At 66.8% G+C, this 56,925-nt stretch carries 50 protein-coding genes (1 of these 50 running past the window's edge); 24 read left to right on the top strand and 26 right to left on the bottom strand.

The features are described 5' to 3' along the window. The 3 genes from ACZ1I5_RS16800 to ACZ1I5_RS16790 all read left to right on the top strand — a co-directional run. Positions 1 to 50: the 3' end of an alpha/beta hydrolase gene (locus ACZ1I5_RS16800; protein ID WP_465170381.1), read on the top strand. It extends 916 nt beyond the left edge of the window; the window shows 50 of its 966 coding nt (coding positions 917-966); its start codon lies off the left edge, out of view; it ends in the stop codon at positions 48 to 50. A 208-nt stretch (positions 51 to 258) separates the two neighbouring features. Further along, complete coding sequence (locus tag ACZ1I5_RS16795) at positions 259 to 1,164, top strand: hypothetical protein (protein ID WP_465170380.1); 906 nt, start codon at positions 259 to 261, stop codon at positions 1,162 to 1,164. Between the two features lie 135 nt (positions 1,165 to 1,299). Continuing rightward, on the top strand, positions 1,300 to 2,088 hold the full coding sequence (locus ACZ1I5_RS16790) for an HpcH/HpaI aldolase family protein (RefSeq protein WP_465170379.1): 789 nt from the start codon (positions 1,300 to 1,302) through the stop codon (positions 2,086 to 2,088). 15 nt (positions 2,089 to 2,103) lie between these two features. Here the strand turns inward: ACZ1I5_RS16790 and ACZ1I5_RS16785 are convergent, their stop codons facing one another. Then, on the bottom strand, positions 2,104 to 2,994 hold the full coding sequence (locus ACZ1I5_RS16785) for an NAD(P)-dependent oxidoreductase (protein ID WP_465170378.1): 891 nt from the start codon (positions 2,992 to 2,994) through the stop codon (positions 2,104 to 2,106). Positions 2,995 to 3,160: 166 nt separating this feature from the next. Between ACZ1I5_RS16785 and ACZ1I5_RS16780 the strand changes: the two genes are divergently transcribed. Genes ACZ1I5_RS16780 through ACZ1I5_RS16770 form a run of 3 tightly spaced genes read left to right on the top strand, consistent with a single transcriptional unit; the run spans position 3,161 to position 6,529 of the window. Continuing rightward, positions 3,161 to 4,330 (top strand): PrpF domain-containing protein, encoded by a 1,170-nt coding sequence (locus ACZ1I5_RS16780; protein WP_465170377.1) that lies wholly within the window; start codon positions 3,161 to 3,163, stop codon positions 4,328 to 4,330. A gap of 4 nt (positions 4,331 to 4,334) precedes the next feature. Further along, complete coding sequence (locus tag ACZ1I5_RS16775) at positions 4,335 to 5,138, top strand: N-acyl homoserine lactonase family protein (protein ID WP_465170376.1); 804 nt, start codon at positions 4,335 to 4,337, stop codon at positions 5,136 to 5,138. Between the two features lie 38 nt (positions 5,139 to 5,176). Then, positions 5,177 to 6,529, top strand: coding sequence for an MmgE/PrpD family protein (locus ACZ1I5_RS16770; protein WP_465170375.1), 1,353 nt, complete (start codon positions 5,177 to 5,179; stop codon positions 6,527 to 6,529). An 11-nt stretch (positions 6,530 to 6,540) separates the two neighbouring features. Here the strand turns inward: ACZ1I5_RS16770 and ACZ1I5_RS16765 are convergent, their stop codons facing one another. After that, positions 6,541 to 7,305: an SDR family NAD(P)-dependent oxidoreductase gene (locus ACZ1I5_RS16765; protein ID WP_465170374.1), complete on the bottom strand. Its 765-nt coding sequence runs from the start codon at positions 7,303 to 7,305 to the stop codon at positions 6,541 to 6,543. 50 nt (positions 7,306 to 7,355) lie between these two features. On the opposite strand from ACZ1I5_RS16765, the gene ACZ1I5_RS16760 reads away from it, so the two are divergent. Beyond that, positions 7,356 to 8,024, top strand: coding sequence for a nitroreductase (locus ACZ1I5_RS16760; RefSeq protein WP_465170373.1), 669 nt, complete (start codon positions 7,356 to 7,358; stop codon positions 8,022 to 8,024). 4 nt (positions 8,025 to 8,028) lie between these two features. Here ACZ1I5_RS16760 and ACZ1I5_RS16755 read toward each other — a convergent pair whose 3' ends face one another. From ACZ1I5_RS16755 to ACZ1I5_RS16735, 5 genes are read right to left on the bottom strand one after another with little or no spacing between them, the layout of a single operon-like run. Then, positions 8,029 to 8,466: a PaaI family thioesterase gene (locus ACZ1I5_RS16755; RefSeq protein WP_465173990.1), complete on the bottom strand. Its 438-nt coding sequence runs from the start codon at positions 8,464 to 8,466 to the stop codon at positions 8,029 to 8,031. A gap of 14 nt (positions 8,467 to 8,480) precedes the next feature. Next, the gene (locus ACZ1I5_RS16750) at positions 8,481 to 9,281 is read right to left on the bottom strand and encodes an N-acyl homoserine lactonase family protein (RefSeq protein WP_465170372.1); all 801 of its coding nucleotides are present in this window, start codon (positions 9,279 to 9,281) and stop codon (positions 8,481 to 8,483) included. Beyond that, a complete protein-coding gene (locus tag ACZ1I5_RS16745) occupies positions 9,278 to 10,174 on the bottom strand; it encodes an NAD(P)-dependent oxidoreductase (RefSeq protein WP_465170371.1) in 897 nt (298 codons plus the stop codon). The genes ACZ1I5_RS16750 and ACZ1I5_RS16745 overlap by 4 nt, the downstream gene beginning before the upstream one ends. 22 nt (positions 10,175 to 10,196) lie before the next feature. Further along, positions 10,197 to 10,991, bottom strand: a complete 795-nt coding sequence (locus ACZ1I5_RS16740) for an SDR family NAD(P)-dependent oxidoreductase (protein ID WP_465170370.1) — start codon at positions 10,989 to 10,991, stop codon at positions 10,197 to 10,199. Continuing rightward, complete coding sequence (locus ACZ1I5_RS16735; RefSeq protein ID WP_465170369.1) at positions 10,988 to 12,367, bottom strand: MmgE/PrpD family protein; 1,380 nt, start codon at positions 12,365 to 12,367, stop codon at positions 10,988 to 10,990. Before ACZ1I5_RS16735 ends, ACZ1I5_RS16740 begins: the two co-directional genes overlap by 4 nt. A gap of 174 nt (positions 12,368 to 12,541) precedes the next feature. On the opposite strand from ACZ1I5_RS16735, the gene ACZ1I5_RS16730 reads away from it, so the two are divergent. Then, the gene (locus tag ACZ1I5_RS16730) at positions 12,542 to 13,519 is read left to right on the top strand and encodes a LacI family DNA-binding transcriptional regulator (RefSeq protein ID WP_465170367.1); all 978 of its coding nucleotides are present in this window, start codon (positions 12,542 to 12,544) and stop codon (positions 13,517 to 13,519) included. A 74-nt stretch (positions 13,520 to 13,593) separates the two neighbouring features. Further along, positions 13,594 to 14,532: an SMP-30/gluconolactonase/LRE family protein gene (locus ACZ1I5_RS16725; protein WP_465170366.1), complete on the top strand. Its 939-nt coding sequence runs from the start codon at positions 13,594 to 13,596 to the stop codon at positions 14,530 to 14,532. 17 nt (positions 14,533 to 14,549) lie between these two features. Here the strand turns inward: ACZ1I5_RS16725 and ACZ1I5_RS16720 are convergent, their stop codons facing one another. Continuing rightward, positions 14,550 to 14,933: a carboxymuconolactone decarboxylase family protein gene (locus tag ACZ1I5_RS16720; protein ID WP_465170365.1), complete on the bottom strand. Its 384-nt coding sequence runs from the start codon at positions 14,931 to 14,933 to the stop codon at positions 14,550 to 14,552. 106 nt (positions 14,934 to 15,039) lie between these two features. Here ACZ1I5_RS16720 and ACZ1I5_RS16715 point away from each other — a divergent pair, with 106 nt between their 5' ends. After that, positions 15,040 to 15,768 (top strand): SDR family NAD(P)-dependent oxidoreductase, encoded by a 729-nt coding sequence (locus ACZ1I5_RS16715; protein ID WP_465170364.1) that lies wholly within the window; start codon positions 15,040 to 15,042, stop codon positions 15,766 to 15,768. Between the two features lie 3 nt (positions 15,769 to 15,771). Here the strand turns inward: ACZ1I5_RS16715 and ACZ1I5_RS16710 are convergent, their stop codons facing one another. Both ACZ1I5_RS16710 and ACZ1I5_RS16705 read right to left on the bottom strand, forming a co-directional pair. Next, positions 15,772 to 17,379: a thiamine pyrophosphate-binding protein gene (locus tag ACZ1I5_RS16710; RefSeq protein ID WP_465170363.1), complete on the bottom strand. Its 1,608-nt coding sequence runs from the start codon at positions 17,377 to 17,379 to the stop codon at positions 15,772 to 15,774. 26 nt (positions 17,380 to 17,405) lie between these two features. Beyond that, complete coding sequence (locus tag ACZ1I5_RS16705) at positions 17,406 to 18,335, bottom strand: TauD/TfdA dioxygenase family protein (RefSeq protein WP_465170362.1); 930 nt, start codon at positions 18,333 to 18,335, stop codon at positions 17,406 to 17,408. A gap of 395 nt (positions 18,336 to 18,730) precedes the next feature. Here ACZ1I5_RS16705 and ACZ1I5_RS16700 point away from each other — a divergent pair, with 395 nt between their 5' ends. Further along, entirely contained in the window at positions 18,731 to 20,545 is a 1,815-nt protein-coding gene (locus ACZ1I5_RS16700; RefSeq protein WP_465170361.1) for an NAD(P)/FAD-dependent oxidoreductase, read from the top strand. Positions 20,546 to 20,861: 316 nt separating this feature from the next. On the opposite strand, the gene ACZ1I5_RS16695 is transcribed toward ACZ1I5_RS16700, so the two are convergent. The 4 genes from ACZ1I5_RS16695 to ACZ1I5_RS16680 form a co-directional block, all read right to left on the bottom strand. Next, positions 20,862 to 21,401, bottom strand: coding sequence for a carboxymuconolactone decarboxylase family protein (locus ACZ1I5_RS16695; RefSeq protein ID WP_465170360.1), 540 nt, complete (start codon positions 21,399 to 21,401; stop codon positions 20,862 to 20,864). A 4-nt stretch (positions 21,402 to 21,405) separates the two neighbouring features. Beyond that, positions 21,406 to 23,091 carry a thiamine pyrophosphate-binding protein gene (locus ACZ1I5_RS16690; protein ID WP_465173989.1) on the bottom strand — a complete coding sequence of 562 codons (1,686 nt, stop codon included), beginning with the start codon at positions 23,089 to 23,091 and terminating at the stop codon, positions 21,406 to 21,408. Between the two features lie 39 nt (positions 23,092 to 23,130). Further along, a complete protein-coding gene (locus ACZ1I5_RS16685) occupies positions 23,131 to 23,868 on the bottom strand; it encodes a cyclase family protein (RefSeq protein WP_465170359.1) in 738 nt (245 codons plus the stop codon). Positions 23,869 to 23,980: 112 nt separating this feature from the next. Beyond that, on the bottom strand, positions 23,981 to 25,468 hold the full coding sequence (locus tag ACZ1I5_RS16680; protein ID WP_465170358.1) for an aldehyde dehydrogenase: 1,488 nt from the start codon (positions 25,466 to 25,468) through the stop codon (positions 23,981 to 23,983). Positions 25,469 to 25,642: 174 nt separating this feature from the next. On the opposite strand from ACZ1I5_RS16680, the gene ACZ1I5_RS16675 reads away from it, so the two are divergent. Then, positions 25,643 to 27,298 carry a GMC family oxidoreductase gene (locus ACZ1I5_RS16675; RefSeq protein ID WP_465170357.1) on the top strand — a complete coding sequence of 552 codons (1,656 nt, stop codon included), beginning with the start codon at positions 25,643 to 25,645 and terminating at the stop codon, positions 27,296 to 27,298. After that, positions 27,298 to 28,473, top strand: a complete 1,176-nt coding sequence (locus ACZ1I5_RS16670) for a mandelate racemase/muconate lactonizing enzyme family protein (RefSeq protein ID WP_465170356.1) — start codon at positions 27,298 to 27,300, stop codon at positions 28,471 to 28,473. The genes ACZ1I5_RS16675 and ACZ1I5_RS16670 overlap by 1 nt, the downstream gene beginning before the upstream one ends. Before the next feature lie 298 nt (positions 28,474 to 28,771). On the opposite strand, the gene ACZ1I5_RS16665 is transcribed toward ACZ1I5_RS16670, so the two are convergent. Continuing rightward, complete coding sequence (locus ACZ1I5_RS16665) at positions 28,772 to 29,716, bottom strand: LysR substrate-binding domain-containing protein (protein ID WP_465170355.1); 945 nt, start codon at positions 29,714 to 29,716, stop codon at positions 28,772 to 28,774. A gap of 186 nt (positions 29,717 to 29,902) precedes the next feature. Here ACZ1I5_RS16665 and tcuA point away from each other — a divergent pair, with 186 nt between their 5' ends. The 4 genes from tcuA to ACZ1I5_RS16645 are packed head-to-tail and all read left to right on the top strand — an operon-like array spanning position 29,903 to position 35,805. Next, the gene (gene tcuA / locus ACZ1I5_RS16660; protein WP_465170354.1) at positions 29,903 to 31,441 is read left to right on the top strand and encodes an FAD-dependent tricarballylate dehydrogenase TcuA; all 1,539 of its coding nucleotides are present in this window, start codon (positions 29,903 to 29,905) and stop codon (positions 31,439 to 31,441) included. Between the two features lie 32 nt (positions 31,442 to 31,473). Continuing rightward, complete coding sequence (locus ACZ1I5_RS16655) at positions 31,474 to 32,880, top strand: MmgE/PrpD family protein (RefSeq protein WP_465170353.1); 1,407 nt, start codon at positions 31,474 to 31,476, stop codon at positions 32,878 to 32,880. A 28-nt stretch (positions 32,881 to 32,908) separates the two neighbouring features. Further along, a complete protein-coding gene (locus ACZ1I5_RS16650; protein ID WP_465170352.1) occupies positions 32,909 to 34,324 on the top strand; it encodes an MmgE/PrpD family protein in 1,416 nt (471 codons plus the stop codon). Between the two features lie 2 nt (positions 34,325 to 34,326). Then, positions 34,327 to 35,805, top strand: a complete 1,479-nt coding sequence (locus ACZ1I5_RS16645) for an aldehyde dehydrogenase (protein ID WP_465173988.1) — start codon at positions 34,327 to 34,329, stop codon at positions 35,803 to 35,805. 5 nt (positions 35,806 to 35,810) lie between these two features. Here ACZ1I5_RS16645 and ACZ1I5_RS16640 read toward each other — a convergent pair whose 3' ends face one another. Then, complete coding sequence (locus tag ACZ1I5_RS16640) at positions 35,811 to 36,584, bottom strand: SDR family NAD(P)-dependent oxidoreductase (RefSeq protein WP_465170351.1); 774 nt, start codon at positions 36,582 to 36,584, stop codon at positions 35,811 to 35,813. 355 nt (positions 36,585 to 36,939) lie between these two features. Here ACZ1I5_RS16640 and ACZ1I5_RS16635 point away from each other — a divergent pair, with 355 nt between their 5' ends. The 4 genes from ACZ1I5_RS16635 (at position 36,940) to ACZ1I5_RS16620 (ending at position 40,656) form a co-directional block, all read left to right on the top strand. Beyond that, positions 36,940 to 37,374, top strand: a complete 435-nt coding sequence (locus tag ACZ1I5_RS16635) for a carboxymuconolactone decarboxylase family protein (protein WP_465170350.1) — start codon at positions 36,940 to 36,942, stop codon at positions 37,372 to 37,374. Next, positions 37,371 to 38,288: an amidohydrolase family protein gene (locus ACZ1I5_RS16630; protein WP_465170349.1), complete on the top strand. Its 918-nt coding sequence runs from the start codon at positions 37,371 to 37,373 to the stop codon at positions 38,286 to 38,288. Before ACZ1I5_RS16635 ends, ACZ1I5_RS16630 begins: the two co-directional genes overlap by 4 nt. Then, the gene (locus ACZ1I5_RS16625; protein WP_465170348.1) at positions 38,285 to 39,664 is read left to right on the top strand and encodes an MFS transporter; all 1,380 of its coding nucleotides are present in this window, start codon (positions 38,285 to 38,287) and stop codon (positions 39,662 to 39,664) included. Before ACZ1I5_RS16630 ends, ACZ1I5_RS16625 begins: the two co-directional genes overlap by 4 nt. A gap of 68 nt (positions 39,665 to 39,732) precedes the next feature. Beyond that, entirely contained in the window at positions 39,733 to 40,656 is a 924-nt protein-coding gene (locus ACZ1I5_RS16620; protein WP_465170347.1) for an amidohydrolase family protein, read from the top strand. 184 nt (positions 40,657 to 40,840) lie between these two features. On the opposite strand, the gene ACZ1I5_RS16615 is transcribed toward ACZ1I5_RS16620, so the two are convergent. Next, positions 40,841 to 43,819: a TonB-dependent receptor domain-containing protein gene (locus ACZ1I5_RS16615; protein ID WP_465170346.1), complete on the bottom strand. Its 2,979-nt coding sequence runs from the start codon at positions 43,817 to 43,819 to the stop codon at positions 40,841 to 40,843. 338 nt (positions 43,820 to 44,157) lie between these two features. On the opposite strand from ACZ1I5_RS16615, the gene ACZ1I5_RS16610 reads away from it, so the two are divergent. Next, positions 44,158 to 45,438 carry an MFS transporter gene (locus tag ACZ1I5_RS16610; RefSeq protein ID WP_465170345.1) on the top strand — a complete coding sequence of 427 codons (1,281 nt, stop codon included), beginning with the start codon at positions 44,158 to 44,160 and terminating at the stop codon, positions 45,436 to 45,438. Positions 45,439 to 45,458: 20 nt separating this feature from the next. Here ACZ1I5_RS16610 and ACZ1I5_RS16605 read toward each other — a convergent pair whose 3' ends face one another. Further along, positions 45,459 to 46,355 (bottom strand): helix-turn-helix domain-containing protein, encoded by an 897-nt coding sequence (locus ACZ1I5_RS16605; RefSeq protein WP_465170344.1) that lies wholly within the window; start codon positions 46,353 to 46,355, stop codon positions 45,459 to 45,461. A gap of 334 nt (positions 46,356 to 46,689) precedes the next feature. On the opposite strand from ACZ1I5_RS16605, the gene kce reads away from it, so the two are divergent. Continuing rightward, the gene (gene kce / locus ACZ1I5_RS16600; RefSeq protein WP_465170343.1) at positions 46,690 to 47,631 is read left to right on the top strand and encodes a 3,5-dioxohexanoate:acetyl-CoA acetone transferase; all 942 of its coding nucleotides are present in this window, start codon (positions 46,690 to 46,692) and stop codon (positions 47,629 to 47,631) included. 27 nt (positions 47,632 to 47,658) lie between these two features. Here kce and ACZ1I5_RS16595 read toward each other — a convergent pair whose 3' ends face one another. The 3 genes from ACZ1I5_RS16595 to ACZ1I5_RS16585 are packed head-to-tail and all read right to left on the bottom strand — an operon-like array spanning position 47,659 to position 50,451. Beyond that, on the bottom strand, positions 47,659 to 48,393 hold the full coding sequence (locus tag ACZ1I5_RS16595; protein ID WP_465170342.1) for an SDR family oxidoreductase: 735 nt from the start codon (positions 48,391 to 48,393) through the stop codon (positions 47,659 to 47,661). Positions 48,394 to 48,442: 49 nt separating this feature from the next. Further along, positions 48,443 to 49,372 carry a methylisocitrate lyase gene (prpB, locus tag ACZ1I5_RS16590; protein ID WP_465170341.1) on the bottom strand — a complete coding sequence of 310 codons (930 nt, stop codon included), beginning with the start codon at positions 49,370 to 49,372 and terminating at the stop codon, positions 48,443 to 48,445. A 23-nt stretch (positions 49,373 to 49,395) separates the two neighbouring features. Further along, complete coding sequence (locus tag ACZ1I5_RS16585; protein ID WP_465170340.1) at positions 49,396 to 50,451, bottom strand: alpha/beta hydrolase; 1,056 nt, start codon at positions 50,449 to 50,451, stop codon at positions 49,396 to 49,398. Positions 50,452 to 50,587: 136 nt separating this feature from the next. Between ACZ1I5_RS16585 and ACZ1I5_RS16580 the strand changes: the two genes are divergently transcribed. Beyond that, complete coding sequence (locus ACZ1I5_RS16580; RefSeq protein WP_465170339.1) at positions 50,588 to 51,310, top strand: NAD(P)H-dependent oxidoreductase; 723 nt, start codon at positions 50,588 to 50,590, stop codon at positions 51,308 to 51,310. A 90-nt stretch (positions 51,311 to 51,400) separates the two neighbouring features. Here ACZ1I5_RS16580 and ACZ1I5_RS16575 read toward each other — a convergent pair whose 3' ends face one another. From ACZ1I5_RS16575 to ACZ1I5_RS16555, 5 genes are read right to left on the bottom strand one after another with little or no spacing between them, the layout of a single operon-like run. After that, complete coding sequence (locus ACZ1I5_RS16575) at positions 51,401 to 52,537, bottom strand: cobalamin-independent methionine synthase II family protein (RefSeq protein ID WP_465170338.1); 1,137 nt, start codon at positions 52,535 to 52,537, stop codon at positions 51,401 to 51,403. Positions 52,538 to 52,578: 41 nt separating this feature from the next. After that, complete coding sequence (locus tag ACZ1I5_RS16570; RefSeq protein ID WP_465170337.1) at positions 52,579 to 53,373, bottom strand: alpha/beta fold hydrolase; 795 nt, start codon at positions 53,371 to 53,373, stop codon at positions 52,579 to 52,581. Positions 53,374 to 53,409: 36 nt separating this feature from the next. Next, positions 53,410 to 53,961, bottom strand: coding sequence for a VOC family protein (locus ACZ1I5_RS16565; protein WP_465170336.1), 552 nt, complete (start codon positions 53,959 to 53,961; stop codon positions 53,410 to 53,412). Between the two features lie 22 nt (positions 53,962 to 53,983). Further along, complete coding sequence (gene wrbA, locus ACZ1I5_RS16560; protein ID WP_465170335.1) at positions 53,984 to 54,601, bottom strand: NAD(P)H:quinone oxidoreductase; 618 nt, start codon at positions 54,599 to 54,601, stop codon at positions 53,984 to 53,986. Positions 54,602 to 54,626: 25 nt separating this feature from the next. Beyond that, positions 54,627 to 56,834 carry a TonB-dependent receptor gene (locus tag ACZ1I5_RS16555; RefSeq protein WP_465170334.1) on the bottom strand — a complete coding sequence of 736 codons (2,208 nt, stop codon included), beginning with the start codon at positions 56,832 to 56,834 and terminating at the stop codon, positions 54,627 to 54,629. Positions 56,835 to 56,925 lie beyond the last annotated feature (91 nt).

The raw sequence follows: 56,925 nt of genomic DNA, 5'->3' as shown, positions 1-56,925 counted from the left end.
CGCAGGTCGTCGACGAACTGGGGCCGGCGTTGTTCCCGACGCATGGCTGACCGGCGCCAAGCATGCATCGTCCTTCTACAGCTTGCGCATTTACGATAGTCCAGCCGCTTCTCCCGGCTCGCAAGCGGCGTTCGACCTTGTATGCTTGCGCCAATCGGCGGGAAGACCCGAGGCATCGGGTTTGCCGATGACGGACTCGGGCCGGCGGGCGCCACGATCCCGCACCGCCGGACCCAATGAAGAGAGGAGACCCGGACGATGTATGACCTGAAGGATCCGAGGTCGACCATGACCACGGCCAAGGCGGATGCGCCAAAGGCGCCGATCACCGACTTTGCGGGCGCGGAGGTGATCGAGTTTCACGACATCCCCCCGCAGGAAACGGGCGAAGGCTTCAAGACCTGGTACGGCCGCGGGCAGAATTTCATCCTGTCCTATACGGAGGCCGAGGCCGGCGCGGTGCTGTCGCGCTCGGGCCAGCCCGACGAATATATGGCGTTCTTCCCGGAACGGCATACCCGCGTCGACATCGAGACCGACAATGGCAGCGCGTCCGACGTCAGCTATCAGCTCGCGATCATCCCGCCGGGCGACAGCAAAATCGTCGTGAAGGAAGGCGGGCTGGTCCTGCGCCTGTTCAGCTCGCTCGCGCCCGATCTGGCGGCAAAGAGCCATAATGCGGAAAGCTATGCCCGGCCGCATCCGAACATCCCGCCGTTCGAGCCCTGGCCCGCTCCGGCCGACGGATTCAAGCTGCGCCTCTATCCCATCGACGTGCCCGTCACGCCGGGGCGGTTCGGGGTCATCTATCGCTCGACCAACATGATGATCAACCTGATCCCGGTCATGATGGAGCCGCGCGACCCCAACAAGATGTCGCCGCACTTCCACGACGATTTCGAGCAATGCTCGCTCACCCTGCAGGGCGACTACATGCATTATCTGCGCTGGCCCTGGGTGCCCAACAAGTCGATCTGGCGCGACGACGCCGCGATCCGCGTCACCGCGCCGTCGATGACCGTCATCCCGCCGCCCGCGATCCACACGTCGCAGGCGCTGCCGGAGCCGCCCTGCCATCTGATCGACATCTTCAGCCCGCCGCGCGTCGATTTTTCCGAAAAGGCCGGCTGGGTCCTCAACGCCGACGATTATCCGATGCCGTGATCCGGCGGGGCGATCGCTCGTGATCGCCCCGCCGACCGATTTTTCGACGACGCTCGTTACGCGCGGCGACGAGGCCTCGCGCCGGCCGCGAAAGGCCTGGCCGGATTGCGCCGCATCAATCCAGGAGAGACAAGAATGGATGCCACTCGTCCCGATCCCCGCCAGTTCCGCGCCCGGCTTCTCGCCGGCGAACCGCTGATTGGCACGTTCATGAAGGTGCCGGCACCCCAGAACACCGAGGTGCTTGGCCTGGACGGCTTCGATTTCGTCATGCTCGACGAGGAACATGCGCCCTGGGACCGGGTGACGCTCGACACCGCGCTGCTCGCCGCGCGCGCGTTCGGCACGGCGGGCCTGGTGCGGATCGCGCGGCCTGACGCGAACAGCGTGTTGTCGGTGCTCGATGACGGAGCGATCGGCATCATGTGCCCGCATGTCGATTCGGCGGAGAAGGCGCGCGCGGTGGCATCCTGGGCGCGTTATCATGGCGGGGTGCGCGGCGCGGGAGCGAGCCGCGGTGGCGAATATGGCGCGCGCGGGGCCGACAATTATCGCTATGCGGACGAGACCTCGACCGTCATCTGCATGATCGAGGACCGGCAGGCGCTTGACGCGATCGACGATATCGCGGCGGTCGAGGGGGTCGATGCGCTGTTTCTCGGGCGCGGCGATCTCGGCCTCTCGCTCAGCAACGCGACGGACCCCGTGCCGACGCTGAAGGACGCGGTCGAGCGGGTGATCGAGGTCGCCAGGGCACATGGCAAGCCGGTCTCCGCCGTGGTCCAGTCGATCAAGAGCGACGAGGCCAAATGGCTGATCGACCTGGGGGTGACGGCGATGATGGTCGCGTCCGACCTCGGCTTTCTGCGCCAGGCCGCGAAAGCGGCGCTCAACGACTTCCGCGAGGTGATGAAACCGGCCTGACCGGCGCGGCGCCGCTCAGTCGGCCGGGCGGTAAAAGGTGGAGATCACGGGCCAATAGGCCGCGCCGAGGCCCTCGCTCGATGCCCGCTCGAGCAAGGCGCGGGCATAATCGGCGCCGGGCACGTCGATGCCGACATCGCCGGCCATGGCCAGCGCATAGCCGATATCCTTGAGCATATAGTCGGTCGGGAAGACGCGTTCCGGAAAGGCGCCCGGCGCGACGGCTTTCAACCCGTGGTTCCGCAGCGCGAAGCTGTCTGCCGATCCCTTGACGAAGGTTTCGAACAACGCCGACGCGTCGATGCCTGTCCCCTTCGCGATCGCCGCGGCCTCCGACAAGGCGATCACCGTGCCGACCACCACCATATTGTTGAGAATCTTGACGACCTGTCCGGCGCCGACCGGGCCGCAGTGCGTAATCTCGGCGGCGAAGCAGCGCAGCAGCGGTTCGATCATCGTGAATAATTGGGGAGTGGCGCCGACGGTTATCGCCAATGTACCCAGTTCGGCAGCGGCGCGGGTCCGCGCGACCGGCGCGTCGGCATAGCGGGCGCCCCGGGCGGCAAACGCTTCCGCCAGGCGTCGGGTGATATCGAGCGGGCTGGTCCCGAGATCGACAAAGGTCTGCCCACTGCGTGCATTGGCCAATATGCCGTCATCGCCGCTGCAAACTTCCTCCAGATGCCTGCCGCTCGGCAACGAAACGAAGATGATCGTCGCATCGCGCACCAGGTCGGCGATCGTGTCTGCCTTGGCGACGCCGACATCGGCCAGGCGCTCGAGCGGGTCGTTTGCGAGATCATAGCCGGTGACGTTCATCCCGCTCTTGATGGCGAGATGCCGGCACATCGGCTCTCCCATCACTCCAAGGCCGATAAAGCCGATCCTCCCGCTGCTCCCGATCATCGCATTTTCTCCCGTCGCATGCCCCTCGAAGCGCGTCTGGCGGCACGACGCGCAATGCCCAAAATCGTATCGACCACATCGGCAAGTTATTAGCTGCGGCTCGCGGCACTCGGTTACCGGTATCCCATGTCCATGCCCGCGTCCCTTTGTCGGTAAGCGAATCGCGATGCCGTCATCTCCCGAACTGCTGTCCTATCCGTGCGTGGTGATGCGCGGCGGCACCAGCCGCGCGGTGTTCGTGAGGGAGGGCGACCTGCCCACGGATACCGTTGCGCGCGAGCGCGCGATCCTGGGCATCTTCGGCTCGCCCGACCGGCGCCAGATCGACGGCATCGCCGGCGCTGACCCGCTGACGAGCAAGCTCGCGATCATCGGCCCGCCCCGGGTGCCGGGCACGGACCTGACCTACACCTTCGGGCAGGTCGAGATCGAACGGCCGGAGATCGACTGGCACAGCCTGTGCGGGAACATCTCGGCAGCGGTCGGCCTGTTCGCGATCGAGGAAGGGCTGGTGCCGGCGACCGCGCCCTGCGCGAGGGTGCGCGTGTTCAACACCAACCTGCATCGCGTGCTGACGATCGAGGTGCCGGTCATGGACGGCTATCCGGTGGTCAGGGGCGATTATGTCGTCCCCGGGGTTCCCGGCAGCGGCGCGCGCATCCTGATCGACTTTTCGGATACGGCCGGCGGCGCGACTGGGCGCCTGCTGCCGACCGGCAATCCGGTCGACCGGCTCGATATCCCCGGTCACGGTCCGATCGAGGCGTCGCTGGTCGATATCGGCAACGCCCATGTCTTCATTCGCGCGTCCGATGTCGGGCTGACCGGCACGGAGACGGCGGCGCGGATCGACGCCGACGGGCAATTGCGCGGCCTGCTCGAGACGATCCGGGGCGTCGCGGCGCACCGGATGGGGATGATCGCCGATCCCGCCCGTTCGGCGGCCGAGAGCCCGGCGACGCCGCTGCTCGGCATGGTCGGCGCGCCGCAATCCTATCGCATCGACCAGACCGGGAAGGCGGTTGCGGCGGAGGATGTCGACCTCGTTTCCCGCCTGATGTTCATGCAGCAGACGCACAAGACCTATGCTGGCACCAGCACGGTCTGCACCGGCGTGGCGAGCCGGCTGCCGGGGACGATCGTCCATGAAGTTGCGCGCAGGCGCGATGCGACCGAGGTGCGGATCGGCCACCCGGCGGGCGTGATCGAGACCGAGACGGTGATCGCGCGGGACGGCCAGACCCATATCGTGCATCGTGCGACGCTTGGGCGCACCGCGCGGCGGATCATGGAGGGGCGGGCCTTCGTCCCCGCGCCCGAGCCGGTCGCGGCCTGATCCGATGAGCGCGTTGCCCGACTACGCCCTCTACGCCCTGCGCTATGCCACACGGGCCGCGCGGCGGCGCGATCACTTCATCGGCGGCGATCCGCATGATGCGCCGATGCCGATGGATTATTTCATCTGGGTCGCGGTCGGGGCCGAGCGGAGCTTCGTGATCGACATGGGCTTCACCGCGGAGGTGGGCGCAAAACGCAAGCGGGACTATCTGCGCTGCCCGGTCGAGGCGCTGGCGCTGATCGGCATTGACGCGACCGAGGTGCGCGACGTGATCGTCACGCATCTCCATTATGATCATGCGGGCAATTTCGAAAAATTCCCGAACGCGCGATTCCACATCCAGGAACCCGAGATGCACTTCGTGGCCGGGCGCCACATGCAGTATCACGGCATCTCGCATGGTTATGAGCCCGACGATGTCTGCGACATCATCCGGCTGAATTTCGCGCAGCGCGTCGTGCATTATGACGGGGAGGGCGAGGTCGCGCCCGGCATTCGCGTGCATCGCACCGGCGGGCATACCGACGGGCTGCAGTTCGTGACGGTCCATACCCGGCGCGGCTGGGTGGTCGTCGCGTCCGACGCCTCCCATTTTTACGAGAATCTCGACCAGTACCGGCCCTTCACGCGCGCGTTCAACGTCGGGGACATGATGGCGGCTTTCGACCGGCTGCGCGCGCTCGCGCCGAGCATCGATCACATCGTGCCGGGACATGATCCGCTGGTGATGCGACGCTATCCGGCGGCCGCGCCCGAACTGGAGGGCATCGTGGTGCGCCTCGATGTCGATCCGATCCCGGCCTGACCGGCCGGCTTCATTCACGTCATCAAAGGGGGACAATAATGCGTGAGACGGTCGCCGAGGCGCTAGCCCATCATTTCGTGAACCTGAAGGTGAGCGACATTCCGGTACGCCTCATCGCCGACTGCAAGGCGCTGGTGCGCGATTATCTGGGCGTCGCGCTTGGTGGCAGCCAGACCGGCAGCGGCCGGGCGTCGGCTGCGTTCGCGGAGGAGGTGGGCGGTCGTGCGGAGGCGACGATCATCGGCAGCGGTGCCCGCGTTCCAGCGGTCCATGCCGCCCTCGCCAACGCCATCGCGTCGCATTCGATCGAGCTCGACGATGTCGACATCCTGGCGCTGTTCCATTTCAGCCCGCCGGTCGTGTCGGCGGCGCTGGCGGCGGCGGAGCGTGAGCGATCGAGCGGGGAAGAGTTTATCGCCGCGGTCGTCGCCGGGTGCGAGATGATGGCGCGGGCCAGCAACGCGACCAACTTCTCGCTGCGCGACCGCGGCTATCACACCACGCCGACCTGCGGCGTGTTCGGCGCGACGATCGCCGCCGCGCGGCTGATGAAGCTGGACGAGGCGCAGACCGTATCGGCGCTCGGCATGGCGGGCGCGCAGGCGTCGGGGCTGATGGAGATGTACGGGCCGTCGATGCAGAAACGCTTCAACCCGGGCCCGGCGGCGCGCAACGGAGTCACCGCCGCCCAGATGGCGAGACTCGGCTTCACCGGCACCGCGACGATCTTCGAGGGCGAACGCGGCTTCTGCCGCGCGTTCAGCGACACGCACGACATCGGCGCGCTGACGCGGGATCTCGGCTCGGATTTTCCGATCTTCATCGAATACAAGGCCTATTCCTGCGCCCGCCCGATCCACAACGCGATCGATTGCGCGCTGGCGGTGCGGGGCCAGCTGACCGAGCCGGTCTCGGCGATCACCAGGATGACGATGCGCCGCCATCCGACCTGGGCGAACTATCATCTCAACACGCGACCACAGACCTATCACGAGGCGCAGGTCAGCCTGCCCTATTCGGTCGCGGTGGCGCTGATCGAGGGCGCGGCGTTCTTTCCCCAATATCAGAACGAGAAGCTCGGCGACGCCGAGATCCTGCGCCTGTCGGATCTGCTCGAGGTGGTGCCCGACGATACGCTCCCGCGCGGCGTATCCTGCCATCTGGTCGCGGAAACTTCGGGCGGCGCGCGGGCTGAAAGTCAGGTCGATTATCCCAAGGGATCGATCGACTATCCGATGACCGACGCGGAGATGCGCCACAAGGTCCACCTGCTCGGCGACGCAGTGCTGGGCGAGGAACGGGTCGCGCGGATGATCGCGGCGATCGACGATGTCGAGAACCTCGCAGGGATCGACGATCTGATGCGGTTGACCGTGCCGGCCGCCGGATAGCGGGGCAGGTGCTAGCGCAGCCCGCCATAGGCGGCCCACAGGCTGCCCGTCATCCACCCGCAATCGACGACGAGATCGGTACCGGTGACGCCGGAGGCGCGCCCGGATGCGAGGAATTCCACCACCTCCGCGACCTCGGCCGGCTCCACGCAGCGGCCGAGCGCCATCCGGGCGTCGAGATCGGGCGGATAACGGTCGCCCGATCTTTTGCGCTCGACGATGCGCGGGACGAGCGTGACGCCGGGCGAGACCGAATTCACGCGCACGCCGCGCTGGCCCCATTCGCCGGCGAGGCTCCTGGTCAGATTGATGATGGCCGCCTTGCCCGGGCCATAGATATTTAGCGGAGTCGAGCCATGGCCGGTGACGGAGGCAATGTTGACGATGCTGCCGCGTCCGCGCGCGGCCATGCGCGCGCCAAAGACTCGGTTGGCATGATAGGCGCCGCGCAGATTGACCGCCATGATCCGGTCGAAAAGGTCGGCGGGCGATTGTTCGATCGGCTCGTTCGCCTGGAATATGCCCGACGACACGACCAGCGCGGTTACCGGACCGACATCCCGGTCGATCCGCTCGGCGAGTGCCTCGATCGCGTCGATGTCGGTCACGTCGAGGGTGTGTGCGGTTCCGCCGAGTGCCTCGGCCAGGGTCTCGCCGGCGGCGATGTCGCGGTCGGCGATGACGATGGCCCAGCCGCGCGCGTGCATGACCCGGCAACAGGCCGCGCCGATGCCGTTGGCGCCGCCGATCACCACGGCGATGGGACGATCGTTCATTGCCGCGCCTTTCATTCTATCCGACGTGAATCCCAAAGGAGGGCAAGCCGATGACGAGTTTTGGGGAGGTGGTGCGCAAGCGCCACTCCGTCCGGGCCTTTTTGCCGCAACCTGTGCCGGACGGCATCATCCGCGAGGTGCTCGCCGACGCGCAGCTCGCCCCCTCGAACTGCAACACCCAGCCCTGGGAAACGCATATCGTCTCGGGCGCGGCGCGCGACCGCCTCTCGGCCGTACTGCTCGATGCGTTCACTCGAGGCCGCTTCTCGCCCGATTTCTCGTTCGACCGGAAACATTATCCCGGCGCGTCGGGACAGCGCAGTGACGCGCAGGCAGCGGATTATTTCGCCGCGCTCGGGATCGCTCGCGAAAATCATGGCGACCGTCGGTTCAGCGCCGCGCGCAATCTCACCTTCTTCGACGCGCCGCATGTGGCCTTGCTGTTCATGCCCGTCGTGGGAGACAGTGTGCGGGCGGCGGGCGACCTGGGCATGTATGGTCAGACGCTGCTGCTGTCGCTGGTCGCGCACGGGCTCGGGGGCATACCGCAGACCTTTCTCGGCATGTTTGCCGCCGATGTGCGCCGCGCGCTCGGCATCGGCGACGATCTCAAGCTGCTGTTCGGCATATCGTTCGGCTACCCCGACCCGGCATCGCCTATCTCGGGCTACCGGATCGGCCGCGCCGCGCTGGAAGAGACGGTCCGGTTTCACGGCTGACTCGTCACGGGCGGGGCGGGCCCGGCAGCTTGAACACCGCATTGGCCCGGGCCACGGCGCCTTCGGGGCCGATCAGCAGAACGTCGCAGAACACCATGCTGCGCGTGCGGCGCAGGATCCGCACCCGCGATTCGAGCCAGTCGCCGAGGTTCGCGGCCCGCATGAAATCGATGGTGAGCGTGACGGTCGGGGCGTGGCCGCCTCCGGTCAGCGCCGCCATGCCACGGCCGAGCGATATGTCGAGCATGGTCGCGATCATTCCGCCATGGCAGGTGCCGGCGAAATTGCAGTGATGCGGTTCGATCCGGATGGCGAAGCGGGCCGGCTCGTTGTCGTCGCCGGCGAAGGAATCGGCGATGAACATCGGCCCGACGCGCGTCAGGAGCGGGTCGTTCAGGTCGAGCTGGCGCCAGCCCCGCGGTGTCGTGCTGTCGATGTCCACCGGCAAGCCCTCGCTCAATAGTCGGTCGGCGTCTCGTCGAGCCGCACGATATCGGCGATGCCCGGCAGCGATCGCGGATAGCGATCCAGCACCAGGGGATCATGGCCGGGAATGATGTGGCGGATAGTGGTGGAGAGCTCCCGCATCCGATCATAGCCGGCGAGCATGTCCGCCACGCTGTCGACGACCGGGAACGGCCGATACTGCTCGAAATTCGCGTAGAAATGGGACGCGTCCGACCCGATCACCACCCAGCCGCGCTTCGTCTTCACCCGCACGATCTGCAGACCGCGCGAATGGCCGCCGACGCGGTGGACCGTCAGCCCGGGCTCGATCTGGCTGTCGCCGTCATGGAAGCGGACGCGCCCGTCGAACACCTTCCCGACCATGGATTGCACGTCGGCGGGCTCGAATGGATGGTTGAGCATCGGGTGGCACATGCACCGGCCGGTGCAATAGGCCATTTCGCTGTCCTGGAGGTGATAGGTCGCCGCCGGGAACAGCTCGCGGTTACCGGCATGGTCGAAATGCATGTGCGAGATGATGATGTCGGTGACCGCCGCGTGATCGATCCCGATCGCCCTCAGCCCCTCTTCCACCGGCCGGACGAGGCGCCGCTGTCGCGTCCGGCTGGCGACCATGTCGAACCCGGTATCAACGATATAGGTCTTGTGCGGTCCGATGACGGCCCAGACGAAATAATCCAGCGGCATCGGCAGGTCGTGAGGATCGCCGCCGAGGAAATTCTCGGCAGCGTTGCGATCATGATGGGCGTAGCGGACCGCATGGATTTCGAAGGTCGATTCAGTGCTCATCGCGCCTGCCTGCCATCGATCTCCACGCCGGCCCATTCCTCGACCACGCGCGCCATGTTGGTGAAGTCCGCGTCGCCGCCGAATCGCGCCTGAGTGATGGTCAGCATGGTGCGCGCGGTATTGCCCATCAGCATCGGCACGCCCATCGCCTCGGCCTCGTCGAGGCACAGCTTCATGTCCTTCAGCGACAATTGCGTCGCGAAGCCGAAGTCGAAGCTGCGCGGCAGCACGGCGCGCGGCATCTTGTCCGTGGTCGCGCTGTTCCGGCCGCTCGACGCATTGAGCACGTCGAGCATCACATGCGGGTCCAGGCCCGCCTTCACGCCCATCGCCATGCCCTCGCACGTCGCGACCAGTGCGGCGACCGACAGGGAATTGTTGACCAGCTTCATCGTCTGCGCCTGACCCGGCTTGTCGCCGACATGGAAGGTCTTGCCGAACGTGTCGAGCAGCGGGCGCACCTCATCCCAGATTCCGGGCGGGCACGCCACCATCAGCGACAGCCGCCCCGCCAGCGCCCCGCCGCGTCCGCCGCTCACCGGTGCGTCGACCCAGGCGATGTTCGCTCCGGCCAGCTCGTTCGCTACCTCTGCCGCCATCTTCGGGCCAGTCGTCGACAGGTCGATGACGATGCGCGGCGCACCCGCGACGAGCGAGACGGCGACGTCCCGCACTATCTGCGGCGTGGGCAGGCTGACGAACACGATATCCGCCCCCGCGGCAACGGCCTCGACCGACTCCGCGCCCCGCCCGCCGGCCGCGACGAACGTCGCCAACGCCGTCTCGGTCCGGTCGAAGCCGATGACATCGTGCCCGGCGGCAACCAGTCGCGGCGCCATCGCGCTGCCCATGCTGCCCAGACCAACGAAACCAAGCACTGAACTCGTCGTCATTCCATTCTCCATGTCGCAGCCCTCATGCCCGGGCCAGCCATCCGCCCTCGATCGGCAGAATCGCTCCGTTCATGTCCTCGCCGACCGGTCCGCACAGCAGAAGCATGAGCGCCGAAACGCTTTCCGCGGCGACGAACCGGCCGCTGGGCTGCTTGCCCTCCAGAAAGCGCCGTTCCGCCGTGCCGCGATCGATGCCCTCGTCCTGCATCATCCGCGTCACCCGCTCCTCCCATATCGGGGTCAGGACCGAACCCGGGGTGAGCGCATGGCAGCTGACGCCGCTTCCCGCGACCTCGAGCGCGACCGCGCGGGTCATGCCTTGCAGCGCGGTCTTGGTCGTCACATAATCGATCCGGTTGACCACCGCGCGCGAGCCGTAGACCGAGGTCATGTTGAAGATGCGCCCATAATTGCGCGCGCGCATCGAGGGGAGCACCTGCTGAGTAGCGACGAGGGCGGCAGTGAGGTTCACCGCCAGCGCTTCGTTCCAGCGATCGAGCGGAAAGTCGCAGAGCGGCGAGAAATGCCGCACCACGGCATTGTTGATCAGGATGTCGATCGGGCCGATCGCCGAGGCGTGTTCGATCAGCGAGCATACTTCCTCCGACCGGGCAAGATCGGCCTGGAGATACCGCGCCTCGACGGCGAATTCCGCGGCCAGCGCGGCGCGCCTGTCCTCCGCCTCGGCCGCCGGTTCGATGCCGGAAAGGACGATCGTCGCGCCGGCCGAGGCGAGGCCGCGCACCATGGCGAGGCCGAGGCCGCCGAGCGATCCGGTGACGAGCGCGGTGCGTCCCGCGAGCGACCGCCCGGTCATGCGGGCACCGTCAGCGCGGTGATCGCCGAGACGCTGTCGACCTGGTCCAATTGCATCACGGCGTCGACGATGCGGCCGGCCTGGGCGTCGTCCAGCACGCCATCGACATTCTCGCGAAACTTGGCTTCGATCTCCGCGTCGGTCATCGGGTTGCGAGCCGATCCGCGATTATGCTCCTCCACTTCCTCCAGTCGACGGCCGTCGCGGGTTTCGATCACGACCACTCCCTTGAATTGCTGGCTGCCGGGCATCGCCGGATCGACCACGACCTCGACGCGGTCGGTCAGCGCGAGGATCGCGGGGTCGCGGAGCGACGCGGGAGCATAGGCCTGCTTGCCGATGCGCCCCAGTACCAGCGCCTCGGCGATGGTGTAGGGCAGGCTGACCCGGCCGTGCGAATCGGTCAGCGGGCGGCGCTTCTCCGCGGCGGGCTCGCACACGATGCCGACGATATAGGGCGCGACGGGGCAGATCACGCGCGCGATATCGTCGGGCGCCAGCGCGTGCCGCTCGCGCAGGCGCAGCGCGGCGGTGATATAGGGATGGATGACATGCGCGACCGGATAGGGCTTGAACGAGGCGTCGCGACTGTCCCAGCGCGTGCCGAGCCCGTCGGTCAGCCGCCCGAACGCCGGCGCGCTGTCCGGGTCCTGAAGATGCGAGGCGAACAGGCCGAACCGGCCTTCGAATATCTCCGCGGGCCCGGTCACGCCGTTCTGGCCAAGCACTGCCGCGGCGATGCCGCTCTGCGCGGCCCAGCCGGGGTGAAGGAATTTTGATTGCGTCCCATCCACCCAGCACTGGATCAGGCCCGCGGCGAAACTGCCGGTAATCCCTGCCGCGTTCGCCATTTGCGCCGTGTCGAGCCCGAGCAGACGGCCGGCGAGCCAGCAGACGCCGAACGGCGCGAACAGGCCGGAAGGGTGGAAGCCGCGCTTGTGGAATTGCTGCGGCGTGACGCTGCCGACGCGCGCGCTGATCTCGTTGCCGATCGCGACGGCGACGATGGCGTCCCGGCCGCTGCTGCCGAGCCTTTCGCCCAGCGCGAGCGCTGAAGCGACCGACGGACTGCTCATATGCACGATCGATTCATTGTGCGTGTCGTCATATTCGAGCGCCTGGGACAGCGCGCCGTTGACGAAAGCCGCCCCGGCGACGCTCGCCCTGACCGCGCTTCCCCATAGCCGTGCCTCGTCGCCCGGATAGAGCGATGCCGAGGCGCGCACCGAGGCACCGAACGGTGTCTGCCCGCCCGCGATCGACAAACCAATGACATCGAGCACGCGCAGTCGCGTGCTGGCGACGACGTCCGTCGGGAGATCGTCGAACGATGTCGCCGCGACCCACCGCGATATGGCCCCCGAAGCCGTCCCCATTCCCGCCTGCTGATCTAGTTACCGGTATCAAGCCTCTAGAGGCAGGGGAATGGCGTGACAAGCCGTATCGTATCGGCGCTGGACCGCACGGATCGTCGATTGCTAGTGTCGCGCGATCAGTGCAGGAGCTTTGGCGTGCCAGCCAGCAAATCGCCTATGATAACCGGAGTGCGCATGCGCGAAGTCGCCGCGCGCGCGGGGGTTTCCCGCATGACCGTGTCGCGCGCGCTCAACAAGCCGGACATGGTGACGGAAGCCTTGCGCACGAGGGTGGAGAAGGCCGTTGCCGACCTCGGATACGTGCACAATCACGTTGCGCGCAGCCTGTCGTCGAGCCGTTCGACCATCGTCGGGCTAGTGCTGCCGAGCCTCGAGAACTCGATCTTCGCGCAAACCATGAAGGGCATTTCGGACGTGCTGCGGCCGGCCGGTTTCCAGCTGATGGTGGCCGAAAGCGGCGATGATGCGGAAGAGGAAGAGCGAGTCATCGCGACTTTCCTCGCGCAGCGCGTGGCGGGCCTGGTGTTGCACGGTACCCGGCACAGCGCCACCGCGGCGCGCATGATTCGCGCGGCGGGTGTGCCGGTCGTCGAAAGCGGCGACATCCCCGCCGAACCGATCGACATGGTCGTCAGCTATTCGAACCGCGCCGCCTCCAAGGCGATGACCCTGCATCTCGCGCGGCTGGGATATCGCCGGATCGTCTTCGCCGGGTTGGCGCACAATCCGCGCGCGACCGAGCGCGAACTCGGGTTTCGCGACGCGCTGGAGGAATTGGGGCGGCCCTTCGATCCGCGCCTGACCATCGCCGTATCGCGCGGATTCGTCGGGGGTGCCGAGGCCGTCGAATATGTTCAGCGCAGCATGCCCGATACCGATGCCCTGTTCTGCGCCGGAGACGTGCTGGCCGTCGGCGCGCTGTTCGATTGCGACCGGCGTGGCTGGAAGGTACCTGGCCGACTGGCCCTGGCGAGCTTCGATGACCTCGATCTGATGCGCTTCGTCAACCCGGCGATCACAGCCCTGCGCCTGCCGCGGTACGAGATCGGGCAGCGCAGCGCGAAGATGCTGCTCGCGCGCGTCGGGCAGGAGGAACTGCCGATCAGCTCCGTCGACCTGGGTTTCGAGATCGTGCATCGCGCCAGTGCTTGATCATGCCGATCGGGCATTTGCTACCTCACATGGAGACTGATACCGGTATCTAGCCAATCGGGAGGAGAGGATGGATGGGGACGGGTGTCGCTAGGAAGATGGTCGCCATGGCGACGATGCTTGCCGCGGGGCACGCCGCCGCCGCAGACGGGTCGGACACGCTGAACGGCCTGGCATCCCTGTGCGGCGCGTGCCGGGTAGAGCGCGTCGCGCAGTGCGGCGTGTTCGTCGAAGGGCCGAATTTCGATCGCGACGGGACGCTGTGGACGGTCGACTATCGCGGCGGCGCCATCCTGCAGGTCGTCGACGGCCAATGCCGGACGGTCGCGAAGACCGAGGGGCAGGCGAACGGATCGCGTTTCCACCCCGATGGCCGTCTGTTCGTCGCCGATGCGCAGCGCGGGCTGCTGATCTTCGATCCGCGCACCAGAACGCTCACGGTGCGGGCCGCGGTGGTCGAGGGCAAGCCGATCGTCGGCGCCAATGATCTCGTCTTCGACGGCGATGGCGGGCTCTACATGACCGCGCGCGTCACGGCGACGCGGCTCGAGCCCGATGGCATGGTGATCTATCTTCCGCCGGGCGAGAAGAGCGAGCCGCGCATCCTGGCCGATCATCTGCCCTTCCCCAACGGGATCGCGCTGTCGCCTGACGGGACGCGGCTGTTCGTCGGGCTCTATGCAGACAAGAGCATCATCGTGCTGCCGCCGGCGAACAAGCCGGCGCCCTATCTCACCAGCTGGACCTATCTGCGCACCGAAGGCGGCGTGGGCCCGGACGGGATGACCACCGATGCCGAGGGGCGGCTGTGGTGGGCCAATTTCGGCGACGGCGCGATCGGCGTGGCCGGGCCGACCGGGCGCTATCTCGGCCGGGTCGAACTGCCGCCCGAAGCCGGCAAGGGCACCACCAACGTGACCGTGCACGACGGATATCTCTATATCACCGAAGCGCTGAAGGGAGACATCTGGCGGGTGCGCCTCACCACGGCGGTGAAGCCGAGATTGCCGTAGCGCCGGACGGATGCAGGCTATTTGCCGGCATCCACCTCGGCAAAGGCCTCGCGGGCGATACGTGTCGAGTCGAGCCCGGCGGGCATGCCGCAATAGACCGCGACCTGCAGCAGGATCTCGCGGATCTCGTCGCGAGTAAGCCCGTTGGTCAGCGCCGCCTTGACGTGCAGCTTCAGTTCGTGCGGCCGGTTGAGCGCGCTGATCATGCCGAGGTTGAGCAGGCTGCGGTCGCGGCGCGACAGGCCTTCGCGGCTCCACACCTTACCCCAGCAATATTCGGTCGACATGTCCTGGATCGGGCGGCTGAAGTCATCGGCATTGGCGAAGGATCGCTCGACATAGTCGGCGCCGAGGACTTCCTTGCGCAGCGCGAGGCCGCGTTCGTACATGTCGTTGCTCATCGATTGGCTCCCGATACTGGTAGTTTTGCACAAGCCGCAGCCACGCGCTTGCCGCGCCTAACCGAATTCGATACCGGTAACAAGAAGCCAGATTGGGGAGATTTACATGGTTCTGGAGGGGCGGGTCGCGCTGGTCACCGGCGCAGCGCGGGGTATCGGGCGCGCCATCGCGTCGGCGCTGGCCGAAGCCGGGGCCAGGGTGGTCCTGGTCGATCTGGACGGTGCGGAGGCGGAGCGGGCGGCGGCGGAGATCGGCCGGGGGGCGACGGGACGGCAACTCGACGTGTCGGATGAGGCGGCATGCGAGGCGCTCGCCCGCGAAGTCGGCTCACTGGCGATCCTGGTCAACAATGCGGGGGTCATCGTGCCGGGCCGGATCACCGATGCCGACGCGCCGCGGAACTGGGCGCGCACGCTGGCGGTCAACGTCACCGGGCCGTTCAACCTGTGCCGGGCCTTTCACGCCCAGCTGCGCGAAAACCGGGGCGCGGTCATCAACCTCGCCTCGATCCGCTCGTTCGTCGCCGCCGGCAATGCGGCCGCCTATGCCGCGTCCAAGGGCGCGGTCATGCAGCTGACCAAGGCGCTGGCGGTCGAATGGGGGCCGGACGGAATCCGCGTCAACGCGATCGCGCCGGGGTTCGTCGAATCCGCGCTTGTCCCGGATTCGGAAAAGACCCCGGCGCGCGAGGCGGCGATCATGGCGCGTACGCCGCAGAAGCGGATCGGCGACCCCGAGGATGTCGGTGGCGCGGCGGTGTTCCTCGCCTCGGACGCGGCGCGCTTCATCACCGGTGTGGTCCTGCCGGTCGATGGCGGTTATCTGGCCGGGTGAGCTTCAGCCGCGGATCGCGGTGATCTGAGCCTCATACTGGCCCGGGTCGATGACCACGTCGATCAGCGCGGGGCCTTGCGCGGCCAGCGCCGCGGCGAAGGCGGCGTCAAGGTCCTCGACGCGCTCGACGCGGGTCGCGGCCCAGCCGAAGCCGGCGGCGATCCGGGCGAAATCGGTGGAGGAGAAATCCACGCCCGCCGTCGCGAGCTGGCGTCGTTTCTGCTTCTCGCCGATCAGGGTCAGCGACGAATCGTTGAACAGGACGACGATCGGTGTCGCGCCTGCCTGAATGGCCGTGCCCAGTTCGCCCAGGCACATCATCAGACCGCCGTCGCCGGTGAAGGCGATGGTGGTCCTCTCCGGCTCGACCAGGCTCGCCGCGATCGCGGCGGGCAGGGCGAACCCCATGGTGGAGAGCCCGCGCGAGATCAGCGACAGGTTCGGGCCGGGCGACTGCCACAGGTGCAGCACCGGGAGCATATGCGCGCCGGCATCGATCGTGATGCGGCTGTCCGCGGGCAGCGCGGCGATGGCCGCGTCGACCAGCTGCGACGGCGCGATGCCCGGCCCGGTCGGCGTTCGCGCGGCCGACCAGAGTCGCTGCTTGGCGGTCGCCAGCTCCTCGGCGCTCCAGCCCGGTGCCGGCATCGCGTCGGCAAGCGCGGCGAGGCCCGTCGGCAGGTCGCCGATCAGGGTCACGTCGCTGTCGACCAGTATGTGCGCGTGCGGGTGTTCGGTCAGCTCGATCGTCGGGATGCCGGCATAGCGCCACGGCTGAGGCGGGCCTTCGACGGGATCGAATCCATAGAGCAGGATCAGGTCGGCCGCGCGGATCAGCGGTTCCTCGGCGACGCCGCCGGCGTAAAGGCCGAGGCCGAGCGGCGTGTGTTCGGACACCACGCCCTTTGCCTTGTACGTGGTCAGCACCGGACAGCCCGAGGCGGCGGCGAAGGCGCGCAGCGCGTTGCCGGCCGCGCTCGACCTGGCCTGGAGCCCGGCGATCAGAATCGGGCGCCGGGCGTCGCCGAGCAATTCGCGTGCCCGCGCGACCGCCGCGTCGTCCAGATCCGCAAAGGGCGCGGGCGGCATGGCCGGTGGCGGCGGGCTTGCCGGACGACGGATGAAGGAGCCGGCGACCTCGAGATAGGCGGGGCCGTGGGGGTGCTCCTCGATGGCGCCGAGCAGGCGCTCGAGTTCGGCCAGCGGGTCCGCACCGCGCAGATCGGAAGACGCGCGCAGCATCGGCGCCAGCAGCGCGGGCTGGTCGATGCGCTGGTGGCTGATATAGGCCTGCCCGTCCTCATAGCCGTCCGCGATGAGCAGCAGCGGCACGCGATCGAGATCGGCATAGGCGACGCCGTTCGCGGCAGCGGCGAGGCCGGGCCCGCGCGTCGTCATCGCGACACCCGGCGTACCGGTGAGTTCCGCCGTGACGCACGCCATGATCGCGGCGGCGGTCTCGGTGCGCGTCAGTATGAATTTCATGCCTGCCGCCTCGGCGGCGGCAATGAAGTCGAGATTGCACTCGCCCCCCGGCACGCCGAACATGCGGGTGACGCCACGCTCGCTCAGGCGCGCGACCAGGGCCTCGGTCACGGTAGGGTGATTCACGATGATCGATATCCTGTGCGGGAGTATCAGGCGGCAGCCTGTTCCAGGGTCGGGCCGACATCCTCGAGCGTCACGCGCCGCAGATCGCGCGGGAAGACCTTGTCGTCATAGCGCATGCCGCGGTGCATCGTGCAGCGATTGTCCCAGATTACCAGGTCGTTGACGCGCCAGCGATGCGTATAGACGAAGTGGCGCTGCGTCGCATGTTCGGTCAGCTCACGGATCAGGGCTGTCGCCTCGGGCGTCTCCCAGCCCCGGATGCGCCCGATATGGGCCGACAGATACAAGGCCAGGCGCCCCGATTCGGCGTGATACCGCACGAGCCGCTGCGGAACCGGCGCGCACCGTTCCATTTCCAACGGGCTGAATTCGTCGAAGCCGAGTTGCGCGCGCGAGAAGATCAGCGAATGTTCGGCGACCAGATCGCGGGTCAGCGCCTTCAGATTTTCAGGCAGATAGTCCCAGGCGACGCGGGTATCGATATATTCGGTCTCGCCGCCCCGCGGCGGAATGACGCGCGCATGCAGCATCGACCAATAGGCCGGCGTCGGCTTGAAGCTGCTGTCGCTATGCCACAGCAGATTGCCCAGATTGAACATGCGTCGGCGGTCGTCCGCTGCCAGGATCTGGCCATCGGCACCCAGGTTCGAGATGTCGTTGATCTGCATGTTCGGCAGCCGCCGCCGCTCCTGGTCGACCAGCGTCGGGGTGGCCTCGATCGTGCCGAACTGGCGCGCGAAATCGGCCTGCTGTTCATCGGTGAGGCTCTGGTCCGGGAACACAAGGACGCCATAATGGTCCATCGCGGCGCGGACCTGGTCGATCTGTTCGGGCGCCAGCGGCGCGGAGAGGTCGATCCCCTCGACACGGGCGCCGAACAGCGGATGGATGGCCGCGGCGTCCAGCGCCAGGGGCTGCGAAGCCTGGTCGAGCGAAGCGGTGGTCTGCACCGTCATGACATTCTCCTGTCGAAACCGATCGAGGTCGAAATCATCCGGCCCGCCTCGGCAGTACGCAGCGACGTCTATGGGCATAACCGGCGCGTCGGCAACAGGGCGACTTCCGTACATTATGTAATGCTGATGAGCGAACGTACTGATAAGCAACGCTTAAATTGCCCGGAACACGGGTTTGATGATGATTAGTCATACTACCCTGCCTGGCGGGTATCGCCGGCATGAAAGGGCGCTATTCGCCATGCGTCTGGACAATGCCGCAGCGCGATTATGCAGCGCATCTCCAGTGCGATAACGCCCCTGCAAGGCCCGTATCGTCAGGGCGTTGCCGGGCGGCTTTGCCCGTCGCGCGGACTGGGATGAGTGGGGCACGTGGGGAGGGGATCGGTGTGGATGTGACGAACGGTACGGCGCTTCAGGATTGGACGGCGGCTTTTGTCGAGGCGTTCAACGCGGGCGATGCCGACGCAGTCGCCGCATTGTTCTCCGAAGAGGAAAGCTATTGGCGCGATCTGGTCGCGTTTTCCTGGAACATCGTGACGGTGGAAAAGCCGGATGGCGTCGCCGCGCTCGTCCGCAGCCAGGCTGGTCATGTCGGGCCGATCTCGATCTCCGCGGTGCGTCAGGCCGCTTCGGGCGACGGGCAGGTCGAAGGCTGGTTCGACTTCGAGACCCGTGCGATCCGCGGGCGGGCCTATGTCCGCCTGCGTGCCGGTGGCTGCTGGACATTGCTGACCTCGGGGCTTGCGCTCAAGGGCTTCGAGGAGCCGGCGGGGCGCCGCCGGGTGGAAGGTGCCGTGCACAGTGCGCTGAAGGAGCGCCGCACCTGGAGCGACGAGCGCGAGGAGGTCGCAGCGACGCTTGGCCATTCGGTCCAGCCCTATTGCCTGATCGTCGGGGGCGGGCAGGGCGGCCTGGCGCTGGCGGCGCGGATGAAGCGCATCGGCGTGCCCGCACTGGTCATCGACGCACTCGACAGGCCCGGCGATTCCTGGCGCAGCCGCTACAAGTCGCTGTGCCTGCACGATCCGGTGTGGATCGACCATCTGCCCTATCTGCCGTTTCCCGATCACTGGCCGGTCTACACGCCCAAGGACAAGATGGGCGACTGGCTCGAGGCCTATGCGAAGATCATGGAACTCGACATCTGGAATGCGACCATTTGCCGCTCGGCGGCTTTCAACGCGCGCGACCGGTGCTGGGACGTGACGGTCGAGCGCAGGGGTGAGACGATCACGCTGCATCCGCGCCAGTTGGTCCTGGCGACCGGCCTCTCGGGCATCAAGGCGGTGCCCGCCATTCCCGGCGCGGAAAGCTTTCAGGGGATTCAGTTCCATTCGAGCGACCATCCCGGGGGGGCGCAGTTCGCCGGCAAGCGCGCGGTCGTGATCGGCGCCAACAATTCCGCTCATGATATCGCCGCCGATCTGTGGGAAAATGCGGCGGACGTGACGATGATCCAGCGGTCGCCGACCACGGTGATCAAGGCGTCGTCGCTGCGCGTGTTGCAGGACCGCGGCTATTTTTCGGAGGACGCGGTCGAATCCGGCATGACGACCGACGATGCCGACCTGCTCGTCAGCTCGCTGCCCTTTCGTGCGCGCGAGCCGCTCGACCGGGCGAATTGCCGGGCGATCCAGGAATGGGATGCGGCCTTTTACGACCGCCTTCGCGCCAGCGGCTTCCTGATCGATTTCGGCGAGGACGAGACGGCGATCGGCGGCAAATATCCGCGCCGGGCCTCGGGCTATTATATCGACGTCGGCGCGTCGGATCTGATCGCGGATGGGGAGATCAAGGTTCGCAGCAATGTCGGCGTGGAACGGATCGAGCCCAATCAGGTCGTGCTCTCGAGCGGGGAGGCCCTGCCCGCGGACGTGATCGTCTATGCGACCGGCTATGGGCCGATGAGCGGCTGGGCGGCGATGCTGATCTCTCCGGAAGTCGCCGAGGCGATCGGCCCATGCTGGGGGCTCGGCTCTGATACGGCGATGGATCCCGGGCCCTGGGAGGGCGAGTTGCGCAACATGTGGAAGCCGACCGCGCAGGAGGGGCTATGGTTTCACGGCGGCAATCTCATCCAGTCGCGGATCCACTCGCTGCACCTGGCGATCCAGATCAAGGCGCGGATGGAAGGGATCGCGACACCGGTTTTCCATGCCCCGACGATCGTGCGTCCGCCATTGGGCGAGGGTGACTGGAAAGGCTAAAGCATCGAGCGGTAAATCTGAACCACAGCCGTTCGTCCTGAGTAGCCATTGAGCTTGTCGAAATGGCGTATCGAAGGACAAGCGTCACGCGCCACACCTGTCCTTCGATACGGGTCTTCGACAAGCTCAGCCCCTACTCAGGACGAACGGTTCTGATTTTACGCACGCTGCTCTAGAGCAGCGCTGGTCGCTTTCATCCACCACCCCCGTTCGGCCCCGGACTTGATCCGGGGTTGTCGAAGCCCCGCTCTTCTCTTCCTCGGAAGAAAGGACAGCCCTTCGACAAGCTCAGGGCGAACGGGGAGAGGTGATTCCTCTAGCTTTTCCAGCTCGCGACGGCGGTCTCGTCGGGTTCGACGCCGCCGAGCGCGGCCATGCGCGCGGTCAGCATATAGCCCCCGCACAGCACGACCATTTCGAACAGCTGTTCGGTCGGAAAGAACTCGCGCGCGCGGGCCAGGCTCGCGTCGGACGGCGACACGTCGCGCACCACCTCGGTGACGAACGTCGCGAGCGCGGCCTCCCGGTCGGTCAGGCCGGAGAAATCGCCACTGCGCATGGCGTCGCGCTGGGCGGCGGTGACACCGAGATTCTCCGCGATGCTCAGATGATGGAACAGTTCATAATCCGAGTTCGACAGATAGGCGACGCGCAGGATCAGCATCTCGCGCAGGCGCTCGTCGAGTGTCGAGTCGAACACCACCGCCCGGCCCAGCCGGCGCTGTGCCAGCCACAGCGCGTCGGGCGCATGCATCGCCATGCGCGAGACGTTGAGCACCCTCCCTTCCACGCCCGTCAAGACGTGGCGCTTCTGTTCCGACAGCGTCTCGGGGTCGGGATAGGGGAATCGGCTCATGGCTTCAGCCTCGCGTTGCGGGCCGCCATGGCGGCGGCGCGGTGATCTGGTCGTCGGTCATCACCTCGACGATGGTCGGCCCGTGCTCGGCCAGCGCGGAGCGGAGCGCGGTGGCGAGGTCGCCCGGTTTTTCGACCTGATAGGCCTTGCATCCGAATGCCTCTGCCGCGCGCGCATAGCTGACCGGGGTGAAGCGCCAGTTCTCGTCCAGCGCGGCGCTCTCGTGCCACACCGGCTTCTCCTGGCTATAGGCATTGTTGTTGTTGACCACCGTCACCGTGGCGATGCCGTATCGCATCGCCGTCTCCATCTCGGCAAGATGGTAGAGGAACGCGCCGTCGCCGTTGAAGCAGATCACCGGCCGTTCCGGCGCGGCGCATTTCGCGCCGAGCGATGCGGGATAGGACCAGCCCAGCGACCCGCACGCGCGCAACAGGCCCTGGCCGGGCCGGTCGAGATACAGGTTGCGCGCTGCCCACACGCCCGAATGGCCGGTATCGACCACCACGAGCGCACCGTCGGGCAGCGCCTCCGAAAGATCGCGGCACAGGCGTTGCGGCACGATCGGCACGGCGTCGGATCGTTCGCCGGGTGCGGCGGCCTCGGCCCATTCGCGCTTGAGGGCGGTGATCCGCGCGCGCCAGGGCTCCGGCGCCCCGCCTTCGGCATGTAGCGCCAGCTGGTCCAGAACCGTCGCCGGATCGCCCGCCAGCGCCACCTCGAGCGGGAAATTTCGACCCAGTTCGCGCGGATCGACATCGATCTGGATCGCCGGGATGCCGGGACGCGCGACCTGCCAGTCGCTGGTCACCATGCTGCCGGTGGTGGAGCCGACGAACAGGATCAGGTCGGCCTCCGCGACCGCGCGGTTGGCGGTGTCGCGCGCATAATTGCCCGTTACCCCGGCATTCAACGGGTGCCCGTCGGGCAGCGCCGCTTTCGCATCGAGCGAGGTCGCCAGCGGCATCTGCCATTGCTCGACGAAATTGCGCAGCCGGCCGCCCGCACCGCTTGACCGGATTCCGGAGCCCGCGATGACGATCGGCCGTGCGGCGGCTTTCAGCCGGGCCGCGGCGCGTGACACCGCGGCCGGATCGGCCGGCGCGCGCAGCCAGGGCGCGGCGGCGCCGTGCGGCTCGGGGCGGTGCGGCGACGAGACTTCGTCGTCGAGCATGCCGCCCATGAAGCCGCCCAGTTCGAGATGGACCGGGCCGGGAGGGCCGCTGGTGGCCGCGCGCGTCGCCTGGTTGAGCAGATCGGGCAGGCGCGAGACGGACTCGACCCGCGCGGCGAACCGGGTCAGCCCGGCGAATACCGGTCTCTGGTCGACTTCCTGGTAGAAATTGCGCTCCCGCGTATGCGGAAGCCCGCCGCCGGTGATCGCCAGTACCGGCGCATGGGCCATCAGCGCGTCGAGAAGCCCTGCGGCGAGATTCGCGGCGCCGATCGCCTGCGCGCCGCACACGCCGAGCCGACCCGATGCCCGCGCATAGCCGTCCGCCATATAGGCCGCCGCGGCTTCGGAATGCGCCGCGATCGGCTGCACGCCCTTCGCGCTCATCGCCTTGATCGCCCGCGGAGCGAGCAGGGGCATGTGAAAGAAGTGGCTGACCCCGCACTGATCCATCCAGTCCGCCAGATAATGGTGGCCGGTCGTCGATGATGCGGCGGGATCGGTTGCGCTATAGATGGCGGGTCTCCCCGATGCGGTGCGGCAGTCTCCGGACCCTCATGAGGCGAGCCGCCGGGCGTAGACGCGAGCGGGCGCACCATCTCCCCCGACGATGGGCAAGACGCCGAAGCGGAACTCCGCCCGCGCGCCGGCGAGCGCGGCATGGCCGGTCAGATGCTCGCAGATCAGGATGCCGCGCGCCAGCAGGGTCCGATGCACCGGCCAGTCGAAGCCGGGCGCGCGCAGGTGATAGACCAGGTCGGGCGTCGCGAAGTCGCAGGCGAGCATCTTGATGCCGCGCGTGACCAGCCATGCCGCTGCCTCGGCGTCCAGGCTTGGATGGCGATCATAATCGGGCGTGCCGAACCGGCGTGCCCATCCGGTGTCGAGCGCGAGGATGTCGCCCTCGCGCAGCATCGGCCGGCATCGCTCGAGCGTCGCGACGCCGATCACTTCGTCCTGTTCGGCCTCGATGTGCCACACCACGCCGGGGCCGTGCAGCCGGTCGAACGGAATCGAGGCGGCGTCGGGCGCATCGGCGAAATAATGGATCGGCGCATCCACATGCGTGCCGGCATGGGCGACCATGCGGATCTCGGTGACGTTGAAGGGGTCGACAGGCAGCGAGCGCAGCCGCTCGAAGCTCGGCGCGGGGAAGATCGACGCGCAGGGCATCGCCGGGGATACGGCGTGGCTCAGGTCGATCCAGTCGCCGTCCGGCCTGGAACCGGCCGGCGCCGGCAGTGCGCTCCATCCAAGCCATCCGCTGGCGGTCTGGTCGCAACGATCGCACATATCGGCCGCTCACCGTCCCGCGGTGTTTCGGACCGCAGGCCCGCGCGCTCGACCGACGATGCTTGCGCTCATGATCTCTCCGATCGTCATTCCATCTCGATTCCAGCCAAGGTCAGGTCTGCACCGCGAACGGATCGCGATCGTCTTCCGACAGGTTGATCATCACATTCTTGGTGGTGAGGAACTCCATCAGCCCCTCCTGGCCGCGTTCGCGCCCGACCCCGCTTTCCTTGACGCCGCCGAACGGCGTCTGCGCGGCGACGGCGCGATAGGTGTTGACCCAGACCATGCCGGTCCTCAGCGCGGCCGACACGCGGTGCATGCGGTTCAGGCTCTGCGTCCAGATGCCGGAGGCGAGCCCGAACGGTGTGTCATTGGCGATGCGGATCGCTTCCTCTTCGTCAGCGAACGGGATGATCGAAAGGACAGGTCCGAAAATCTCCTCGCGCGCCAGCGCCATGCCATTGTCGACATCGGCGAAGATCGTGGGTTGCACGAACAGCCCGTCGCCGAGGCCGTCGCCGGTCGCTGCCCCGCCGCCCGCGACGAGCCGCGCACCCTCGGCTTTCGCACCCTCGATGAAGGACAGGATGCGCTGGAACTGCGGCTCGTTCGCCGCCGTTCCCATCTCGGTCGCAAGATCGAGCGGGTCGCCCAGCCGGATCCGCGCCGCGCGTTTCGCGAGCGCGTCGACGATGCCGGGATAGACCGAGCGCTGCACCAGCAGCCGGGATCCGGCGATGCAGGTCTGGCCGGTCGCGGCGAAGATCCCGGCCAGCGCGCCGACCGTCGCTTTCCCGATATCGGCGTCCTCGAAGATGATGTTGGGGGATTTGCCGCCCAGCTCCAGCACCACCGGCGTCAGGTTGCGCCCGGCCGCGGCGGCGATCTCGCGCCCGGCGCGGCCGCTGCCCGTGAAGCTGATCTTGTCGAGCCCGCCGCCGGTGACCAGCGCCTGCCCGGTGCGGACGTCGCCCGTGACGACATTGAACACGCCCGGCGGAAAGCCCGCCTCCTCGACCAGCCTGGCGAATTCGAGCGTGGTGACCGAGGCGTGCTCGGATGGCTTGACCACCACGCAATTTCCCGCGGCCAGCGCCGCCGGCAGCTTGTTGCCGAGCAGCGCGATCGGCGAGTTCCACGCGGTGATCAGCCCGACCACGCCGAGCGGCTCGAGCGTGGCATAATCGAACATGTCGCGGCGATCGAGCGGGATCACCTTGCCCCACAGCTTGTCCGCATAGCCGGCAAAGAAGCGCAGAGTGCGCACCACGAAGCGCATCTGGCTGCGCGTCTCGCGCACGATCTTGCCATTATCGGTGCTTTCGAGCGTGCCCATCCGGTCCGCGTCGCGCTCGAGCAGGTCCGCCAGACGGTTCATCAGCCGCGCCCGCTCCACCCCCGGGGTGCGCGACCAATGCGTCTCGAACGCCTCGCGTGCCGCCGCGACCGCGCGTGCCACATCGGCCTCGTTCGCCTGCTGGATCATGGCCCAGGGCTGTTGACGGAACGGGTTGAGTGTCGGGAATTCCTCGCCCGAGCTCGCCGGGACCCACGCGCCGCCGATATAAAGCCCATAAGCGGGCAAAGGGTTCGGCACGCGTCTCTCCTGCGGGTCGTTGGGCCGGGTTAAGCGGATCGAACGATATGCTTTCCAATACCGTTTCCCTCTCCGGCATGCCGCCAGGGCATCGTGAACCGGAAAATCATATTGGTGCGGCGGGGCTGTCGACGCCTATCCCGCTCGGGCGATGGATCGGTCTGGGGATATGCAATGACAAGCTCGCGGGACAATTTTGCGGGCGATTTCGATTTCATCGTCGTCGGCGCGGGATCGGCGGGATGCGCGGTCGCGGCGCGGCTGTCCGAGGACGGGCGCGAGCGCGTGCTGCTGATCGAGGCAGGCCCGCGCGACACCAGCATCAACATCCATATCCCGCTGATGGTGGTGAACCTGCTCAAGGACCCCGCCCATACCTGGCCGCTGGTGACCGAGCCGCAGGCGGCGCTCAACGACCGCACCCAATTGTGGACGCGCGGGCGCATGCTCGGCGGGTCGAGCTCGATCAATGGCTGCGTCTATGTGCGCGGCGATCCGGGCGAGTTCGATTCGTGGGAGGCGATGGGCCTGCCGGGCTGGGGCTGGTCCGACATGCTTCCCTATTTCAAGCGCATGGAAAGCTATGCCCCCGGCGACCCCGCGACCCGCGGGCATGACGGGCCGATCGGTGTCACCAGTCTCAAGCATTTCGACGCGCTGGCCGATGCCTATGTGCAGGCGAGCGGGGAGGCAGGCTTCGATATCGTCGAGGATTATAATGACGGCCATTATGAAGGCGCGTCCTATCTGCAATATTCGACCCGGCGCGGCTTCCGTTCGTCGACGGCGGTGGGATATCTGAAGCCCGCGCGCAACCGCGAAAACCTCGCGGTGATGACCGATGCGCTCGTGACCCGCGTGGTGATCGAGGATGGCGTCGCCACCGGCGTGGAACTTCGCCGCGGAGGGGAGCTCAGGCGGATCGCGGCGCGCAAGGAAGTGATCCTGTCGGCCGGTCCGGTCCATTCGCCGGCGCTGCTCGAGCTTTCCGGGATCGGCCAGGCGGCGCTGCTGCGCGAGCACGGCATTCCGGTCGTCAGCGATCTGGCGGGGGTCGGCGAAAACCTGCTCGACCATCCGAACACCCGCCTGACCTTCGAGTGCACCCGGCCGATCACCATCAACGATGCGCTCCAGCGCCCGACCGTGAAGATCAGGGAAGGGCTGAAGTTCGCGCTTCTCGGCAAGGGCCTCCTGTCGATCTGCTCCGCCGTGGCGCATACCGTGATGCGATCCTCGCCTGAAGAACCGCGCCCGGACCTGAAGCTCCAGCTCCAGCCTTTCTCGGGAAAGGATCGCTACGCGCGGCGCCCGCAGGATGGGCTGGATGCGCATTCCGGCTTCACCATCGGCGTCATGGGCCTGCGGCCGCGGTCGCGCGGCTGGACTCATATCCGCTCGGCCGACCCGGCGGAGCATCCCAGGATCGACCCGAAATATCTGGACGATCCGCATGATGCGGAGGTGCTGCTCGCCGGGATCAAGGCAGTGCGCCGGATCGCCGCCGCGCCGGCGATGCAGCGGATGATCGTGCGCGAGACGCGCCCCGGCAGCGACACTGTCACCGACGAGCAGATTCGCGACTATATTCGTGAGACGACCCAGACGACCTGGCACATCGTCGGCAGCTGCAAGGCCGGGACCGACGATGCCGCGGTCGTCGATCCGGCGCTTCGGGTGCGCGGCGTCGGCCGGCTGCGCGTGATCGATTCCTCGATCTTCCCGACGATCCCTTCCTCCAACACCAACGCCCCGACGATCGCGCTCGGCGAGCGCGGGGCGGAAATGGTGCTGAACAGCTGGCGCAACGATCACAGGGCGGTGGCGTGATGGCGATCGATCGGATCGAGATCCATGTCACCGAACTCCCGGTTCGGCTGAAGCGGACCTTCTCCAGCGGCAGCTACGATACCGGCCCGCCGGAGCAGCTGCTCGGCAAGCCCGTGCTGGTCAAGATCCATGCGGACGGCGTGGTCGGCGTGGCCCAGATTCGGCCGATCAGCCCGGGCCATTTCGTCGCCGATACCGTGCACAGCGTGGTCGCGGCGATCCGCGACATCTACGGCCCGCTGTTGATCGGGCGGCGGCTGGCGGATTTCGAGGCGAACGACGCGCTGATGACCTCGCGGCTCGCGGGAAATCCCGCCGCCCGGGCGGTGCTCGACATCGCGCTCCACGATGCGCTGGGCAAGGTGCTGGGCGTGCCCGTCCATGTTCTGCTCGGGGGGCGATCGCACGACAGCATCCCGCTCGAATGGTCGGTCAGCCTGTACGACGACGTCGCGCGCATGATTGACGATGCGCGCCGCGCGACCGACGAATTCGGCATGCGCGTGCTCTGCCTGAAGGCGGCGGGCAAAGGCGGATGGCGCACCGATGTGCGAAACTTCGCGGCCGTGCGCGAGGCGGTTGGGCCGGACGTGCTGATCGGCGTGGATCCGAACACCGGCTGGACCGTCGCCGAAACCGTCGCCGCGCTCGATGCGATGCACGACATGGACGTCGGCTATTGCGAGCAGCCGATCGAGCGCCGCAACCTCGCCGGGCTGGCGGCGATCCGCGCGCAGGCGCGGGGCGTGCCGATCATGGCGGACGAAAGCCTGTTCACCGTCCAGGATGCCGCGGAGCTCGCGCGCAGCTGCGCGGTCGATATATTCTGCATCAAGCTGTACAAGGTCGGCGGGCTGACGCCGGCCAGGCGCATGCTGGCGATCGCCGACGCCTTCGATATCGGTATCAATTGCGGTGGCCTCGCGGTCGCATCGCAGTTCGAGGCGGCGGCCGCGGCGCATTATTGCGCGGCGGTGCCGGCGCGGCGGACCTTCGGCGCGGCGGAATTCGTGTTCGGCGCCGGCGTGCTGGGGCCGGATCCGCTGGTGGCGGACGGCGGTTTCACCATCGTCGACGGCGCGGTGGCGGTGCCGACGGGTCCAGGCCTGGGGCTGACGCTCGACGAGGAGGCGCTTCGCCGCATGACGCTGCTGCACGAAGAGGTGAGGCGCTGAAGCGAAACGCGTTGAATATGCGCTGCGAGGTACCTCCTTCTTCCTGGCTTCCCCGGCGAAGGCCGGGGCCCAGTTGGGAAAGCTGAAGTAACGACGCGCAACTCCGCTCAGGATCGTCCCCCAACTGGGCCCCGGCCTTCGCCGGGGAACCGAAGAGGTGAACCGGATTTAGCACAGGTTGCTCCAGGACGGATCGGCGGAGAAGGGTTCGCGCGGAATCAAGGGCGCAGGGATGTGCCGGAGACGGATCATCTCCGCGCCTCAGCGCGAACCCTTCTCCATCCCCGACCCGCCGCCGTCAGGCGGCGCTACGCGCGTTGTGAACATTCTGCACGGCCTGACGCACGACGCCGGGCGTCAGGTGCGGCGCGACCGAGCGGATGAATTCGAGCAGATAGGGACGCAGATAGGTGTTCGAGCGCAGCACGACATGCACCGTGCTGGACGGCACCAGATCCCCCAGGGCGCGCGTCGCGATGCCGGTGTCGCGTTCCGGATCGAACGCCAGGTCGGACAGGATGCCGATGCCGAGCCCGAGCGCGACATAGGTCTTGCACACATCGGCATCGATGCCGCTCATGATGACGCGCGGCTCCAGCCCCGCGTCAGTAAAGGCCTTCATTACCTTCCAGCGGCCGCTGTAGCGCGTGTCATAGGTGATGATCGGATATTTCGCGACTTCGGCGAGCGTCAGCTCGGAAACGCTGAGCAGGGGATGGCCGATCGGCGCGACGATCATGCGCTTGATCTGGAAGCCGTCCAGTTTCACCAGATTGGGGAACTCGCGGATCGTCTCGGTCCCCACCGCCAGGTCGACGTCGCCGCCATCGACCATCTGGCAGATTTCCTCGGGATCGCCCTGCCGCATGACCAGCTTCACGTCGGGATATTGCTTCACGAACCGCTCGACGACACGCGGCAACGTGTAGCGCGCCTGGAAATGCGTCGTGCCAATGGTGAAGACGCCGCCATTGCCCGAATTCATGTCGCTCTTGAGCCGCTTCAGGGCGGCAACGTCCGTCGCGATGCGCTGCGCGATCGAAAACACCACTTCACCAGGCTCGGTCAGGCCGATGATGCGGTTGCGGGTACGGATGAAAATCTCGAAGCCGAGCTCCAGCTCGAGCAGCTGAATCTGCCGGCTGACCCCCGGCTGGGACGTGTTCAGGGACTCTGCTGCGGCGGAGAGATGATTGCCGTGCCGTACGATCTCGACGACGTATCTCAGTTGCTGAAGCTTCAAGGCTCACGCATCCCCGACAATGTTTTCATCGCATGCTAGGATGCCATAATATTTCGTGCAAGCATAGCCCCGCTCGCTAGAACGATCCCCGTCGGCAGCGCGAATAGCGCGCTGCATCGCTGAAATTGTTGCAGAAAGTCGGGTGCGTCGGCGCCGGTCGGCTGCTGCCTGCGGAAAAGGGCGGGGATGCGGAACAGTCTCGATCGCAGATATGACGTGATCGTCGTCGGCGGCGGCAACGCCGCCCTGTGCGCGGCGCTGAGCGCGGCGGATGCGGGCGCATCGGTCCTCGTGCTCGAACGCTCCCCGGAGAGTGAGCGGGGCGGCAACACATCCTATACCGACGGGCTGATGCGCACCGTCTATGAAGGCGCGGACGACATCCGCGCTTTCTGCCCCGACCTGACCGACGCCGAATGCGCGGTCAGTGATTTCGGCACCTATACCGAAGGCAAGTTTTTCGAGGATATGGGTGAAATCACCCAATATCGCACCGATCCCGAATTGTGCGACCTGCTGGTGACGCGCAGCCGCGCGACGATCCTGTGGATGCGCGACCAGGGCGTGCGCTTCTTCCCCAATTTCGGGCGCCAGGCCTATCGGGTCGACGGGCGCTTCAAATTCTGGGGCGGCGCGACGATCGCGGTGCAGGCGGGCGGGCCGGGCCTGGTCGACTCGCTGTACCGCGCGGCGGAAAAGCGCGGCATCGAGATCGTCTATGATGCCTGGGTGCGCGATCTCGTGCGCAGCGACCTCGAGGTGACCGGGGTGCGGGTCGCGGTCGACCGGCAGGAGCGCGAGATCCTCGCGAGCGCCGTCGTGCTGGCCTGCGGCGGGTTCGAGGCCAATGCGGAATGGCGCACGCGCTATCTCGGGCCGGGCTGGGATCTCGCGAAGGTGCGCGGCTCTCGCTATAATACCGGAGATGGGCTGCGCATGGCGCTTGACGCCGGCGCCCAGCCTTATGGTCATTGGTCGGGCTGCCACGCCGTGTCGTGGGAGCGCAACGCGAATGATTTCGGCGATCTGGCGCTGACCCCGCAATATCAGCGGCACAGCTATCCGCTGTGCGTGATGGTCAATCGCGAAGGCAAGCGCTTCGTCGACGAGGGCGCCGATTTCCGCAACTATACTTACGCCAAATATGGCCAGGCAGTGCTCGCCCAGCCGGGCCAGCTGGCCTGGCAGGTGTTCGATTCGAAGGTCTCGCATCTGCTGCGCGACGAATATCGCACGCGCAACGTCTCCAAGGTCCGCGCCGACACGCTGGAGGAGCTGGCCGACAAGATCGAGGAGATCGACAAGGCGCAGTTCCTGGCGACGGTCGCCGAATTCAACGCGTCGATCGACACCGACGCGGCGTTCGATCCCAATATCAAGGACGGCCGCAGCGCGACCAGCAACGGCGTGGTGCGCAGCAACTGGGCGTGCGCGATCGATACCGCGCCGTTCGAGGCCTATGCCGTCACCTGCGGCGTCACCTTCACCTTTGGCGGGGTCAAGATCTCGACCGAGGGCGAAGTGATGAACACCAACGGCCAGTCGATCCCGGGCCTGTTCGCCGCCGGCGAGATGGTCGGCGGCATATTCTACTTCAACTATCCGGGTGCCAGCGGGCTCACTAGCGGGGCGGTGTTCGGCCGCCTCGCCGGGACGAGCGCCGCCGCCTACGCGACCGCGAGGTCGGCATCGCCGGCCCCGGCCCCAGCCGCATCCGCTGCCTGAACGCTTCCATCCCCTGCCAGAAGAGAGTCCGCATGAACGCCGAAACCCAGATCGCCGTGCCGGGCGTCACCCGCGAAATCGCCGAATTCGCCGCCGGGCTGCGCTATGAGGATCTGCCCGACGATCTGATCGTCAATGCCAAGCAGTGCATTCGCGACAGCCTGGGTTGCGGCCTGTTCGGCGCGGACACGGAATGGACTCAGGCAGTGGTGCGCACCGTCGGTCTGCTGGGCCAGGCGCAGACGGCAAGTGCCTGGGGGATGAAGGTCAAGGCCGATCCGCTGGGCGTCGCCTTCATCAACGGCACGGCCGCGCAAGGCTATGAACTCGACGATTGCCACGACCAGTCGATGTCGCATTACGGAGCGGGCGTTATCCCGGCCGTGCTCGCCTGCACCGAGGGCGCGTTCGGCGCGTTCGACGGCAAGGACGTGATCCGCGCCGTCGTCGCCGGTTACGAACTCGGCACGCGGATCGGCAATACGGTCAGCCCCTCGGCCTTCCATCGCGGCTTCCACCCGTGCGGCCTCACCAGCACCTTCGGGTCGGCGGCGGCGATCGCCAAGCTGCTCGATCTCGACACCGATAAATTTGTCAGTGCGCTCGGACTGGCCGGGTCCCAGGCGGCGGGGCTGATGGCCGCGCAGTTCGGCGCGATGGCCAAGCGTTTCCACTCGGGCAAGGCATCGCAGAACGGCATCATCGCCGCATTGTGCGCGCGCGAGGGGCTGACCGGCGTGCGCGACGTGCTCGAGGCGCCCTATGGGGGTTTCTGTTCGACCTATTCGTCGGAATACGACCTGAGCTGGGCGACCAACGGCCTGGGCAGCGACTGGGAGATGCGCAAGAACGGCTTCAAGCGCTATTCGTCGCTCGCTTCCAGCCAGACCTCGGTCGATGCGCTGCGCGCGATCATCGCGCGCACCGGCATTCATGGCAGCGATGTCGCCAAGGTGCGCATCGGCACCACCGACATGGTCTATGTCCATTGCGGCTGGCCCTATGTGCCCAATGGCGAGACGATCGCCGCGCAGATGAACCTGCCCTACACGGCGGCGGTTACCTTGCTCGAAGGCAATGCCTTTATCGACCAATATAGCGACGACAAGCTGCGCGATCCGACGATCATCGATCTCGCCAATCGCATCGAGGTCTATGTCGATCCCGAGCTCGACGCCGGCGGCAAGCATGAGATGCGCGCGGTGCGCGTGGCGGTCACGATGAAGGACGGCACCGAGCACAAGGCCGACCAGACCTATCGTTCCGGCCATTGGCGCAACCCGATGTCGGAAGACGCGCTCCGGGACAAGTTCCGCGATCTCGCCGGCCGCGTGCTGCACGCCGCCGCCGTGACGGAGGTCGAGCAGATCATCGACAATCTGGAGAATGAGGCGGCTCCGTCGCAGCGGCTGGGCCAGGTGTTGCAGCAGGTCCGCTGACCATCCTCCACCATAGGGAAAACCGACGATGACGATGCTGGCCGAAGCCTTTTCCAACTACGCGGTCGGGCTCACGCGCGATGCGATTCCTCCCGCCGTGCGCGACGCGGCGCTGTGGCACATCGTCGATTCGATCGGCGTATGCATCGCGGGCGCCAATCCCCGGGAACAGAGCGGTGCCGCAGCGGCGAAGCTCGCGGGCGCCTGGGGCGCGGGGACGGGCGCGTCGCTGTTCGGGCTGGATGCCAGGTCGCGGCCGGAACTGGCCGCCCTGGTCAACGGCTCGCTCGCCCAGGCGCTGGAGATGGACGACAAGCACGGCTCGTCGCTCGCCCGGCCGGGATCGACCGTGGTGCCCGCGGTGCTCGCCGCCGCCGAGGCGCGGGGCGCGACACTGGCCGAGGCGATCGACGCGACGGTGGTCGGTTATGAAGTGATGATCCGGCTCGGTTTCGTCGGCGGCGATCGTTTCCTCGAGCGGGGCTACCATACCTCCTCGCTGATCGGATCCTTTGGTGTCGCGGCGGCGATCGGCCGCCTGGCTGGCGCCACCCCGGCGCAGATCGGCGACGCGCTCGGCATCTGCGGCACCTTCGCCTCCGGCATTCAGGAATCGACCCGCACCGGCTCGACCGCCAAGATCCTGCATGGCGGGTGGGGCGCCCATGCCGGCATGCTTGCGATCGATCTGGCGATGGCAGGCATTTCCGGTCCGGACAGCGTCTTCGAGGGCAAGTTCGGCTTTTTCCAGACTCATCTGACGCCGGTCACCGGCGACCTGGATTTCGCCAAGGCGGGCGAGGGGCTGGGCACGCGCTGGTATCTGCCCGAGACGGCGTACAAGCCCTATCCCTGTTGCCAGCTGCTTCACGCGTTCATCGAAGCCGCCAAGCAGATCCTCGCGGATTTCGCGCGGGACGGCGTGACGGTCGATGAGATCACCGGCATCGCGTGCCAGCTGGCCGAGCCCGGTCTGACGCTCGTCACCGAACCGCGCGACCGGAAGAAAGCGCCGAGCACGCCGCACGAGGCACGCTTCAGCCTCTATTTCGGCGTGGCGGCGGCATTGGTCGATGGCGACGTGGCGCTGGAGACCTTCATGCCCGAGCGCCTGTCCGACCCGCGCATCCTGCGGCTCGCGCAGCTGGTCGAGGCCTCGGTCGACCCGCTTTCCGATTATCCGCAACATTGCCCGGCGCGGCTGACCGTCGAGGCGGCGGGGCGTAGCTATTTCAAGCATGTGCCGTTCCACCCCGGTTCGCCCGAGGCTGCGCTGTCGCGTGACGACGTGCTCGACAAGTTCGCCCGCAACACCCGCTGGTATTTCGGCGATAGCGCGCGCGACACCGGCGTCGCGATGGGGGCGATGCCGGGCAGCGCGACGGTCGCCAGCCTGGTGCAGACCGTCGCCGCCGGCGTGCCCGGGATGCTGAAGGCCTCGTGAGCATGCTGCGCGGCGCGGGGACGTTCGATCGCCTGCTGATCGGCGGCGAATGGGTCGCGCCGCATTCGGGCGATACGATCCGCAGCATCGATCCCTCCACCGAGGAGATATGGGCCGAAGTGGCGGTCGCCGACGCGGTCGATGTGGACCTTGCGGTCGCCGCCGCCAGAACCGCGCTGCGCGGCGCGTGGCGCGACATGGCGCCGACGGCGCGCGGTGCGATGATCGCCCGGCTTGCCGATCTGGTTCGGCGCGACGCGGCCGTGCTGGCCGAAATCGAAAGCCGCGACAATGGCAAGCCGCTCCGCGACACGGTGGGGGAGATGCAGCGCGCGGCCGACTGGCTCACTTTCTTCGCGGGCGCGGCCGACAAGTTCAACGGCGCGCAGATCCCGTTCCGTGCCGATGCGATCGCCTATACGCGACACCAACCCGTCGGCGTGGTCGCGGCGATCTTGCCGTGGAATTCGCCGATCCTCCTCGCCTGCTGGAAACTCGGCCCGGCGCTGGCGACCGGCAATGCCGTGATCCTCAAGCCCGCCGAACAAACGCCCGCGAGCCTGCTCGCGCTGGGCCGGCTGGCGGGGGAGGCCGGGTTTCCGCCGGGCGTGGTCAACGTCCTGCCGGGCGATGGATCGGTCGGCGCCGCGCTGTCCGGGCATCCCGGCGTGGACAAGGTGTCGTTCACCGGGTCGCACGCCACCGCGCGGCGGATCATGGCGGCGGCGAGCGTCAACCTGAAGCGCTGTTCGTTCGAATGTGGGGGCAAGTCGCCCTTCATCGTGTTCGCCGACGCCGATCTGGAAAAGGCGATCTCGGTGGCCGTGCACAGCGCTTTCCGCTCGACCGGCCAGTCCTGCTCAGCGGCGTCGCGGATGTTCGTCGAGCGGCCGGTCTATGACCGGTTCGCGCGCGAACTGGCCTCGCGCGCCGGGCGCATCCGGGTCGGCGGCGCGCTCGATCCGAAGACTCATATCGGGCCGCACACCTCGGCCGAGCAGCGCGACAAGACCGAGAGCTATATCGCGATCGGCCGCGAGAGCGGCGCCAGGCTGCTGGTCGGCGGCGGGCGCCCGCCCGGCCTCGATCGCGGCTATTTCGTCGAGCCGACGGTGTTCGCCGAGGTCGACAATCAGTCCCGGCTCGCCCGGGAAGAGGTGTTCGGCCCAGTCGTCGCGCTGATGCCGTTCGAGGGCGAGGAAGAAGCGATCGCGCTCGCCAATGACAGCGAGTACGGCCTGGTCGGGGGGTTATGGACCAATGATGTCGCACGCGCGCACCGCGTCGCGAACCGGATCGAGAGTGGGCTCGTCTCGGTCAATACCTTCCGCCCGGTTCATTTCATGCTGCCCTATGGCGGGTTCAAGCTGAGCGGCATAGGCCGCGAAAACGGGATCGACGCGCTGCGCGAGTTCAGCGAGGTCAAGACGGTCGTCATCGATCTTTCGACTGAGATCCCGCCCGACCCGTTCGCTGACTGATTGCTCTATTGCGCGACCACGCCGCCATCGATCGAGATGATCGCGCCGGTGACATAGGAGGATGCGCTCGACGCGAGCCAGACCACCGCGCCGGCCATCTCCTCCGGTTGCGCGACCCGGTCCATCGGTACCTTCAGCGGCTGCGCGCCGCCGGCGCTCAGCCGGCCCGCGCGCATGGTGTGAAGCAGCCCGGTATCGACCGGGCCCGGCGCGATCGCGTTGACGCGGATGCCGCGCGGGGCAAGCTCCAGCGCGGCCGATTTCGTCAGCCCGGCCACCGCATGCTTGGTCGCGGCATAGGGGACGACGAACGGCAGCCCGGTGAGCGCCGCCGTCGACGCCAGGTTGATGATCGATCCGCCACCATACGCCAGCATCGCCGGCACCTGATATTTCATGCCCAGCCAGGTGCCGCGCACGTTGATCGCGAACAACCGGTCGAAATCGGCCGCGTCTATTGTGTCGAGCGCCCCGGTCGGCCCCGGAATGCCGGCATTGTTCATTGCGATATCGAGCCCGCCCAGTCGCTCGACCGCGGTCGCGACCGCCGCCGCGACCTGATCCTCTTCGGTAACGTCGACCGCGACATAGCTGACCGAGGTTCCGCTCGCCGCGCCGATCTCGCGCGCCAACCCGTCGCCCTTCGCCGCATCGAGGCCCCCGATCACCAGGTCGGCGCCGGCCATCGCGATCGCGCGCGCACAGGCCAGGCCGATGCCGGAGTCGGCGCCGATCACCAGCGCCTTGCGCCCGGCCAGCGAGAAGCTTGTCTCAGTCACTATACGCTCTCCTTATGATGGGTCCGATTTCCGGTCTTGTGTCGAAAGGGGCGCTCCACCTACGATCTTGCGGAGACTTGTTCCCGGTCCCATCGGCTTCGCGCAGAAGGGGTGCGGTATCAACTCCAAATTCGCTGATCGAGTATATCGGCGCGCGATAGTAATATAGAGGGGAGGGGTCGAGTTGCGGATAAGGGGCGATATAGTCGAGTCCGCGATGATCGATGAACAGTCGTCTGCATCCGGTGCGGTGAAGTATAGCCGGATTCCCTATCCGTCCTTCGATACTCTTTCACCGGAAAAGCATGAACGGGTCTTTGGCGCCAATCAACGGCGCCTGTTGAACGTTTCGCACATGGCGATGCACGCCAGCGATCAGCTCTGGTCCGCCCAGGCGGCTCTCGGCCGGGCCACGATCGAGTGCGACCTCGATCCCAGGCTGCGCGAGCTGGCGATCCTGCGGGTCGCGCACCTGCAGGGTTCCGACTATGAGCTGTTCCATCATCGCGGCCTGGCCCGCGCCGCCGGCCTGAGCGCCGCTGAAGAGGCAGCGGTCCTGGGCGGCGATCCCTCGCTGCTCGCCGCGCCGGATCTGGCCCTGATCGCCTTTGTCGACGCCGTCGTGCGCGACGTCTCGCCCGATGATAGGGTGCTGGCTTCCCTGCGCGCGCTGCATAGCGACCGGTTCGTGTTCGACCTGGTCATTCTGATCGGCAGCTACATGATGACCGCGCGGGTCGCCGCGGTCGGCGGGGTCCACACCGAGGATCAGCCGGTGAGCGGCTGGTGAGTGTGCCCCTCCCCCTGTTCGACACGCACGCGCATCTGATCGCGGACGATCCGGTGGCCTATCCGCCGTCGCCGATGCGCGGCACCACCAGCGTCACGCCCATGACCTATAGCGTCACGGCCGACTGGCTGATCGGGCAGATGGATGCCCACGGCGTGGCGCAGGCGTGCATCGTCCAGCGCGGCCATGTCTATGGCTATGACAATCGCTACATCATCGATTCCGGCCGGCGTTTCCCGGACCGCTTCGTGCCGGTCGTCATCCTCGATGCGCAGGACCCGGCGACGCCGGCGGTGCTGCGGCGGATGGTGCGCGAGGACGGGGTGCGCGGCGTACGCTTCGCCCAGACCCGGTTCGAGGACTATGGTACCGGCTGGATGAACTCGCCGGCGGCGCTGGAGTGCTGGCGCGCGGCCGCCGATCTCGACATTCCGGTCGCGATCATCGTTTTCCGGCTGCACCTGCCCTGGGTGCTGCCCGCACTGAAATTCGTCGCCGAGCGGTTTCCGGGCCTGCGCATCATTCTGGATCATGTGGGTACCGCGCACACGGCGTCGAATCCCGAAATGGGCAAATATCGCGAGCATGGCTTCGACGCGACGCTGCCCGGCCCACCCGATTACGGAATCGGGACCACCATCGCGATGTTCGAGAGGATACCCAACATGTATTTCAAGGTGACCGAGATCGTGTTCGATCGACTCGCCGATCAGAAAATGGTGCCGGCCGACTTCGTCCGGCTGCTGGCCGATCGCTTCGGGGCCGATCGCCTGATGTGGGGATCCGATCTCGGCCAGAGCGAGAAGAGCTACGAGGTGAAGGCGGCGATGGCACGTTCGGCCGCCGACGCGCTGGACGACGGCGAACGCCGTCGCTTCCTGAACGGCACCGCCGCAGCGGTGTACGCCCGATGAGCGGCGGTGGTGCAACGGGCCCGGTCGGGGGCGCGAACACGGCAGAGGTCGCGGTCGGCCATGTGCTCGACGACCTGCGCTCCGTTCGCCTGCGCTTCGTTCCGCCGATCCTGCTCGGTTTCATCATGCTGTTCGATTCATGGGACAGCGTGGCGATTTCCTATGTCATGCCGTCGCTGACCGCCGAATGGCAGCTCAAGCCGGTGTCGATGGGGGCGCTGATCTCGTCCGGCTATGCCGGGCAGTTCGTCGGCGCCATGCTGCTCGGCATGCTGGCGGAGCGTTTCGGCCGGATGCCGGTGTTCCTGGTCGCGATGACGCTGATGAGCCTGCTGGCGATCGGCTGCGCCGTCAGCCCGGATTACTGGACGCTGATCGTGCTGCGTTTCGTCCAGGGGGTCATGATCGGCGGGGCGCTGCCGGTGGCGATCACCTATATCAACGAGCTTGCCCCGACGAGCATCCGCGGCCGATATTTCGGTACCTTCCAGTTCATCTGCATGGCGGGCTATGCGGCGGCGGCGCAGTCGAGCGCGATCGTCATTCCGCATCTCGGCTGGCGCTGGCTGTTCGGGCTGGGCGTCATCCCGCTGGCCCTGCTGCCGCTGGTCGTGCTCCTGCTGCCGGAATCGCCGCGCTGGCTGGCGCGTCTCGGGAGGATCGACGACGTGAACCGCGCGCTCGCCAAGCTCGGCGGCCCGCCGATCGCGGTGGACGCCGAACTGGCGACGGGGGGGCGGACGGCCCCGGCGGCGGCGCCGACCAGGGTGAAGGCGCTGTTCGCCAGCGATTATCGCAAGCGTTCGATCATCATCATCAGCCTGTGGTTCTTCACCTCCTTCGCCACCTTCGGCCTGACGACCTGGGTCCCGTCAATCTATGTGCGCGAGTTCAAGATCCCGGTTGCCGACGCGCTCGCCTATGCGGCGATTTCGAGCACGTTGTACCTGTTCGCCTCGCCGATCGTCGCGGCGGTCATGGATCATACCGGGCGGCGGCCGCTCGCGCTGGGCGGGACGCTGATCGCCGCCGTCGCATTGCTGTCGCTCGCCGTCCATATCCCGGATTCGCGCACGGTGCTGATCGCGCTGGTCGTGCTCGGCGCGCTGTCGATCTCGATCGGATCGCTGATCGTCTGGCCCTATACGGCGGAAAGCTATCCGACGCGGCTGCGGGCGGTCGGGCTCGGCATGGCCAGCGCGACCGCGCGCGGCGCGTCGATGCTCACCCCGCTGATCGTCGGGGGCATCCTGGCGGAGAGCGGGTCGGTTCGCGTCGTGTTCGGCGTGGTCGGGACCTGCGCGCTGATCGCCTTCCTGCTGTGGCTGACCGCGACGCGCGAGACGGCACGGATGAGCCTGGACGACCTCAAATGAGCCGTGCCGCCGCGGGGACCAGCGCGGCCCGGCCGCCTCGAGTGAAACATTGAATGAAAGGAATTGTCATGTCTGACTATGCTGGCCCGATCTACGATGCCCATGCCCATCTGGTGTCCGACGATCTCGAGAAATACCCGCGCACCCACCCGTTTCGCGAGGGCGCGGTCGAAGGATCGGTGTTCGGCCCCGGCACGATCGGCAAGCCGGGCGGGATGCACGGGCCCAATCCGATCAACGAAAAGCCCAGCGCCGAGAAGATGCACAAATGGATGGCGGAAGAGAATGTCGTCGGCATCGCCGCCGTGCAGAAGGGCATGATCTACGGCACCGACAACAGCTATATCGTCGATGCCGCGGACATCTTCCCCGACGAGATGCGCGCGATCATCATCGTCGATCCGCAGGCACCGGAGACGCCGCAGATGATCCGCGACGATGCGGCGCGCGGCATCATCGGCATCCGCTTCTTCGGGGTGGGCGTGACGGACAAGAGCAAGTGGCTGAGCTCGCCCTCGGCGCTGGAGGCGTGGACGCTCGCCAATGATCTCGGGCTGCTGGTGGATATCGAGGCGCCGGCGCGCGGCGCCGATGTGCTGATCCCGGTGATCGAGGCGATGGCGGACCGTTTTCCGAAGCTGCGCATCGTGCTCGATCACGTCTTCCTGCCCGACGTCACCCAGCCGGATTTCGGCATCGATGCACGGTTCGACGGTTTCAGGGCGCGCGACAACATCACCTATAAATTCACCTCGCTGAACATGGATTTCATCCGCGAGAAGGGCATCGCGCCCGAGGCGGTGCTGCGCCGCGCCGTCGACTATTACGGCCCGGACAAGCTGATGTGGGGGTCCGACATCGGCACGTCCTCGGGCAGCTACAAGGAAATGGTCGCGCGCGCGAAGGAGTCGACCAGGCTGCTGACCGAGGAGGAGCGCCGCAAGGTGCTGCACGACAATGGGCGCCGGGTGTTCCTCGGCTGGAAGGGCTGAGGGGAGTGCCGGGCGGCGACGCCCGGCCCTTGTTCGTTCAAGGCCTGACCGACCTGACGGCGGCTTCGCGATCCTCGCGAGGCCGCCTTTTCCTTTCGTGCCTGTTCCCCGCACCCCTGCAAAAAAGAAAAGGCCCGGGCGAGCTGCGCTGCTCGCCCGGGCCTCCTCCCCTTGTCGGTGAGGATCAGTATTTCGCGCGTACGCCGAACTTGAAGGCCCGGCCGAACGGGTCGAAGTGCAGGCCATTGCCGAAGAAGCGCAGCTGCTTCGGCTCGCCCTTGTCGAACACATTGTTCACGCTCGCGAAGAACTCGACATTGGCGACGTTGATGTGCGCCGACAGGTCCATGTAAAAGCGCGAGTCGACCTTGTTGGTCGTGATGCTGTTCGGGTTGTTGATGTCATAGCCCTCCTGCTCCGGGCCGATCTTGGTCGAATCGAGGATACCCTCGGGAATATAGCGGCCATGCGCGCTGATCCCCCAGCTCGGCCGCGAATAGCTGATCACGCCGTCCAGCTTCCAGCGCGGCACGCCCTGGATGTTGGTGACCGAGCCGGCATTGCCGGTGACGTCGTCGAGCTGGGTCACCACGCCGGTCGCGCCGGTCGTCGACAGATCGAGCACATAATTGCCGTTGACCTGGAGGTCGATATTCCCGCCGAGCGCCGGGATGCGATAATCCGCCACCAGTTCGAAACCCTCGGCGTGCAGCTGGCTGAGGTTCTGCGAGGTAGTGAAGATCGTGTTGATCGATCCGTTCGGATTGAACTGGATCAGGTTGCACAGCAGGTTCTGGTTGCGGCAGGCCGTCGCGATCACCGCCGGCGTCAGCGAGTCGATCGCGCCGTCCACCTTGATGTCGTAATAGTCGATCGACATGTTGAACCGCGGGACGAAGCTCGGCTTCAGCACCACGCCCGCGGTGAAGGTGTTGCCGCGCTCCAGCTTCAGGTTCGGGTTGCCGCCGGCGACGACCAGCTGCAGCGTCGTGCCGCCGACGAACGGATCGGCGAGCGGAAGCTGGGTGGTGGTCGCGTTCGGGCTCGATTCGAGCGCGGTTGGCGCGCGGATGTCACGCGAGCGCGTGACGCGGAAGGTGATGTCGGAGATCGGCGTATAGACCGCGCCCAGCTTCCAGGTCGTCGCATTGCCGAAATTATTATATTTGGTGTAGCGCACGGCGCCGTCGACATCGAGCGCCTTGCCCAGCGCCGAATCCTTGAGCAGCGGGACGCCGGCTTCGAAATAGCCTTCGGTCACCGTCGTCTTGGTGAAGGGCAGGACGGTGGTCGCCGCCTGGATGAACGCGCCCGACAGGGTCAGCGGGTCGGCATTCCCCTCGGCCGTGTCACTGCGATACTCGCCGCCCGCCGCCACCTTGACCTCGCCGGCCCAGGTGCTGAACGGTGATCCGCGCAGATTGGCCGCGACGACATGCTGTTCGAACTTGCGGCTTTGCGTCGCGGTGCGGAGATAGCGCGCGCCGGCCTCCGGGCTGATCGTGCCGAACAGGTTGATGGGGATACAGCCGTTGGTCGGCACCGTCAGCGTCGTGCGGCAGACGATGCTGCCGATCGCGAGCCCGGAGGTGCCGACATTCGCCGCCGTCACGCGCACCGCGTCGACCGCGTTGTTCCATTCCTTGGTGCGCGTCTTGTAGCTGACGACGCTGCCGTCGACCTGGCCATAGGTGTAATAGGCATCCCATGCCCAGCCGCTGCCCAGATCACCCTTGAGGCTGAAGGCGCCGCGATAGGTCGTGTTCGTGCTCGTGCCGATCGCCAGGCCGTCGGGCGACAGGCCGAACGCCGCGTGGCTGACGAGGATGTTGGTGATCGCCGGATCGGCCGCGAGGATCGCGGCTCGCGTCTGGGCGGAGATATAGGGATTGTTGATGTCGATCGCGGTGCGGTCGTCGAGTGGCGGGGTCGAGCGGGCCGGGCCGCCGACGACGCGCGAATACATGAATTCGACTGACGCCGTGATCGAATCGGTCAGGTCGTAATCGGCATGCGCCATCGCGGAGACATGCTTGGTCGGCACCACCAGCGGCGATGGCGTGAGGCCCAGCAGATAGGGTTGGGTCGGGTCGCTGCCGTTCGGGAATTGCTGGAACGACCCGCTCAGATAATTGCCGAACGTGTAGGGGACGAGATTGCCGTTCGCGTCGAACTGCTTGCCGCGCAGGGCGTTCGGCAGCGAGGTCGCCCCGACGTTCAGCACCTGCTGGCCGAGCGTGATCGTGCCGCCCGAGCCGTTGGGCTTGGTCGCGCCGACCAGGATGCCGTTGTCGTTATAGACGAAGTTGACGCCGTCGAGCACGAGCGTCGCGGGCAGGCCGTTGGTGCTGGTCCGGGTCGTCGTGTTGTAGCCCGGATTGGACACATAGTTGGTGTATTTCCGGCACCAGGAGCGGACCTCGCACGGCCCGAGGCCCTTTTCCTCGGCATATTCGACCGCCGCGATCACATGGCCGCGGCCGCCCGAGAAATCGGTGCCGCCGGCGAGCGCGGCATAATAGGTCTGGCCGTCGCCACGCTCGGTGACGCCGACATTCACGTCGCCCTTGAGCCCGTTGAGCTTGGTGTCGAGGATCAGGTTGACCACGCCCGCGACCGCGTTCGCGCCATAGGCGGCGGAGGCGCCGCCGGTGACGACCTCGGCGCGCTGCACGACGATGTTGGGGATGCTGTTGAGGTCGACGGTACTGTTGTCGTTGCTCGACACGAAGCGCCGTCCGTCGATCAGCGTCAGGGTGCGCGTGGCGCCCAGGCCACGCAGATCGAGCGTGCGCGCACCGATCGCGCCCGAAACGCGGAAGGAATTGGTCGAGGGTCCGTTGATCGGCCGGAACGACGGGATCTGGTTAAGCGCGTCGGCGATGTTCTGGATGTTGAGCTGCTTCAGCCGCTCCTGGCCGACCACGTTGACGGGTGTCGGCGCGTCGTAGCCGGCGCGGCCGAGGCGCGAACCGGTGACGATGATCTCGCTGGCGGTCTCGTCGGCGGTGTCAGCCTGCGCGACATCGGCCGGCTGGGCCTGGGCCGCCGTGGCGGGCGGGTCGGCCGCCTGCGCCTGGGCCATCGCGGCCGGGCCGTTGACGATCGCGGCGAACGCGATTGCCGCGCCCGAGGTGCGAAGCAGAAAGCTGATCTTGGACATCACTCCCCTCCCTATGTTCGGCGTCCCCCGACCGTGGGAGGACGCTCATGATCCAGTTGTTACCGGTATCTGATGCTAGAGATGTTTCTTAGCGTCGAAATGCTCCGAGAGGCATCTTTATTTGATCTCCACAATGCTTAACCGGGCATAGTGAAACCATGGCTTGATCGCGTTCCGGCATCGCCGGCCTCGACGCTTGATCGATCGCGTGTTCGCTGCGTCGGTCTGCAACTATGCCTGCCGCCTCGGAAAAGTGAGCGGATCACGGACGGATACACTGGCCCTTCCGGAGATTTGACCGCGACGCCCCGTCGTTGCCCCCTTGAACGAGGTTCCGCATGGCGCCCACCGAGTCCCCAGCAGCCGAGCCCGACACGAGCAGCTTCTTCGGCTGGTACACCCTTGCCGACGGCAGGACCCGGCGGGTGTTCTGGGCCTGTTTCCTCGGCTGGGGCCTGGATGCGATGGATGGCCTCATCTACCAATATATGGTGCCGCTGCTGATCGCGGCGCTTGGCCTCACGATCGGGCAGGCGGGCAGCATCGTGTCGGCGAACTTCTTCGCGGCGGCGATCGGCGGCTGGGCGGGCGGCTGGCTGTCCGATCGCTTCGGGCGCGCGCGGATCCTCAAGCTCACCATCCTGTGGTTCTCGGTCTTCTCGTTTTTGTCGGGCTTCGCGCAGGATTACGAACAGTTGCTGATCCTGCGCACCTTGCAGGGCCTCGGCTTCGGGGCGGAATGGGCGGTCGGCGCGGTGCTGCTCGGTGAGATGATCGCGCCGGCCTGGCGCGGCCGCGCGCTGGGCACGATGCAGAGCGCCAATGCCGTCGGCTCCGCCCTGGCCGCGATCCTCGCCGGCCCGGTCGCAGGGCTGATGCCGCTATGGCTCGGCTGGCGCGTCGTGTTCTGGATCGGGCTGGCGCCGGCGCTGCTGACCTTCTTCATCCGCCGCCACGGCGACGAATCGCCGTTGTTCACCAAGGCGACCAAGGGCCGCCACCCGTTCGCGATGTTGCGCCGGGATCTGCTGCCGACCACGGCGCTCGCCTGCCTGTTGTCGACCGGCGCGCAGGGCGCCGCCTTCGCGGTCACGTCGTTCCTGACGACCTTTCTGGTGACGGAACGCGGCCTGTCGCTCAGCGTCGCCGGGCTCTTCGTCCTGCTGAACAGTGTCGGCGGCTTCTTCGGCTTCCTCGTGAACGCGCATATCGCCGACCGTTTCGGCCGGCGCGCGACCTTCAGGATTTTCGCGCTGGGCTTCGTGCTGGCGGTGATCGCCTATCTCTATCTGCCGCTCGGCAATTCGGCCTGGACGCTCCTGCCGGCGGGCATGGTCTACGGCTTTTTCCAGTTCGGCATCTACGCGGCATTCGGGCCGTATTTCAGCGAGCTGTTCCCGACCGAGGTGCGCGCCACCTCCCAGGCTTTCGCCTATAATTTCGGGCGGGCGACGAGCTTCATCTTCATCCAGGGCGCGGTGCTGATCGGCGCCGGTATGACGCTGAGCATCGGCATGACGATCATGGGCGTCATCGGCATGGCGTGCGCGCTGGTCGCCACGCTGCTGCTTCCCGAAACCCGCGGGCGCGACCTGCGCGACATAGGCGCCCTTCACTGAGCCCTTGCGGGCGTGGCGCGCTACGCCGCGATCCGCGCGCCGTCGAGATGGGCGCGGCGATAGTCGCGCGGCGCGGTGGCGAAGCGGTCGCGGAAGCTGCGCGTGAAATGCGGCGCGCTGTTGAAGCCCCAGGCAAAGGCGATCTCGGTCATCGAATGGCCGCGCCAGCGCGGGTCTGCGATCTGTTTGGCGCATTCCTCGAGCCGGCGGCGCAGGATATAGGCCGATACCGTCTCGCTGTTCGCGGCGAAGATCAGGCGCAGATAGCGCGACGACAGGCGCAGATTGGTCGAGATCGAGCAGGGCGTGAGGCCCGGATCGCGCAGATGCTGCTCGATGTAGAGCTTCACCGCTGCCTGCCGTCCGACGATGATCGAGGAACTGGCCTCCTGCGCCTCGAACGCGATCGCATAGGAGGTCGCGACCAGATCGAGCACATGGCGGGCGACGCGCAGCTGATAAGGCTCGCTGAGCGCATCGCCGCCGCCGAACAGCGCGCCGATCATCGCGACGATCGGGCCCGTCATGCCGTTCCCGCCGGGCAGCCGGCGTGCGCAGAGCCATTCGGGCGAAGGCAGATGATCCCGCAGCATGCGGGTGGGCACGCGTATCGACAACAGGCAGCTCGGCTCGGCGGCGTCGAGGTCGTACGGCACGGCATGGTCGAGCAGGCTGGCGTCGCCGGGGGACAGCAGGACGTGGTTGCCGAGCTGGCCCAGGCTCGCGCGGCCATTCAGCAGGAACAGGATCGTGCTGGTCCTGTCGCGCGATCCACCTTCCTGTCCGGGGAGGGAAATGTGCCCGCGAACATTGTCGAGCCGGGTAATCTCGAGCGGCCCGACCCGCGCAAGGGCCGGCTCGCCGCTTGCCGCGGCCGTGCCGCCGGAGGGCGCGGCAAAATCGCCTTCAACGGTCAACCGATCCCGCCTGCACTCGGCCATAACCCCTCCATGATGTGCCCGATTCGGCCAGGGCTAAACCCGTTTTCCGATATCATATGGGATTTTGTGGCGCCCCGATCAATCATGCCGTTGGTCCGCGCGGTCGATTCAGCGCGGCAGGCCGCATGGATCATAAGGTGTTTTTGGTCCCGGTAACAAGTTCGCGCCTCGAATATCGCGCTCGCTCTTGCCACGACGGGCATCCGGGCATCGAAGGATCGCACCTTGGTATCGACGAGTATTTAAACGTCAAAGACCTTTGCCGCGCAGGGCTATAAGAGCCTCGGCAAAACAGACTGAGGAGGGACAGATGTTCAATCAGGGCAAGAACCGCAAGGTCATCATCACCTGCGCGCCGACCGGATCAGTCCATACGCCGTCCATGTCGCCCCACCTGCCCGTCACCGCCGACCAGATCGCGGCCGAGGCGATCGCGGCGGCCGAGGCTGGGGCTTCGATCATCCACCTCCATGCGCGCAACGAGGATGGCAGCCCCACGCCGTCGCCCGAGGCATTCCTGCGGTTCCTGCCGCGGATCAAGCAGGCGACCAACGCCGCGATCAACATCTCGACCGGTGGCAGCACGACGATGACGCTCGACCAGCGCATCGAAGCCGCCAAGACGCTCAAGCCCGAGGTCGCCTCGCTCAACATGGGGCCGCTGATCTTCGACTTCAGCGCCGCCGCCAACCGGGTCGAGAAATGGGAGCATCCCTGGGAAGAGGAATATGTCCGCGGGTCGACCAACCGGATCATGTACAATGATATCGGCTATATCGAGCGCATCATGCGCGAGGTCGGCATGGCGGGCGGCACCCGGTTCGAGTTCGAATGCTACGACATCAGCCATGTCTATACGCTGGCGCATTTCGCCGACCTGAAGCTGATCGAGCCGCCCTTCATGATCCAGGGCGTGTTCGGCATCCTTGGCGGCATCGGGCCGGACGTGCGCAACGTCGCGCATATGGTGACGGTCGCGGACAGCCTGTTCGGCAACGACTATCATTTCTCGGCGTTCGGCGCGGGCCGCCATCAGATGAGCTTCTGCACGCAGAGCGTGCTGCTCGGCGGGCACTGCCGCGTCGGCCTGGAGGACAGCCTGTCGATCGGCCGCGGCCAGCTCGCGACCTCGAACGCCGAGCAGGTCGCCAAGATGGTGCGTGTCGTCACCGAACTCGGCCTCGAGGTGGCGACCCCCGACGAGGCGCGCCAACTGCTCGGCCTCAAGGGCGGCGATCAGGTAAATTTCTGAACGCTGGACGCCGAGGCGCGCGCTCGCTCAGCGCGCGCCTCCGACCTCGATCGTTGCCGCCGAGATATAAGACGCACGGTCCGATACGAGGAACATGATCGCGGCGGAGACTTCCTCGGGCTTGCCGGCGCGCTTCATCGGCAGCAGATCGGCGATGCGATCGAGATGGCCGGGCGCATGGATCTCGGTGTCGATCGGGCCGGGCGCCACGACATTGACCCTTATGCCTTCGAGCGCGACCTCCTTCGACAGGCCGATCGCGAAGCTGTCCACGCCGCCCTTCGATGCCGCGTACCAGACATGCTGCCCCGGCATGCCGAGCCGCGCCGCGAGCGAGGACAGCAGCACGATCGCGCCGCCCCTGCCGCCATGTCTGGTCGACATGCGCTTGACCGCTTCCCGGCTCGCGATCATCGCACCCGTGAGGTTGATCGCGACGACCTCCGCCAGCGTCTCGTCGCTCTGGTCCTCCAGCCGCCCGGTGCCGCCCGTCACGCCGCCATTATAGACGAAGGCGGTGACCTGCCCGATCTCGTCGGCGGCGGCGAAGAGACGCGCTATATCCGCGGCCTTGCCGGTGTCGGCCTGGACGGCGGTGGCCTCGCCCCCCTTGGCGCGGATCGCCGCGACCACTGCATCGGCGGCATCGACCCGCCCTGCATAGGTGAGCAGTACGTGATAGCCCGCCTGCGCGGCTTCCGCCGCCACCTGCGCGCCGATCCCCCGGCTGCCGCCGGTGATGATGAAGACGCCCTTGTCCATTCGTTCCTCCTCGATCGGTGCGATGCTTGGGATGCCGTACGTGGCCGCTCTATCCGGCACGCTCCTGCGCCATGCCCTCGGGTACGATCGTCCTGACGATCGAGGCGTCGAGCGCCTCATAATCGTGCAGCCCGATCACGTCGTAGAGCTCGGCGCGCGTCTGCATGCGGGCGACCATGTTCTGGGCGCCGCCATCGCGCGCGATCGCCGCGTAGAGGTCCGCCTGCGCGCGATTGGCGACGCGCAGCGAGGAAACGGGCCAGATCACCAGCTTGTAGCCCATGCTCTCGAACTCGTCCGCCGTATAGAAGGGCGTCTTGCCGAACTCGGTCATGTTGGCGAGCAGCGGGACGCCGGGCATCTTCGCCGCGAACCGCTCGAACATCTCGCGCGTGTTCAGCGCCTCGGGGAAGATCGCGTCGGCGCCGGCGGAGACGTAGAGGCGCGCGCGTTCCACCGCCGCGTCGAAGCCCTCGACGCCGGCCGCGTCGGTGCGCGCGACGATCACCATGTCGCGCGCCGCCTTTTTTGCCGCGGCGACCTTGGCGGCCATGTCGTGCGCGTCGGCCAGTTTCTTGCCGTTCAGATGCCCGCATTTCTTGGGCAGGATCTGATCCTCCAGGTGCACCGCACCCGCCCCCGCATCCTCGAAGGTGCGGACCATGTGCATGACGTTCAGCACTTCGCCATAGCCGGTGTCGCCATCGACCAGCAGCGGCAGGCCGGAGGAGCGGACGATCTGCCGGATGAAGAAGGCGACCTCGTCCACCGTGATGATGCCGAGATCGGGCAGGCCCATCGACGCGGTCATCGCGGCGCCCGACAGATAGAGCCCGTCAAAGCCGGCATTGCGCGCCTGGATGGCCGCCTGGCCGTTATGCGCGCCGGGCAGGCGATAGATGCCCGGTCGGGCCAGTGCGTCGCGGAATCGGCGGCCGGCACTGGCCGTGGGAAGCTGCTCGGCGAGGAGATAGGGCAAGGTGGTTTCCTTGTCTGGCGGCATCAGCGGCCACGGCCGTCGAGGCGATGCTTGCGCAGGAACGCGGACAGCTGGTCGGCGACCGCGACATTGTTGAGATCGGCAAACGGGATATGGGTGTTGCCGTGCAGCCCCTGGTCGGACAGGCGCAGCATCTCCGCCTTGCCGCCATGCGCGTTGACGATGCGCACGAACGCCTCGGCCTGTTTGTAGGTGGCGGCCCAGAATTCCGACTTGTCGATATTGTCGCCCCAGACGAGCTGGATCGGCATGCGCGTCAGCCGGGCGAATTCGGCGGCGGGCACATGGATCGGACCGAAGGCGCCGGGCGGGTCCTGCGGGCCCTCGCCCTCGGGAAAGACGAAGCCGGGATTTTCATAGGAGACGATCGCGGCGACCTTGTCGGTCTTCAGCGCGGTCAGCAGCGCGCGCATGCCGCCGGCCGAATTGGTGACCAGTACCGATCGCCCGATCCGGTCGAGCGCCTTGGCGGCGGCGTCGGATTCGAGCTGGGCATTGGCGATGGTGTCGAACTCGTCGTAGCGCGCCCGTGTCGCCTGTTCCCATGCCGCCGGGTCGCCCCTGGGGAACTGCACGCCAGGGAACCACTCGCCGGCGCGGGGCCCCAGCCGCCAGGCCGTCCAATTGCCCTGGTCCTGCCCGATCCGCGCCTTGTAGCTATAGTCGACACAACCATAATTCGCCCGGCCGACGCGCGGTCCGTCCCAGACATAGGTCGCGAAACCCCGGCGCAGGAAAAGGCTCTGGAATCCTTCCCCGCCATCCCAGCGGCGCTGCCAGACGGCCGCGCTGGAGCTGTGCCACAGGAACAACGGGACGGCGCGCGGATTGACCGGAATCTGATATTCGACATGGCCATGGTCGCACGACAGCGTCTGGTCGCCGCCGCCGATGACGCGGCCGCCGGCCTCGAACGAGCCCTGCCGGGCGATCGTGATCGGGGCGGGCGTCGCGGCCAGGGCCGAGCCGGCGACGATGCCGGCCAGCGCGGCGACCAGTCTGGCGCGGCGTGCCCAGTTCCGCCGGCCCATATGCTTCCCGACCGGCGTCTCGATCATCGCGCTTCCCCTGGCTGCATTGCGGTTTCGCGCGCTCACAGTTACCGGTATCAGCGTCGGAAGCAAGGCGATTGTCCGCCGGACGCGACGGAAGCAAGTGTTGCTGCCGGTACGGCATGAAGCGGGGGAGAACGCCATGAATGTCCTGATCGTCTACGCGCATCCTTCCCCGGTATCGTTCAACGCCGCCCTGCGCGACGCCGCCGCCGATGAGGCGCGCGCGCTTGGGCACGAGGTGGTCGTGTCGGACCTGTATGGCGACACTTTCGGTGCGGTCGGCGGGCCGCTCGACTTCGTGGATGTGCAGAATCCGGCGGCCTTCCATTACCAGTCTGAGCAGCGCGCCGCGGCGCTGTCGGGCGGTTTCGTCCCGGAGATACGGCGCGAGCAGGAGCGGCTGTGCCGGGCCGATCTGCTGATCCTGCAATTCCCGCTCTGGTGGGGCGGCCCGCCCGCCATGCTGAAAGGATGGATCGACCGGGTCGGCGCTTACGGTGTCGTCTATGCTGATGGTACGCGCTTCGAGTCGGGGCTGTTCCGCGGTCGGCGCAGCCTTATCAGCGTCACCACCGGCGGTACGCCCCAGCGATTTTCCGACGAGGGCGACTATGGCGCGATCGACAAGGTATTATGGCCGACCCAGCATTTGTTCCTCGGCTATCTCGGCTATGATCTCGTCGCGCCACAGGTCAGCTACGCCGTCGCGCGCCGCGACGATGCCGATCGCCGGCAGATGATCGCCGATCTGCGCGGCCGGGTCGCGGCGCTGCTCGCGCACCCGGTCGATGCCACGCCCATCCCGCCCTCCGCGACATTGCTGGACGCGGTCGGCGCGCGCGACTGGAAAAGCCCGGTCTGACCTGCGCGCCAGGCGCGATATTTCGTCCCGCTGGGAATGTGTCGTCGATCGATTCAACGGCGATCCGGATCGTTGCATCGCCGGCTGCCTCTACCAATATCGCGCGCTCGCCAGCCGCGCCCCCTCCGCCAGCACCGCGAGCTTTGCCCAGACGATGTCGGGATCGACCCCGCCCGAGCCGACATGGACCGAAAAGCCGCAATCGATGCCGGCCATCACATTGTCGCGCCCGACCAGATCGGCATAGCGCCCGATCCGCTGCGCGATGAGCTCGGGATGCTCGATATAGTTGGACTGGCATTCGATCACGCCCGGGATCAGCATCTTGCCCTCGGGCACGCCGTTTCCCTCGAACATCTCATATTCATGGGCGTGGCGGGGGTTGGCCGCCTCGAACTGGATGGCGTGCGGCCGCGCGCGCCAGGCCAGGTCGATGATGTCCTTGAACGGCACGTCGCAGTGGTGCGGCCCCGGATAATTGCCCCAGCACATATGCATGCGCAGCTGGCGTTCGGGGATGTTGGCGGTGGCGTGGTTGAGCGCCTCGATGTTGAGCATGATCCGGTCGCGGAACTGCGAGAGGGTCAGGTCGCGGAACTGGGTATGGCGGCCCATCGCCAGATCCGGGCAGTCGACCTGCAGGATGATCCCGGCGGCGGCGATCGCCTCATATTCGTGGCGCAGCCCCTCGGCGAGCGCGAAGAGATAGGCTTCGTCGCTGTCATAATAGTCGTTGGCGAAGAACAGCGCGGTGACCCCCGGCGAGGCGGCGCTCATGAATGCCTGCCGCCCCGGATGCGGCGCGAGCGCGGCGTTGAGCGTGCGGGTATCCTGTTCGACCGCGGTCATGTCCTTCACCGAGATCGGGGCATTGCAGGCCGGGGTCTTGCGGTGCCTGCGGCCGGGATCGCCAAAGATGCGCTGCTTGACGCCCGGAAAATCCTCGACGTCGGCAAAGACATAGCTGTTGCCCGCGCCGCCGAAGCCGTTGAGCCGGTCCTTGATATAGGTCGCATAGCTCGGCTTGGACTGTTCGCCGTCATTGACGATGTCGATGCCGGCTTCGGCCTGTTTGGTCACGACATGGCGGACGGCGGCTTCGATCCGCGCATCGACCGCCACGGGATCGAGCGGCAGCCCCTCTTCCCGCGCGAACATCAGCGCGATCAGATCGTCCTGGCGCGGCAGGCTGCCGACATGCGTGGTGAGGAAGCGGCCGGCGGTCATGCGCGCGGGATCGGCGGGAGGAGGAACATCGGGGCGGCCTTTCAGTGGGGAAGCGAAACGAGGAGATCCGCGAGGATCGCGTTGAACTGGACGGGATTGTCGAGATTGCAGAGATGCCCGGCGTCATCCACGCCGATAACGCGGCCGGCGGGCGCGGTTGCGCCGATAAAGGCGGCGACCCGCCGCCGCCACGCGGTGTCGCCCGCGCCGGCGACGGCCAGCACCGGCATCGGCAAGGCGGCGATGTCGTCGCGGCCGATCGTGATTGGGGCGGGCGCCGCCAGCAGATCGCGCCCGTCATAGTCCTCCAGCATGGCATCGAGCAGCGGCCGGGCAGGCTCGGCGGCCTCGATCAGCTCATGCGTCGCCCAATCGGCCTTCATCGCGGCGAGCCGCCCGGCCCGGATCATGTCGGCATAGCGGGGGCGCGGGATGTCCCGTTCGTCGTCGCCCTGGGGCACGACGCCGTGCAGCGGCGCGCCGACCAGCACCAGCGCGCTCAGCCGTTCGGGCCGGTGGCGGGCATAATCGAGCGCGACGCTCGCGCCCTGCGACAGGCCGACCAGCACGAAGCGACCGGCGCGCGCGAGACGATCCACGTCGCGCCACTCGCGAGCGAGATCGGGCGGCGCGGTCGACCGGCCGAAGCCGCGCCGATCGGGCATGACCAGCCGCGCCCGGTCAGCGAGCGGATGCTGCGGCAGCCAGCTGCGATGATCGAGCGTCCAGCCATGGAGCAGGACCATGTCGGGTCCGGTGCCGGCGACGAGCGTGTGGAGCACGCCGTCCCCGACATCGACATCGATCATCGTCCGCGCGGCCGCGCCAGGAAGCATGGGTTCAGCATCCCGGGTCGATGCGGCCGCTCGTCTTCACTGCGCGTCTTCGAGGATGTGGCGCACGTCGTTGTTCGGCCGGTGATCGCCCGCGAGCCAGCGCTTCAGCTCGGAATGCGCATCCTTCAGGCGCATCGCGTTGATCTCGTCGGCCTTGTCCGCGTCGCGGGTGAACTCGACGATCATGCCGTCGGGATCGACCACATAGACCGATCGGCAATAGCCATGTTCGAGGATATAGGTCCCCGGCGGCTCGATGCCCGCCTCGACGATCCGGCGCTCCAGATCGGCCTGGGCTGCGGCGTCGACGTTCAGGGCGATGTGGCGGAACGGGCTCGACGGAAGCTCGGGGCCGAACTCGGCCTGGTCGTCAGCGTCGGCGAAGGAGAAGAAGGCCAGCGCGCTGCCATCGGAAAGGCCGAAGAAGCAATGGCAATAGGTCCGTTCCTTGCCGAACAGGTCTTCCTGCTCGCACCAGGTGGCGACCAGCGGAAAACCGAGAATATCCTCGTAGAAATGGCGCGTCGCCTCGAGGTCCTTGGCGACATAGGCGGTGTGGTGCAGGCGGCTGGATGGGGAAACGGTCATGTTTCGGCTCCTGTCGTTTCGATCAGTTGGCGGGCGGCGATGCGGCGAGCTTCCGGGCAATTCTGGCGACATGATCGCCCTGGAATCGGGCACCGGCAAGTTCGTTGTCGCTGGGCGGCCGGCTGCCGTCGCCGCCGGCGATCGTCGTCGCGCCATAGGGCGTGCCGCCGCTGATCTCGGTCATGATCGCGTTGCCGGCAAAGCTGTAGGGCAGCCCGACCACGACCATGCCGTGGTGAAGCAGGGTGGTGTGGAACGAGGTGATCGTCGTCTCCTGCCCGCCATGCTGGCTGGCGGTGCTGGCGAACACGCTGCCGACCTTGCCGATCAGCGCACCGGTGGCCCAGAGCGGACCGGTCTGGTCGAGAAAGGTGCGCATCTGCCCGGCCATGTTGCCGAAGCGGGTCGGCGTGCCGAAGATGATCGCGTCATAGTCCGCCAGTTCGCCCGGCGTCGCGAACGGCGCTTCCTGGTCGAGCTTCATGCCCGCGGCGCGTGCCTGCTCCTCGCCCATCGTCTCCGGAACGCGCTTCAGCACCGCCTCGCAGCCCTCGACGCCCGCGGCGCCTTCGGCGACCGCGCGCGCCATCGTCTCGATATGGCCGTAGGAGGAATAATAGAGGATCAGGATGCGGGTCACTTATGGTCCTTCAATTGCGGCTGCTTCAGAATTTGACCGTCCCCTCGAGCCCGTAGATGCGCGGCCGCGCCTTGAACACGAAGCCGCCGGGCGAGAATTCGGCATTGTATTTCTTGTCGAACAGGTTGCTGGCAAAGGCCGTGAGCGTCCATGCGCCGCCGTCGAGCGCGAGCCGTGTGTCGACCACGTCGACCGGGTCGCGCGACGTGGAGTTGGTCACGTCGAACCAGGTGCGGCCGGTGCGGCGATAATCCACCCGCAGCCGCGCCTTGAGATCGCTTGCGCCGAGCCGGGTCTCATATTGCCCGCCGGCATTGAGGGTATAGCGCGAGATGAACGGCGCTTCGTTGCCGATCACCGTCGGATCGGGAAACTTCTTGATCTCCGAATAGGTGAAGCCGAGCCCGACATTGAAATCCAGGCCGCGCGCCGGGTGGATCGCGCTTTCGAGTTCGAAGCCGCGCAGCCGGGTCTCGGGCACGTTGCCGAGATTCTGGGTCGAGTTGGCCGCGAGAAAGACGAAGAAATAGCCGTTCTTCGACTTGGTCGTATAGGCGCTGCCGTTGAACGTCATCAGGTTGTTGAACAACGTGCTCTTGAAGCCGAGCTCGAACGTGTCGGCGGTTTCCGCCTCATAGATGTCGCCGACGCCGACCACGCCGGTGCCCGCCGCCACCGCGCCGACGCCCGTCTGGTTGAAGCCGCCCGACCGGAAGCCGCGGCTGTACCCGCCATAGAGCGTGAGGTTCTTCACCGGCTTCCACGTCACCGTGACCTTCGGCTGCCATGACGAGAACGACCGGTCGCGCACTTCTCCGCTGGTGCCGGCCGGGAAGCCGGTTACCACCGGGATGAAGGCAGGCGGCGTCAGCGTGGTGTTGCTGCGCTTGTCGTGGTCGTAGCGGAGCGACCCGTCGATCCTGAGCGATTTGGAGAATTCATAGCCGAGCCCGGCATAGACCGCCCAGGCGAAATTATCCTGGCTGTCGGCGAGGAAGGTCGCCTGGGGGTTGAGCGGATTGGTGCTCGGGGTGCGATAGACCGGGAACACGCCCTTGCCGGTATCGACCATGTTGCCGGTCGAGATGTAGCGATCGGTGTGGATGAGATAGGTGCCGAGCGACCATTCGAGCGGCTGGTTGTCCGGCGACGAGATCCGCAGATCCTCACTGATCGCGCGGACGTCGAGGAACTGGCTCTGGTTGAGGTCGAAGCCGAGCAGGCTGAAGAACAGCGATTCCGGAATAGGCAGGAAATTGAAGGCGTCGCCGGTCAGGATCTCCGAGACCTTGTCGTAGGAAGTGATCGACCGGATCGAGCCCCAGTCGGCCTTGTAGTCGAGCTTGGCCGAGACATTGTAGATGTCGCGATTGTCGATGCCGGCATTGTTGACGCGCACCGGCAGGCTCACGTCGTTCACGTCGTTGACGATGTTGTAGTAGAAGGCCTGGGTCTTCAGCAGCGAGACGAAGCCGCGCAGGTCGACGCTGAAATTGTCGGTCGGCTCCCACAGCAATTTGCCGCGGACCGAGAAATCCTTCACCGGATCGGCGTCCTTGCCGAGGAAGGTGTTGGGAATATAGCCGTCGGTGTCGCGCCATGACCCCGACAGGCGGAATTTGAGCGTGTCGCTGATCGGGCCGCTGAGACCGGCGCGAAGCGTATAGCCGAACCCATTGTCGATCCCGGCCATGATGCGGCCCTCGAGCGTGTCGCTCGGCTGCTTGGTGGTGATGACGATCGCGCCGCCGATCGCGTTGCGTCCGTAGAGACCGCCCTGCGGGCCCTTCAGGATCTCGATCTGGTCGATGTCGAACAGTTCCTGGTTGAACTCGGCGGCGTTGACCTGCTGCACGCCGTCGACGACGACCGCGACCGACGGCTCGGAATTGCGGTTCTGGGTGATGCCGCGGATGATGACGAAGGCGTTGCCGACATTCTGCGTCTCGATCAGCTGCACGTTGGAGGTCAGCGCGATGAAGTCGGCGGGCTTGTCGATGCCGGCGGCTTCGATCGTCTTCGAATCGAACGCGGTGATCGCGGCCGGCGTGTCCTGAAGCCTGGTGTCGCGGCGCAGCGCGGTGACGACGATGTCGTTGCCGGGTTCGGCAGCCTCGGTCGGCGCCGGCGCTTCCTGCGCGGCGGCCGGCACCGCGACCGCCAATGTGAGCGCGGAGACCGATCCCGCCAGCAAGGTCCTAATCCTGATCGCCGTCCAGATCGCCGGTTTCATCACCCGATTCCTCCCCAATCCCGGCGCGTGCCCTTTTTTTGCAAGAGTCCCCGCGCCTGTCTCCTGGAGGCAGAGTGATTGTTTCGTCATT

The organism is Sphingomonas sp. BL-S-30 (assembly GCF_055521475.1).
This window is presented reverse-complemented; position numbering and strand designations above follow the sequence as displayed.

Bases quoted from the DNA above. Each gene is read 5' to 3' on its own strand.
- ACZ1I5_RS16635 (WP_465170350.1), top strand. From the start codon at position 36,940: ATGGCGATGCACGCCAGCGATCAGCTCTGGTCCGCCCAGGCGGCTCTC.
- ACZ1I5_RS16770 (WP_465170375.1), top strand. From the start codon at position 5,177: ATGCGTGAGACGGTCGCCGAGGCGCTAGCCCATCATTTCGTGAACCTG.
- ACZ1I5_RS16760 (WP_465170373.1), top strand. From the start codon at position 7,356: ATGACGAGTTTTGGGGAGGTGGTGCGCAAGCGCCACTCCGTCCGGGCC.
- ACZ1I5_RS16775 (WP_465170376.1), top strand. From the start codon at position 4,335: ATGAGCGCGTTGCCCGACTACGCCCTCTACGCCCTGCGCTATGCCACA.
- ACZ1I5_RS16725 (WP_465170366.1), top strand. From the start codon at position 13,594: ATGGGGACGGGTGTCGCTAGGAAGATGGTCGCCATGGCGACGATGCTT.
- ACZ1I5_RS16645 (WP_465173988.1), top strand. From the start codon at position 34,327: ATGCTGCGCGGCGCGGGGACGTTCGATCGCCTGCTGATCGGCGGCGAA.
- tcuA (WP_465170354.1), top strand. From the start codon at position 29,903: ATGCGGAACAGTCTCGATCGCAGATATGACGTGATCGTCGTCGGCGGC.
- ACZ1I5_RS16570 (WP_465170337.1), bottom strand. From the start codon at position 53,373: ATGCTTCCTGGCGCGGCCGCGCGGACGATGATCGATGTCGATGTCGGG.
- ACZ1I5_RS16785 (WP_465170378.1), bottom strand. From the start codon at position 2,994: ATGATCGGGAGCAGCGGGAGGATCGGCTTTATCGGCCTTGGAGTGATG.
- ACZ1I5_RS16675 (WP_465170357.1), top strand. From the start codon at position 25,643: ATGACAAGCTCGCGGGACAATTTTGCGGGCGATTTCGATTTCATCGTC.
- kce (WP_465170343.1), top strand. From the start codon at position 46,690: ATGTTCAATCAGGGCAAGAACCGCAAGGTCATCATCACCTGCGCGCCG.
- ACZ1I5_RS16745 (WP_465170371.1), bottom strand. From the start codon at position 10,174: ATGACGACGAGTTCAGTGCTTGGTTTCGTTGGTCTGGGCAGCATGGGC.
- ACZ1I5_RS16730 (WP_465170367.1), top strand. From the start codon at position 12,542: ATGCGCGAAGTCGCCGCGCGCGCGGGGGTTTCCCGCATGACCGTGTCG.
- ACZ1I5_RS16695 (WP_465170360.1), bottom strand. From the start codon at position 21,401: ATGAGCCGATTCCCCTATCCCGACCCCGAGACGCTGTCGGAACAGAAG.
- ACZ1I5_RS16555 (WP_465170334.1), bottom strand. From the start codon at position 56,834: ATGAAACCGGCGATCTGGACGGCGATCAGGATTAGGACCTTGCTGGCG.
- ACZ1I5_RS16565 (WP_465170336.1), bottom strand. From the start codon at position 53,961: ATGACCGTTTCCCCATCCAGCCGCCTGCACCACACCGCCTATGTCGCC.
- ACZ1I5_RS16795 (WP_465170380.1), top strand. From the start codon at position 259: ATGTATGACCTGAAGGATCCGAGGTCGACCATGACCACGGCCAAGGCG.
- ACZ1I5_RS16615 (WP_465170346.1), bottom strand. From the start codon at position 43,819: ATGTCCAAGATCAGCTTTCTGCTTCGCACCTCGGGCGCGGCAATCGCG.
- ACZ1I5_RS16705 (WP_465170362.1), bottom strand. From the start codon at position 18,335: ATGACGGTGCAGACCACCGCTTCGCTCGACCAGGCTTCGCAGCCCCTG.
- ACZ1I5_RS16735 (WP_465170369.1), bottom strand. From the start codon at position 12,367: ATGGGGACGGCTTCGGGGGCCATATCGCGGTGGGTCGCGGCGACATCG.
- ACZ1I5_RS16585 (WP_465170340.1), bottom strand. From the start codon at position 50,451: ATGATCGAGACGCCGGTCGGGAAGCATATGGGCCGGCGGAACTGGGCA.
- ACZ1I5_RS16670 (WP_465170356.1), top strand. From the start codon at position 27,298: ATGGCGATCGATCGGATCGAGATCCATGTCACCGAACTCCCGGTTCGG.
- ACZ1I5_RS16610 (WP_465170345.1), top strand. From the start codon at position 44,158: ATGGCGCCCACCGAGTCCCCAGCAGCCGAGCCCGACACGAGCAGCTTC.
- ACZ1I5_RS16715 (WP_465170364.1), top strand. From the start codon at position 15,040: ATGGTTCTGGAGGGGCGGGTCGCGCTGGTCACCGGCGCAGCGCGGGGT.
- ACZ1I5_RS16625 (WP_465170348.1), top strand. From the start codon at position 38,285: ATGAGCGGCGGTGGTGCAACGGGCCCGGTCGGGGGCGCGAACACGGCA.
- ACZ1I5_RS16740 (WP_465170370.1), bottom strand. From the start codon at position 10,991: ATGACCGGGCGGTCGCTCGCGGGACGCACCGCGCTCGTCACCGGATCG.
- ACZ1I5_RS16620 (WP_465170347.1), top strand. From the start codon at position 39,733: ATGTCTGACTATGCTGGCCCGATCTACGATGCCCATGCCCATCTGGTG.
- ACZ1I5_RS16790 (WP_465170379.1), top strand. From the start codon at position 1,300: ATGGATGCCACTCGTCCCGATCCCCGCCAGTTCCGCGCCCGGCTTCTC.
- ACZ1I5_RS16720 (WP_465170365.1), bottom strand. From the start codon at position 14,933: ATGAGCAACGACATGTACGAACGCGGCCTCGCGCTGCGCAAGGAAGTC.
- ACZ1I5_RS16650 (WP_465170352.1), top strand. From the start codon at position 32,909: ATGACGATGCTGGCCGAAGCCTTTTCCAACTACGCGGTCGGGCTCACG.
- ACZ1I5_RS16580 (WP_465170339.1), top strand. From the start codon at position 50,588: ATGAATGTCCTGATCGTCTACGCGCATCCTTCCCCGGTATCGTTCAAC.
- ACZ1I5_RS16765 (WP_465170374.1), bottom strand. From the start codon at position 7,305: ATGAACGATCGTCCCATCGCCGTGGTGATCGGCGGCGCCAACGGCATC.
- ACZ1I5_RS16685 (WP_465170359.1), bottom strand. From the start codon at position 23,868: ATGTGCGATCGTTGCGACCAGACCGCCAGCGGATGGCTTGGATGGAGC.
- ACZ1I5_RS16655 (WP_465170353.1), top strand. From the start codon at position 31,474: ATGAACGCCGAAACCCAGATCGCCGTGCCGGGCGTCACCCGCGAAATC.
- ACZ1I5_RS16595 (WP_465170342.1), bottom strand. From the start codon at position 48,393: ATGGACAAGGGCGTCTTCATCATCACCGGCGGCAGCCGGGGGATCGGC.
- ACZ1I5_RS16780 (WP_465170377.1), top strand. From the start codon at position 3,161: ATGCCGTCATCTCCCGAACTGCTGTCCTATCCGTGCGTGGTGATGCGC.
- ACZ1I5_RS16575 (WP_465170338.1), bottom strand. From the start codon at position 52,537: ATGACCGCCGGCCGCTTCCTCACCACGCATGTCGGCAGCCTGCCGCGC.
- ACZ1I5_RS16750 (WP_465170372.1), bottom strand. From the start codon at position 9,281: ATGAGCACTGAATCGACCTTCGAAATCCATGCGGTCCGCTACGCCCAT.